50 protein-coding genes (2 of these 50 only partly in view) are annotated in these 57,671 nt (G+C 72.8%); 13 read left to right on the top strand and 37 right to left on the bottom strand.

Annotation, left to right across the window (positions count from 1 at the left end; genetic code table 11):
* The 3 genes in view from FHU40_RS16805 to mnhG are tightly spaced (each overlapping or abutting the next) and all read left to right on the top strand, a layout consistent with a single transcriptional unit that may run on beyond the window.
* Positions 1-254, top strand: partial view of a Na+/H+ antiporter subunit E gene (locus FHU40_RS16805; RefSeq protein ID WP_183593383.1) — the 3' portion only. The gene continues 316 nt to the left of window position 1, outside the view; the window shows 254 of its 570 coding nt (coding positions 317-570); its start codon lies off the left edge, out of view; it ends in the stop codon at positions 252-254.
* The gene (locus FHU40_RS16800; protein WP_183593382.1) at positions 251-529 is read left to right on the top strand and encodes a monovalent cation/H+ antiporter complex subunit F; all 279 of its coding nucleotides are present in this window, start codon (positions 251-253) and stop codon (positions 527-529) included. Before FHU40_RS16805 ends, FHU40_RS16800 begins: the two co-directional genes overlap by 4 nt.
* The gene (gene mnhG, locus FHU40_RS16795; RefSeq protein WP_183593381.1) at positions 526-891 is read left to right on the top strand and encodes a monovalent cation/H(+) antiporter subunit G; all 366 of its coding nucleotides are present in this window, start codon (positions 526-528) and stop codon (positions 889-891) included. The genes FHU40_RS16800 and mnhG overlap by 4 nt, the downstream gene beginning before the upstream one ends.
* Positions 892-1,174: 283 nt before the next feature.
* On the opposite strand, the gene FHU40_RS16790 is transcribed toward mnhG, so the two are convergent.
* From FHU40_RS16790 to ilvD (FHU40_RS16730), 13 genes are all read right to left on the bottom strand, one after another.
* Positions 1,175-2,803 carry an amidohydrolase gene (locus tag FHU40_RS16790; protein ID WP_183593380.1) on the bottom strand — a complete coding sequence of 543 codons (1,629 nt, stop codon included), beginning with the start codon at positions 2,801-2,803 and terminating at the stop codon, positions 1,175-1,177.
* Positions 2,804-2,963: 160 nt separating this feature from the next.
* Positions 2,964-3,992, bottom strand: coding sequence for an SIS domain-containing protein (locus tag FHU40_RS16785; RefSeq protein WP_246391057.1), 1,029 nt, complete (start codon positions 3,990-3,992; stop codon positions 2,964-2,966).
* Between the two features lie 5 nt (positions 3,993-3,997).
* Positions 3,998-5,134 carry an N-acetylglucosamine-6-phosphate deacetylase gene (nagA, locus tag FHU40_RS16780; protein ID WP_183593379.1) on the bottom strand — a complete coding sequence of 379 codons (1,137 nt, stop codon included), beginning with the start codon at positions 5,132-5,134 and terminating at the stop codon, positions 3,998-4,000.
* Positions 5,127-6,158: a Gfo/Idh/MocA family protein gene (locus FHU40_RS16775; protein WP_183593378.1), complete on the bottom strand. Its 1,032-nt coding sequence runs from the start codon at positions 6,156-6,158 to the stop codon at positions 5,127-5,129. Before FHU40_RS16775 ends, nagA begins: the two co-directional genes overlap by 8 nt.
* Positions 6,155-7,150 carry a Gfo/Idh/MocA family oxidoreductase gene (locus FHU40_RS16770; RefSeq protein WP_183593377.1) on the bottom strand — a complete coding sequence of 332 codons (996 nt, stop codon included), beginning with the start codon at positions 7,148-7,150 and terminating at the stop codon, positions 6,155-6,157. Before FHU40_RS16770 ends, FHU40_RS16775 begins: the two co-directional genes overlap by 4 nt.
* 7 nt (positions 7,151-7,157) lie before the next feature.
* The gene (locus tag FHU40_RS16765; protein ID WP_246391045.1) at positions 7,158-8,096 is read right to left on the bottom strand and encodes an ROK family protein; all 939 of its coding nucleotides are present in this window, start codon (positions 8,094-8,096) and stop codon (positions 7,158-7,160) included.
* A gap of 65 nt (positions 8,097-8,161) precedes the next feature.
* Complete coding sequence (locus FHU40_RS16760; RefSeq protein ID WP_183593375.1) at positions 8,162-8,986, bottom strand: carbohydrate ABC transporter permease; 825 nt, start codon at positions 8,984-8,986, stop codon at positions 8,162-8,164.
* Complete coding sequence (locus FHU40_RS16755; protein WP_183593374.1) at positions 8,986-9,927, bottom strand: ABC transporter permease subunit; 942 nt, start codon at positions 9,925-9,927, stop codon at positions 8,986-8,988. The genes FHU40_RS16760 and FHU40_RS16755 overlap by 1 nt, the downstream gene beginning before the upstream one ends.
* Positions 9,924-11,222, bottom strand: coding sequence for an extracellular solute-binding protein (locus FHU40_RS16750; protein ID WP_183593373.1), 1,299 nt, complete (start codon positions 11,220-11,222; stop codon positions 9,924-9,926). The genes FHU40_RS16755 and FHU40_RS16750 overlap by 4 nt, the downstream gene beginning before the upstream one ends.
* 100 nt (positions 11,223-11,322) lie before the next feature.
* Positions 11,323-12,099: an IclR family transcriptional regulator domain-containing protein gene (locus FHU40_RS16745; protein ID WP_183593372.1), complete on the bottom strand. Its 777-nt coding sequence runs from the start codon at positions 12,097-12,099 to the stop codon at positions 11,323-11,325.
* 201 nt (positions 12,100-12,300) lie between these two features.
* Positions 12,301-12,687, bottom strand: a complete 387-nt coding sequence (locus FHU40_RS16740; protein WP_221199872.1) for a hypothetical protein — start codon at positions 12,685-12,687, stop codon at positions 12,301-12,303.
* A gap of 191 nt (positions 12,688-12,878) precedes the next feature.
* Positions 12,879-13,163, bottom strand: coding sequence for a hypothetical protein (locus tag FHU40_RS16735; protein ID WP_183593371.1), 285 nt, complete (start codon positions 13,161-13,163; stop codon positions 12,879-12,881).
* 130 nt (positions 13,164-13,293) lie between these two features.
* Entirely contained in the window at positions 13,294-14,988 is a 1,695-nt protein-coding gene (gene ilvD, locus FHU40_RS16730) for a dihydroxy-acid dehydratase (RefSeq protein ID WP_183593370.1), read from the bottom strand.
* A gap of 45 nt (positions 14,989-15,033) precedes the next feature.
* On the opposite strand from ilvD (FHU40_RS16730), the gene ilvD (FHU40_RS16725) reads away from it, so the two are divergent.
* The 3 genes from ilvD (FHU40_RS16725) to FHU40_RS16715 all read left to right on the top strand — a co-directional run bounded on the left by ilvD (FHU40_RS16725) (position 15,034) and on the right by FHU40_RS16715 (position 20,253).
* Positions 15,034-16,881: a dihydroxy-acid dehydratase gene (gene ilvD, locus FHU40_RS16725; RefSeq protein ID WP_183593369.1), complete on the top strand. Its 1,848-nt coding sequence runs from the start codon at positions 15,034-15,036 to the stop codon at positions 16,879-16,881.
* Positions 16,882-16,957: 76 nt separating this feature from the next.
* A complete protein-coding gene (locus FHU40_RS16720) occupies positions 16,958-17,692 on the top strand; it encodes a beta-phosphoglucomutase family hydrolase (RefSeq protein WP_183593856.1) in 735 nt (244 codons plus the stop codon).
* Positions 17,689-20,253 (top strand): glycoside hydrolase family 65 protein, encoded by a 2,565-nt coding sequence (locus tag FHU40_RS16715; protein WP_183593368.1) that lies wholly within the window; start codon positions 17,689-17,691, stop codon positions 20,251-20,253. The genes FHU40_RS16720 and FHU40_RS16715 overlap by 4 nt, the downstream gene beginning before the upstream one ends.
* A 197-nt stretch (positions 20,254-20,450) precedes the next feature.
* Here FHU40_RS16715 and FHU40_RS16710 read toward each other — a convergent pair whose 3' ends face one another.
* Positions 20,451-21,524 (bottom strand): WD40/YVTN/BNR-like repeat-containing protein, encoded by a 1,074-nt coding sequence (locus FHU40_RS16710; RefSeq protein ID WP_246390629.1) that lies wholly within the window; start codon positions 21,522-21,524, stop codon positions 20,451-20,453.
* An 80-nt stretch (positions 21,525-21,604) separates the two neighbouring features.
* Here FHU40_RS16710 and FHU40_RS16705 point away from each other — a divergent pair, with 80 nt between their 5' ends.
* From FHU40_RS16705 to FHU40_RS16695, 3 genes are all read left to right on the top strand, one after another.
* Positions 21,605-22,480, top strand: coding sequence for an EamA family transporter (locus tag FHU40_RS16705; RefSeq protein ID WP_183593366.1), 876 nt, complete (start codon positions 21,605-21,607; stop codon positions 22,478-22,480).
* Positions 22,481-22,593: 113 nt separating this feature from the next.
* Positions 22,594-22,812, top strand: a complete 219-nt coding sequence (locus FHU40_RS16700) for a hypothetical protein (protein WP_183593365.1) — start codon at positions 22,594-22,596, stop codon at positions 22,810-22,812.
* A gap of 30 nt (positions 22,813-22,842) precedes the next feature.
* Positions 22,843-24,012, top strand: coding sequence for a PQQ-dependent sugar dehydrogenase (locus FHU40_RS16695; protein ID WP_183593364.1), 1,170 nt, complete (start codon positions 22,843-22,845; stop codon positions 24,010-24,012).
* On the opposite strand, the gene FHU40_RS16690 is transcribed toward FHU40_RS16695, so the two are convergent.
* The 8 genes from FHU40_RS16690 to gatC form a co-directional block, all read right to left on the bottom strand.
* A complete protein-coding gene (locus FHU40_RS16690) occupies positions 23,999-24,811 on the bottom strand; it encodes an ECF transporter S component (RefSeq protein ID WP_343057897.1) in 813 nt (270 codons plus the stop codon). The genes FHU40_RS16695 and FHU40_RS16690 overlap by 14 nt on opposite strands.
* Complete coding sequence (locus FHU40_RS16685) at positions 24,808-26,373, bottom strand: ATP-binding cassette domain-containing protein (protein ID WP_183593363.1); 1,566 nt, start codon at positions 26,371-26,373, stop codon at positions 24,808-24,810. Before FHU40_RS16685 ends, FHU40_RS16690 begins: the two co-directional genes overlap by 4 nt.
* Entirely contained in the window at positions 26,370-27,467 is a 1,098-nt protein-coding gene (locus FHU40_RS16680; RefSeq protein WP_183593362.1) for an energy-coupling factor transporter transmembrane component T, read from the bottom strand. Before FHU40_RS16680 ends, FHU40_RS16685 begins: the two co-directional genes overlap by 4 nt.
* A complete protein-coding gene (locus FHU40_RS16675; RefSeq protein WP_183593361.1) occupies positions 27,467-28,360 on the bottom strand; it encodes a hypothetical protein in 894 nt (297 codons plus the stop codon). The genes FHU40_RS16680 and FHU40_RS16675 overlap by 1 nt, the downstream gene beginning before the upstream one ends.
* Positions 28,361-28,370: 10 nt before the next feature.
* Entirely contained in the window at positions 28,371-29,411 is a 1,041-nt protein-coding gene (locus tag FHU40_RS16670; RefSeq protein WP_183593360.1) for a prenyltransferase/squalene oxidase repeat-containing protein, read from the bottom strand.
* Between the two features lie 429 nt (positions 29,412-29,840).
* Positions 29,841-31,334, bottom strand: a complete 1,494-nt coding sequence (gatB, locus tag FHU40_RS16665; RefSeq protein ID WP_183593359.1) for an Asp-tRNA(Asn)/Glu-tRNA(Gln) amidotransferase subunit GatB — start codon at positions 31,332-31,334, stop codon at positions 29,841-29,843.
* Entirely contained in the window at positions 31,331-32,842 is a 1,512-nt protein-coding gene (gene gatA, locus FHU40_RS16660) for an Asp-tRNA(Asn)/Glu-tRNA(Gln) amidotransferase subunit GatA (RefSeq protein ID WP_183593358.1), read from the bottom strand. Before gatA ends, gatB begins: the two co-directional genes overlap by 4 nt.
* Entirely contained in the window at positions 32,839-33,138 is a 300-nt protein-coding gene (gatC, locus tag FHU40_RS16655; RefSeq protein WP_183593357.1) for an Asp-tRNA(Asn)/Glu-tRNA(Gln) amidotransferase subunit GatC, read from the bottom strand. The genes gatA and gatC overlap by 4 nt, the downstream gene beginning before the upstream one ends.
* A gap of 84 nt (positions 33,139-33,222) precedes the next feature.
* Here gatC and FHU40_RS29580 point away from each other — a divergent pair, with 84 nt between their 5' ends.
* Positions 33,223-34,734, top strand: a complete 1,512-nt coding sequence (locus FHU40_RS29580; RefSeq protein WP_183593356.1) for a SigE family RNA polymerase sigma factor — start codon at positions 33,223-33,225, stop codon at positions 34,732-34,734.
* A gap of 35 nt (positions 34,735-34,769) precedes the next feature.
* On the opposite strand, the gene FHU40_RS16645 is transcribed toward FHU40_RS29580, so the two are convergent.
* The gene (locus tag FHU40_RS16645; RefSeq protein ID WP_183593355.1) at positions 34,770-36,014 is read right to left on the bottom strand and encodes an HNH endonuclease signature motif containing protein; all 1,245 of its coding nucleotides are present in this window, start codon (positions 36,012-36,014) and stop codon (positions 34,770-34,772) included.
* Between the two features lie 490 nt (positions 36,015-36,504).
* Positions 36,505-38,652: an NAD-dependent DNA ligase LigA gene (ligA, locus tag FHU40_RS16640; RefSeq protein ID WP_183593354.1), complete on the bottom strand. Its 2,148-nt coding sequence runs from the start codon at positions 38,650-38,652 to the stop codon at positions 36,505-36,507.
* Between the two features lie 179 nt (positions 38,653-38,831).
* Here ligA and FHU40_RS16635 point away from each other — a divergent pair, with 179 nt between their 5' ends.
* Positions 38,832-39,449 (top strand): TetR/AcrR family transcriptional regulator, encoded by a 618-nt coding sequence (locus tag FHU40_RS16635; protein ID WP_183593353.1) that lies wholly within the window; start codon positions 38,832-38,834, stop codon positions 39,447-39,449.
* Between the two features lie 16 nt (positions 39,450-39,465).
* Positions 39,466-41,037: an MFS transporter gene (locus tag FHU40_RS16630; RefSeq protein WP_183593352.1), complete on the top strand. Its 1,572-nt coding sequence runs from the start codon at positions 39,466-39,468 to the stop codon at positions 41,035-41,037.
* A gap of 64 nt (positions 41,038-41,101) precedes the next feature.
* Here the strand turns inward: FHU40_RS16630 and FHU40_RS16625 are convergent, their stop codons facing one another.
* The 12 genes from FHU40_RS16625 to FHU40_RS16570 form a co-directional block, all read right to left on the bottom strand.
* Positions 41,102-41,641, bottom strand: a complete 540-nt coding sequence (locus FHU40_RS16625) for a type 1 glutamine amidotransferase domain-containing protein (RefSeq protein ID WP_183593351.1) — start codon at positions 41,639-41,641, stop codon at positions 41,102-41,104.
* Positions 41,642-41,677: 36 nt separating this feature from the next.
* Positions 41,678-42,694 carry a uroporphyrinogen decarboxylase/cobalamine-independent methonine synthase family protein gene (locus tag FHU40_RS16620; RefSeq protein WP_183593350.1) on the bottom strand — a complete coding sequence of 339 codons (1,017 nt, stop codon included), beginning with the start codon at positions 42,692-42,694 and terminating at the stop codon, positions 41,678-41,680.
* 139 nt (positions 42,695-42,833) lie between these two features.
* Positions 42,834-43,958: a tRNA 2-thiouridine(34) synthase MnmA gene (gene mnmA / locus FHU40_RS16615; protein WP_183593349.1), complete on the bottom strand. Its 1,125-nt coding sequence runs from the start codon at positions 43,956-43,958 to the stop codon at positions 42,834-42,836.
* 4 nt (positions 43,959-43,962) lie between these two features.
* The gene (locus FHU40_RS16610; protein ID WP_183593348.1) at positions 43,963-45,153 is read right to left on the bottom strand and encodes a cysteine desulfurase family protein; all 1,191 of its coding nucleotides are present in this window, start codon (positions 45,151-45,153) and stop codon (positions 43,963-43,965) included.
* A gap of 21 nt (positions 45,154-45,174) precedes the next feature.
* On the bottom strand, positions 45,175-46,137 hold the full coding sequence (locus FHU40_RS29575; RefSeq protein ID WP_183593347.1) for an endonuclease/exonuclease/phosphatase family protein: 963 nt from the start codon (positions 46,135-46,137) through the stop codon (positions 45,175-45,177).
* Positions 46,138-46,178: 41 nt separating this feature from the next.
* Entirely contained in the window at positions 46,179-47,294 is a 1,116-nt protein-coding gene (proB, locus tag FHU40_RS16600) for a glutamate 5-kinase (RefSeq protein WP_215524880.1), read from the bottom strand.
* A complete protein-coding gene (obgE, locus tag FHU40_RS16595; RefSeq protein WP_183593346.1) occupies positions 47,291-48,850 on the bottom strand; it encodes a GTPase ObgE in 1,560 nt (519 codons plus the stop codon). The genes proB and obgE overlap by 4 nt, the downstream gene beginning before the upstream one ends.
* Positions 48,851-48,936: 86 nt before the next feature.
* Entirely contained in the window at positions 48,937-49,191 is a 255-nt protein-coding gene (rpmA, locus tag FHU40_RS16590) for a 50S ribosomal protein L27 (RefSeq protein ID WP_183593345.1), read from the bottom strand.
* Positions 49,192-49,234: 43 nt separating this feature from the next.
* Complete coding sequence (gene rplU / locus FHU40_RS16585) at positions 49,235-49,543, bottom strand: 50S ribosomal protein L21 (RefSeq protein ID WP_183593344.1); 309 nt, start codon at positions 49,541-49,543, stop codon at positions 49,235-49,237.
* A 205-nt stretch (positions 49,544-49,748) separates the two neighbouring features.
* Positions 49,749-53,003 carry an Rne/Rng family ribonuclease gene (locus FHU40_RS16580; RefSeq protein ID WP_183593343.1) on the bottom strand — a complete coding sequence of 1,085 codons (3,255 nt, stop codon included), beginning with the start codon at positions 53,001-53,003 and terminating at the stop codon, positions 49,749-49,751.
* A gap of 343 nt (positions 53,004-53,346) precedes the next feature.
* Positions 53,347-54,057 carry a TIGR03936 family radical SAM-associated protein gene (locus FHU40_RS16575; protein WP_183593342.1) on the bottom strand — a complete coding sequence of 237 codons (711 nt, stop codon included), beginning with the start codon at positions 54,055-54,057 and terminating at the stop codon, positions 53,347-53,349.
* Between the two features lie 9 nt (positions 54,058-54,066).
* Positions 54,067-55,269, bottom strand: coding sequence for a winged helix DNA-binding domain-containing protein (locus FHU40_RS16570; protein WP_183593341.1), 1,203 nt, complete (start codon positions 55,267-55,269; stop codon positions 54,067-54,069).
* 43 nt (positions 55,270-55,312) lie between these two features.
* Between FHU40_RS16570 and FHU40_RS16565 the strand changes: the two genes are divergently transcribed.
* The gene (locus FHU40_RS16565; protein WP_221199871.1) at positions 55,313-56,548 is read left to right on the top strand and encodes an MFS transporter; all 1,236 of its coding nucleotides are present in this window, start codon (positions 55,313-55,315) and stop codon (positions 56,546-56,548) included.
* Positions 56,549-56,632: 84 nt separating this feature from the next.
* Here the strand turns inward: FHU40_RS16565 and FHU40_RS16560 are convergent, their stop codons facing one another.
* Positions 56,633-57,671, bottom strand: the 3' portion of a protein-coding gene (locus FHU40_RS16560) for a TIGR03960 family B12-binding radical SAM protein (RefSeq protein ID WP_183593340.1). The gene runs 926 nt beyond the window's last position; the window shows 1,039 of its 1,965 coding nt (coding positions 927-1,965); its start codon lies beyond the right edge, outside the window; the stop codon is at positions 56,633-56,635.

Raw genomic sequence — 57,671 nt, 5'->3', positions numbered from 1 at the left:
CGGTGATCGAGGTCGACCTCGAGACGTCGTCCGACTTCGTGCTCACGGTGGTCGCCGAGATGGTCTCCCTGGTGCCGGGCAGCCTCGTGGTCGAGGCCCGGCGGTCCACCCACACCCTGTTCCTCCACGTGCTCGACGCGCGGGACACGGCGGGCGTCGACAAGATGCGCTCCCAGGTCTACGCACTCGAACGCCGCGTGGTCCGCGCGCTCGGCACCGAGACCCAGCGCCTGCCCGAGGGAGGCACACCGTGAGCGTCGTACTCGTCGTCTGCGTGGTGGTGCTGGGCGTGGCCGCCCTGCTCCTGGTCGCGCGGATCTCCCTGGGGCCCACGATGCTCGACCGCGTCGTGGCGCTCGACGTACTGGTGGCGGTGGTGATCTGCGGACTCGCACTCGAGGCCGCGGTCCACCGGCACACGACCACGCTGCCGATCCTGGTAGTGCTCTCGCTGCTCGGGTTCGTGGGCTCGGTGAGCGTCGCCCGGTTCAGCCCGGGCAGCGACGACGTCGAGGCGGAGGGGTCATGAGCTGGACCGCGCTGGCCGACGGCATCGCCGCGGCGTGCCTGGTGACCGGTGCGCTGCTCGCCCTGGTGGCGGCGATCGGGGTCCTCCGGTTCCCCGACGTGCTCACCCGGATGCACTCGGCGACCAAGCCCCAGGTGCTCGGCCTGCTGCTGATCCTGGTCGGCCTCGGCTTCCGGCTACGCGATCCCGGCACGATCGGGCTGCTCGCCATGGTGGCTCTCTTCCAGCTGGTGACCTCGCCGATCGCCAGCCACATGGTCGGGCGGGCGTCGTTCCGGGCCGGCCAGGTGCGCCGCGACCTGCTGGTGGTCGACGAGCTCACCGACCTGCTCGCGGACGAAAGGCCGCGAGAGGGCGACTGACCCCTCGGCTGCCCGGTCGGTCCGCTCTCGTCGCACCTGCTCGGATCGTGCAGAGTCGTGTGTGCCCGAGGCCCGGGGTGGGCGGCCCAGGGTGGGCGGCCCAGGCACCTGCGCAGTCGGGTCCGGCGGGTCACCAGCGCCCCGGCGCCCACCTGACAGCCGAAGCCCGCACGGCACGCCGCGTCGGCACGGCGTGCCGTGCGGGTTCCGGCTGCCAGCAGCCGAAACCCGCGAGGGCGCTCCAGACGCCGGGCTCGACGGATCCAGCACGAGAGCCGGTCGGTCAGTCGCCGAACAGCAGGCCCGGATCGTGCGCGGCCACGCCGTCGACGAGGGTGGCCAGCACGCGGATCCCCTCGATCGCCGCGGCGTCGACGGTGGTCGGGTCGTCGTCGAGCACCGCCAGGTCGGCGAGCCGGCGACCGGCGATCGTGCCGACCTCGTGCTCCCGCCCGGCGGCGTACGCCGCGTGCACGGTGTACGCACGCAGGCCCTCCTCGGCCGAGACGCGCTCGCGGGCGCCGTACGGCTCGCCGGAGTCGGTGCGCCGCTCGACCATGGCGCGGATCCCGAGCAGCGGCGCCCCGGGGGCGACCGGCCGGTCCGAGCTCGCGGCCACGACGACGCCCGCGTCGAGCAGGCTGCGCTGCCGGATCGACCAGTCGACGCGAGCGGCGCCGAAGTGGTGGGCGAGCACATCGCCGAACTCGCTGATGAACGCGGGCTGGATGACCACCACGATGCCGAGCCGACGCAGGCGGTCGACCTGATCGGGCCTGATCAGCCCGCCGTGCTCGACACGATGCCGGCGCCGGCGCACCTCCGCGACGGATCCGGCCTCCTCCAGCGCGTCGAGGAGGAGGTCGACCGCCCGGTCGCCCATCGCATGGGCGGCGACCTGCCATCCGGCACGATGCGCATCGACGATGATCCGGCGCAGCCGGCGCGGATCGTCGACGAGGTGGGCGTCGGGGTCGCCGTCGGCGCCGGTCGCGGCCCCGCCCGCGGATCCGGCGCCGTCGAGCCACACCTTCATCGCGGCGATCCGGACCCGGTCGTCACCGAAGCCGGTGTGCAGCCCGAGGTCGAGGCCGAACCGGGCGGCGTCGGCGGGGTGGTGCGGCAGGTCGTGAAGGAGCTCGCTGTAGACCATCAGGTGCGCGCGCGTGTGCGCCCGGCCGGTGCGGGCGGCGAGCTGCCAGGCACCGATCTCGAGCGGACTGTGGTCGACGCCCGGGCAGCCGATGCCGGCCTCGGTGATGCTGGTGACTCCCTCGCTGACGTACTGCCGGGTCGCGACCTCGATCGCGGTGACCATGTCCTCGACCGACCCGGGTCCCACGACCTCCTTCACGAGCTCCATCGCGGCCTCCTCCAGCAGGCCGGTCGGCTCGCCGTTCGCGTCGCGACCCACGTAGTCGACCGCGGCGGCGGGCAGCGGGTGCGGCAGCAGCCGGAGCACCGCGGACGAGACCGCGCACAGGTGGCCGGAGCGGTGCGTGAGCCAGACCGGGCGACCGCCCGCCGCCCGGTCGAGCTCGGCACTGGTCGGGTGGCGCTCCGGCCGGTCCCGGTCGCGGTAGCCGACGCCGACGACCCAGGCGCCGTCCGGCAGGCCGTCGGCGTGCTCGGCCACCCGGTCGAGCACGGCCTCGGTGGTCGGGGCGTCGCTGAGCTCGAGCTGCGTGGCCGCGACGCCGTACGACGTGGTGTGGCAGTGCGCGTCGTGGAAGCCCGGCACCACGGTGGCGCCGTCCAGGTCGACGACGTGGGTTGCGCGACAGCCGGCGACCTCGTCGTCGACGCCGACGATCCGGCCGTTCCAGATGCCGATGCTGGTGGCCCGGGGACGGCTCGGGTCCATGGTGTGCACCGTGGCGTGGCGGATCAGGAGGTCCAGGGGGCGGCTCATCCGGTCGATCCCGTGCCAGCGGTGGGTGACGCACCGAATCCACCGTTCGGCACGTGGACCAGCCACCGCCGCCCGCCGGCCGGGCTCAGCGGCGGTGGGTCCCCCACCTTCTCCCGAGCGTGGTCGGTGGACCAGCCACCGCCGCCCGTCGTCACCGCGCTCATCCGGCCTCCTCAGGGTCGGTCTGGGTGACCTTGCGCAGGCCACGAGGCGCGTCGGGGTCGAGCCCGAGGCCGCGCGCCAGGCCCTCGACCACCAGCTGGCCGGCGGCCACGAGGCCGATCGGGGCGAGGATCTCCGGCAGGTCCGGGCCGGCGACGTGGGCGTCGACGCCTGCTGCCAGGCCGATCCCGACCACGGCGGCGCCGCGCGAGCGGAGCTCCGGCACCAGGCCGGTGAGACCGGCGAGCACCGGCCCGTCCCGGGGCGCGACGACGATGGCGGCGACCCGGTCGTCGACGATCGCGATCGGCCCGTGTCGCAGGTCGGCGTACGACAACCCGGGCACCGGGCGCAGGCAGGTCTCCTCCAGCTTCAGTGCGAGCTCCGCCGCGACGGCGTACCCGAGGCCGCGGCCGGTGACGAGGGTGCGCGGCCGGCCGAGCAGCACGTCGACGGCCCTCTCGATGCCGGATCGCCCGCGGACCAGCTCGGCCACGGCGTCCGGCACCCGCTCGATCCCCCGCACCGCGCCCGGCGTGGGCGCGAGCGCATCGGCCAGGAGCGCCATGGCCACCAGCTGGGCGGTGAAGGTCTTCGTGGCCGGGATCGCCCGCTCCGGTCCGGCCGCGGTCACGAGCGCGAGATCGGCGCCGCGGGCGAGGGCGCTGTCGCCGACGTTCGTGACGGCCACGGTCGCCGCTCCACAGGTCCGGGCCCAGGCCAGCGTCTCGACCAGCTCGGCGGTCTCGCCCGACTGCGAGAGACAGACGACGAGGGCGTGGCCCAGGTCGACGCGGCGGCGGTACGCCGTGGCCACGCTGGGCGCGAGGGCGGCGGCGGCGCGGCCGGCGACGATCTCGGTGAGGTAGCGGCCGTAGGTCGCGGCGTTGTCGGAGGAGCCGCGCGCCGCGAACAGCACCTGCCGGCGGCCGACCGCCAAGCGGCGCACGTCGTCGGTGCGCGGGCGCAGGGCCGCGACGGTCCGCGCGATCGCGGCCGGCTGCTCGAGGATCTCCTCGCGCATCATCGTGGTCACGCGGGGTGCACCTCGCCCCCGACCATCGTCCAGAGCAGCCGGTGCCGGTCGTCGAACGCGGCGAGGTCCGCGTTCCTGCCGACCGCGATCGTGCCGTGGCTGGCCCCGAGGCCGAGCAGCCGGGCCGGCACCTCCGTGGCGGAGCGGACCGCCTCCTCCCACGGGACGTCCGCCCACCGGGCGAAGTTGGCGACCGCGCGGTCGAGCGTGAGCGTGCTCCCGGCCAGGGTGCCGTCGGCCAGCCGCACGGCGCCGTCCGCGACCGTGACGCGCTGCTCCTCCAGCTCGTACTCCCCCGCGGGCAGGCCGGTCGCGGAGATCGAGTCGCTGACCAGCGCGATGCCGCGCACCCCCTTCGCCCGCGCGACGAGGCGGATCGCCGTCGGGTGCACGTGGACGCCGTCCGCGATCACCTCGCAGACGAGCCGATCGTCGGTGAGCGCGACCCCGATCAGGCCGGGCTCGCGATGGTGGAAGGGCGCCATCCCGTTGAAGAGGTGCGTGACGCTGCGGACCCCGGCGTCCACGGCACGGGTGGTCTGCTCGGCCGAGGCGACGGAGTGCCCCGCCGAGCAGACCACGCCGTTCTCGACCGCGAGCGCGATGACGCCGACGGAGTCCTCCGGCGCGACGGTCATCAGGCGGAGGTGGCCATCGGCCGCGGCGAGCATCTCCCGGAGGAGGTCCGGGTCCGGCGTCCGCACGGAGTCCGGGCGGAACGCCCCGAGCGCGTGCGGGCTGATGAAGGGGCCCTCGACGTGGACCCCGAGGATCCGGGCGCCCCGGGGCGGTCCGGTGGCGAGGCGCGCCCGGACGGCGTCGATGCCGTCGAGGATGTGCTGGCGGCTCCCGCCGACGGTGGCCAGGAAGCCGGTCACCCCGTGCTCGGCGTAGAACGTCGCGAGCCGGTCGAGGTCGGCGTCCGGACCGTCGATCACCTGGACTCCGGCGCCGCCGTGGGTGTGCAGGTCGATCAGCCCGGGCACGACGGTCGCGCGGGACGCGTCGAGCACGCCCGCGGCACGCGGCGGCTCGATGCCGGCGATGCGGCCGTCGGTGATCGTGAGCGTCACCGGCCCGACGAGCTGACCCTCGACGAGCGCGCGGCCGGCGAGGACCGCCGTCTCAGCCACGGTCGTCCGTCGTGACGAACCCCTCCGCCGCCACCGAGGCGTACGCCGCGCAGGCGACCTCGACCGCGCGCAGTCCGTCCTCGCCGGTGGCGCACGGATCGAGGACGCGCCCGTGGGCGACGGACCGCAGGAACGCCTCGACCATGGCCTGGTCGATGTCCGGCTCGAACGGGACGTGCGCGTGGGTGCGGCCGTCGTGCCGACCCGAGACGGCGAGCGACTCCCGTCCGGTCGCGATCGTGAGCGAGCCCTCGCTGCCGAGGAGCCGCAGGTAGAAGTCGTAGTCCCACGGGCTCTCCGGGGTGACCGACCAGCTGGGATCGATGCTGGCGGGCACGCCCTCCTCGAAGACGACCGAGACGAGCGCGCTGTCCTCGACCTCGGTGTCGACGAAGAGCGTCGCGGTCTCGGCCAGCACCTCGCGAGCCTCGAGTCCGGTGACGAAGCGCATCGCGTCGAGCACGTGCACGGAGTGGTCGATGAGCGCGCCGCCGCCGGCCGGCCCGGCCTCGGTGATCCAGGAGGGGTAGCGCGGCGTGAGCGGCGGACGGCCGCGGTTCCCGCCGACCATGCCGCGCACCCGGCCGAGCTCGCCCCGGGCGACGACGTCCCGGGCGTCCAGGAGCGCGGGGTAGAACCGGGAGACGAACGCCGTGTGCAGCTGCACTCCGTGCTCGGCACAGGTCGCGACCATCGCCTCGGCGTCGGCGACCGTCGTCGCCAGCGGCTTCTCGCACAGCACGTGGACGCCGTGCGAGGCGGCCAGCTCGACGAGATCGCGGTGCCCGGCGGTCGCGCTGCAGACCACGGCGGCCGCCGGACGGAGCCGGCCCAGCAGCCGGCCCAGCAGCCGGTCGGGGTCCGCGTCGAAGGGCACGCCCAGCCTCTCGGCGAACGGACCGCCGAGCTCGGGCGACCCGTCGTACACGCCGACCAGTCTGCCGCCGCGGCTGCGCTGCAGCGCGGCGGCGTACGACCTGGCGTGGGGCAGGTGCTCGCAGCCGAGCAGGACGACGTCGATCACGGTGACTCCGATCCGCGACGGGGCAGGTGGACCGTCCGGCGGGTGCGCAGCGACTCGACCGCCGCGAGCGCGACCTGGAGCGCCAGCAGACCCTCCTCGGCGGGCACCGGGCTCGGGCCGCCGGTCGCGACCGCGTCCAGGAACGCGGCCACCTCCGCCCGGAAGCCCCGGTCGCCGAGCTGACTGATCGCCTGCGGCGCGGCGCCGGCCCGCTTCACGCTGCCGACCGCGACGCCCGCATAGTCCCACGCGATCCGGCCGGCGCTGCCGGACAGCTCGGTGGCCAGCTCGAGGCCGTGCCCGGCCGGGTGCGCCCAGCTGGTCTCCACGACGGCGAGCGCGCCGCTGTCGTAGCGCACGGTCGCGACCGCGTAGTCGACCAGACCGTCGGGTCGGGTGGCGCCGACCGCGTGGACCCGCTCGGGGACGCCGCCGCACACCCAGGTCAGGTAGTCGAAGCTGTGGATCGCGAGGTCGAGCAGCGGCCCGCCCGACTGGTCGGGATCGGCCAGCCAGCCCTGCTCGCTCCAGCCCGGCAGCTCCCCGGTGATCGACTGCGACATCATCCGCACCTCGCCGATCCGACCGGCGCGCACGGCGTCGCGGGCGGCCCGGTGATCGGGCTCGAAGCGGGAGACGTGCCCGATCATCAACAGGCCCGGGCCGCGACGACCCGCCTCGACGATCCGCTCGCCGTCGGTGAGCGTCCGGGCGACCGGCTTCTCGCAGAGCACGTGCTTGCCGGCCGCGAGCGCCGCGACCGCGATGTCCGCATGGGTCGGTGACGGCGTGCACACGCTGAGCGCCTCGACGTCGGAGTCGAGCAGCGCCTCGACGTCGGCGAGCGGGCGGGCGCCGTACCGCTCGGCCAGGGCGGCCGCCTTCTCCGCGACCGGGTCCACGACGTAGGCGATCTCGGCGTCGGGGTGCGCGGCGTACGCCGCGGCGTGGGAGCCCGCGATGTAGCCGGCGCCGACCAGGGCGACCCTCACCACGACGTCACCACCGGGTCGACCGCCGGTCGTCGCGGAGCAGCCGTGAGCGGTGCGCCGCACCCAGCACGCCGGACTCGGCGCCGAGCGCGGCCGGCACCACCCGCACCGAGTTGGCGACGTCGGCGAGGTTCTCGTCGATCGTCTCCTGGAGCCGGTCGAGCAGCAGCGGCCCCACCTCGGACACGCCGCCGCCGACCATCAGCAGGTGCAGGTCGAGCACGGTCAGGTAGTCCGCCAGCACCCGCCCGAGATGGCTCGCGGCGTCGGTGATGGCGGCGATCGCGCGCTCGTCGCCGGCCGCCGCCGCGGCCGACACTGCCTCGACCCCGCCTCCGGGGAGACCGGCCGCCCGGGCGATCGCCGGCCCGGACGCGACGGTCTCCAGGCAGCCGTAGCGCCCGCAGTTGCACCGGATGCCGTCCGGCACGGCGCGGACGTGGCCGATCTCGCCGGCGAGCCCGCTCACGCCCCGGTGCACCTGCCAGTCGAAGACGAAGGACATGGAGACGCCGGTACCGAGGTTCAGGTAGGCCACGTCGGCCTGGCCGATGCCGGCGCCAGCCATCAGCTCACCGAACGCCGCGGCCTTCACGTCGTGGATGACGTTGGCGGGATGACCGACCGCGCTCTGCACCTCGGCCACGACCTCGCAGTCGGTCATCTTGAGCACCGGCGAGTCACGGACGACGCCGCGGACCGAGTCGATGGTCCCCGGCATGCCCAGTACGACGGGGCCGACGGCCAGACCACCCGAGCGAGCCACGGTGAGCAGGCCCGAGGCGACCTCGATGCAGGCCTCGACGACCGCGGCGCCGCCCTCGCGCGGTGTGGGGATCCGCTGTCGCGCCACCACCGAGCCGGAGGGCTCGATCACGACTCCGGCGATCTTGGTGCCGCCCACGTCGATGCCGATGCCGCCGGACGGCGATCCCGCCTCTGCCATGTCCACGCCACTCCCCCTCTCGTCCTGTCTCCTCGTCCCGGTCGCGACCCAGCGCCGTCCCGGTCTCACTTCATCCCTGTCGTGGCCATGCCCTCGATGAACCGCTTCTGCATGAACAGGAAGGCGATGAGGATCGGGAGGACGGTCATGGTCGCCGCCGCCATCTGGAGGTCGGTCCGGTCGACGTAGCGGCCGGCGAACTGGGCCAGGCCCAGCGGCAGCGTGTACATGTCGGACGTCGACGCCACCAGCAGCGGCCACAGGAACGACTCCCAGCTGACCACCAGCGTGAAGATCGTCAGGGCCGACAGCGCCGGCTTGGCCAGTGGCAGCACGATCCGGAAGAAGATCCGCAGCTCTCCGGCGCCGTCGACGCGGGCGCTCTCGATCAGCTCGTTCGGGATCGTCATCATGTACTGCCGCATCAGGAAGACCCCGAAGGCGTCGACGAGCGTCGGCATCACCATGCCGGCGTACGTGTTCAGCAGCTTGAGGTCGCTCGCCAGCACGTAGAGCGGGATCACCCGCACCTGGAACGGGATCATCAGCGTCGCGAGCACCACGACGAACAGCACGTCACGGCCCCAGAACGAGAACTTGGCGAAGGCGTAGCCGGCCATCGAGCTGGTCAGCAGCACGCTCACGACACTGATCGCGGCCACGAGCACGCTGTTGAGGAAGTAGCGGACGAAGTCCGCGGTGTCGAAGACCGCGCGGTAGTTGTCGAGGTTGACCTGCTCGGGCAGGAACGTCGGTGGGAAGGTCAGGATCTCCGGCAGCGTCTTGAACGACGCCAGCACCATCCACAGCAGCGGGGTCAGCATCGCCACCGCGCCCACGCTGAGCAGCAGGTACTTGGTGACGTCGAGGGTCCGGGTCGCGGCGCGCATCAGTACTCGAACTTCCGTTGGATGAGCCGGAACTGGATCAGGGTGGCGATCATGATCAGCACGAAGAGCAGGAACGCCGCCGCCGAGCCGTAGCCCATCTCCAGCGGCCGGAAGGTCTGCTCCACGACGTACAACACGACCGAGCGGGTGCTGCCCAGCGGTCCGCCCGGCAACTGCTGGGCGGACCCGGTCATCACGTAGACCTGGGTGAACAGCTGGAGGCCGTTGATCACGCCGATCACGGCGGCGAGCACGATGCTCGGGTTGAGCAGCGGCATGGTGATGTGCCGGAACCGTTGCCAGGCGCCGGCGCCGTCGATCCGCGCCGCGTCCATGACGTCGCGCGGGATCGCCTGGAGGCCGGCCAGGAACACCACCATGTAGAACCCGAGGTCGCGCCAGACGGTCATCAAGACGATGCCGTCGAGCGCCCAGTCGGGGCTGGCGAGCCAGCCCGGGCCCGAGATGCCCACCCAGCCGAGCACCGTGTTGACGAGGCCGAAGGACGGCTCCAGGAGCGCCTTCCACACGTAGCCGACCGCGACCAGGGAGGTCACCACCGGCACGAAGTAGATGGTGCGGAACAGGCCCCGGGCGCGCAGCCGCGCGTCGTTGAGGAGCACGGCCACGACCAGGGCCAGCAGGATCGTCGGCAGCACGCTGAGCACCGTGAAGTACAGCGTCACCTCCACCGACTGCCGGAAGCCGGAGTCGTCGAACAGCAGTCGGCGGTAGTTGTCGAGGCCGACGAACTCCTTGGCGCCGCCCAGCGGCCACTTGTAGAGGCTGTACTGCAGGGCCCGCGCCATCGGGTAGAAGACGGTGAGCCCGAAGAGCACGAGGGCGGGGGCGAGGAAGATGAAGGCCCACTTCGTCTGGTGACGTCGCAGGCCTCCCCTCGGCCTCGCCCCGCGTCCCCGGGGTACGGCGAGGGAGCTCACTCGAGCAGGCCCTTGCGCCGGTACAGTGCGCGCTCCTCCTCGGCTCCCTTGTCGACGGCCGACTGGACGTCCTTGCCGTTGAGGACGATCTGGTCCCAGATCTCCTGCTGGATCGCGAACGCGTCGTCCCAGCCCAGGGAGTCGTAGGGCATGGCGCCGTCGAGCGAGGCGAACCCGGCCGCGACGTTCGGGTCGTCCTGGAGCGACTCGTCCTCGAGCAGCGCGGACCGCGACGGCAGCTCGCCGCCCTCGGCGGTCCAGGTGCGCTGGGCGTCCTCGGAGGTCAGGTAGGTCACCCACTCCCAGGCGGCGTCCTGGTCGGCGCAGTCCTTCGACACGGCGTACGACCACGAGGTGTTGGCCACGGGCGCGAACGTCTCGTCGGCGACCGGCGGCGCGACGTGGACACTGAAGTTCAGGTCGGGCGCGGTCAGGTTGTAGACCCCGGTGAAGGTGTACTCCCGGAAGGTCATGCCGGCCTTGCCGATCGCGAACTTGCTCTGCTCGGCGAGGAACTCCGGCGAGTCCACGCCGTCGTCGAGGACCAGGCTGGTCAGCCGGTCCCAGGCCTGGTAGCCGGGCTCGGAGTCGTAGTTGACGTCGTTGGTCTCGTCGTTGACCAGGCCGTCCTCGTAGGCGAGGGTCGGCGCGCTGTAGTACCACTGGTAGGGCGAGGAGGAGATGTCCAGGCCGGCCTGGGTCAGCTTGCTGCCGTTGGTCTTGGTCAGCGCGATCGCGGCCTGGCGCAGGTCCTCCCAGGTGGCGAAGTCCTGGGTCGGGTCGAGACCGGCCTCCTCGAAGAGGTCGTCGTTGTAGAAGAGCAGCAGCGTCTGCACGTCGGTGGGCAGCGCGTAGTACTCGCCCTCGATCTTCAGCAGCCGGATCGACGCCGGGGTGAACGCCTCCTCGATCTCGTCGGCGGACATCACCGAGTCCGGCACCGGGGCGAGCTGCCCGCGGTCGTGGAACTCGGCCAGGATGTTCGCGGGGAGCTGGAACACGCAGGGGCCGTTGCCCGCCTCGAGCGCGGCTCCCAGCTTCTGGAAGTACGACTCGTACGGGATCGACTGGAAGTCGATGCTCGCGCCGTCGTACTCGTCGGCGAAGTTCTGCACCAGCTCCGCCCGGGCGTCGCTGTGGTGCTGCCAGTGGCTGATGGTGACGCTGCCCCCGTCGCCGTCACCGTCGCCGCCGTCGCGCTGCTGGGTGGCACTCTCACCCGAGCAGCCGGCCGCGGCGAGGCAGACGGCGAGGACCCCGAGAGTGGTCGCTTTCCTGACGATGTTCCGGCGCATGTGCACCCTCCGGTTCAGTCCTGCGTGTGTCTGTCACACAGACATGTCATCTGTGACACAGATGAGATGCAGTCGAAGGTAGGGACGCGCGTCGGCACTGTCAAGAGCCGACTCGACCACCGAGGGCTTTGCTGATCGCCGCGGCCGCGCCGAGGATCCGCGGCAGGAACTCCTCGACCCGCTCGCGGGTGAACCGGCTCGCGGGCCCGGCGACGGTGAGCGCCGCGACCGGATCGCCGTTCGGTCCGGGCACGGGGACCGACGCGCTCGTCAGGTCCGGGTCGAGGTCCTGGACCGAGGCCGCGTAGCCGCGCGCCCGGATCTCGTCGGTCACCTCGACCAGCCGATCGGGGACGCCGCCGTCCGCGAGATAGCGCTCCCGGAACGCCGGCGCGGCGTACGCCAGGAGGACCAGGCCGGTCGCGGACTCGTGCAGCGCGAGGCGCCGGCCGGGAGCCTCGACCATCCGGACCGAGCGCCGGCTCTCGGCCTTCTCGACGTAGATCACCGAGCCCTGGTCGAGCACGCCGAGCAGCACGGTCTCTCCGGTGCTCTCGGCGAGGTCCTCGACCACCGGGCGCGCGGCATCGCTGAGGTCGGAGTGCGACCGCGCCCGCTCCCCCAGCTCGAAGAGACCCCAGCCGAGCAGGTAGCGACCCTGGGAGTCGCGGCGCAGCAGGCCGCGGATCTCGTAGGTGGTGATGACGTTGTACGCCGCGGTGCGGGACGACCCGGTGCCCGCGGCGATCTCGGCCACGGTCAGCGGCCGATCGCTGGCGGCCAGCACCTCGAGCACGTCCAGCGCCCGCAGCAGTGACTTGACCGGTCGCAGCCGGCGGCCGTCGTCGCTCACCACGACGTCGTCGTCCTCGTCCACGGTGGGGATGATGCCGTGACTGCGGCGGGCGTGGGAAGTCCGCGCCCCCAGCTCCTCGGTTCGGCCCCGAGCGCTCCGGCGTTGGGCCGACACCCCCGCAGCGGTCGCCCCTCCGCGCGGCCGGGACGTCATACGTTCCGAGGAAGAGGACACACTGTCCGTATGACGTCCTCGGCCGGGTCGGGGCGCCGGCCCGGCTCGCTATCGACGCCGGCGTTCGCGGCCGGTGTCGAAGAAGCGATCGAGGTAGCGTCGAACACCCCGCCGGGAGTACCGCATGAGCGAGAAGACCTCCGCTCCGCTGTACGGACCGCCGTCCATCCGGTACGAGTCGGCGAACTCGACGTACTCGAGGGCGATGTCCTCGGCGTACTCCCTGGCCTCCGCCTCCGCGAGCTCGAACGCGTGATCCTCGCTCTCCGCCAGCCAGAGCGTGATCCGCTCCTCGTAGAGGGCCTCCCCGCGCCGCCGGCCGCGCCTCGACCTCCGGCCGATCTCCCCGGTGTCGCGGAAGACGCACCGCACCGCGAACCACGTCGGTCCGTCGGGGCCGTCGTCCCCCGGCATCTCGCCCGGCGCCGGGAGCATCAGAACTCCATGACGCCGGAGAGCACCACCACGACACCGACGATCACGGTCAGGCCGAGCACCCCCACACCGAGGACGACCAGCGTCCAGAACACGGAGAGGTTGAGATTCATCCGTCCGAGACCTCCTGCCTCATGTCGGTACGGGAGTGTCGGCCTCCACGGCCACCGGCCATCCGGCGATCTCTCGTCCTAGCCTCTCCCACGGAGCCAGAGGACGGCCAACCCGGCAAACCAGGAGATCCAGACCAGTCGACTGAGGAAGATGACACGCGTGCGCGTCTTGGTGCTCGTGCGCTGCACCGGCAGGTACCGGAGCAGGTAGGCGATCGCAACCGCCAGTCCTCCGACGATGGCCAGCACGGCGCTGGCGGCCTCGCGTCCTCCCCCCACGCCTCCGACCAGCGTGACGACGCCGCCGACAGCGATCGCGAGCGGCAGCGGGACGCACATGAGGAAGGCGTGGCTGTTGTACATGAGGTCGTCCCTGACGTCGATCGTCTGAGGCGAAGGAGGGCCGTCGGGACGTCGCCGGGACGTCATACGTTCCGAGGAGGAGGACACACTGTCCGTATGACGTCCGGCCGCGGCGGAGCGACCACAGCGGTCAGCTGGTGATCGCGCCGTGGGCGGCGGACTGGACCACCTTGGCGTACTTGCCGAGTACGCCGCGGGTGTACTTGGGCGGCAGCGGCTCCCAGCCGACCTTCCGGGATTCCCACTCGGCCTCGTCGGTGATCGCGACCTCGAGGGTGCGGTTGGCGACGTCGAGCGTGATCCGGTCGCCGTCGCGCAGGAACGCGATCGGGCCGGCGTCGACGGCCTCGGGGGCGATGTGGCCGACGCAGAGGCCGGTCGTACCGCCGGAGAAGCGGCCGTCGGTGACGAGCAGGACGTTCTTGCCGAGGCCCGCGCCCTTGATCGCGCCGGTGATCGCGAGCATCTCGCGCATGCCCGGGCCGCCCTTGGGGCCTTCGTAGCGGATCACCACCACGTCGCGCGGGGCGATCTCGCCACGCTCGAGCGCGTCCATCGCGGCGCGCTCGCCGTCGAAGACGCGGGCGGTGCCGGTGAAGACCGACTCGTCGAAGCCGGCGCTCTTCACCACGGCTCCCTCGGGGGCGAGCGAGCCCTTGAGGATGGTCAGCCCGCCGGTGGCGTGGATCGGCCGGTCGAGTCGGCGAAGCACGTCGTCGTCGAGCTCCGGCGGCGACAGCTCGGCGAGGTTCTCGGCCATGGTCCGACCGGTGACGGTGAGGCAGTCGCCGTGCATCAGGCCGGCGTCGAGCAGCGCCCTCATCACCACCGGGATGCCGCCGATCTTGTCGACGTCGTTCATGACGTAGCGGCCGAACGGCTTGAGGTCGCCGAGGTGCGGCACCTTGTCGCCGACCCGGTTGAAGTCGTCGAGGGTCAGGTCGACGTCGGCCTCGCGGGCGATCGCCAGCAGGTGCAGGACGGCGTTGGTCGACCCGCCGAGGGCCATCACGACCGCGATCGCGTTCTCGAACGCCTCCTTGGTCAGGATCTGACGCGCGGTGATGCCGGCGCGGAGCAGGCCGACGACGGCCTCACCGGAGCGGTGCGCGAAGCCGTCACGACGGCGGTCGACGGCGGGCGGCGCCGCCGAGCCGGGTAGCGACATCCCGATCGCCTCGGCGACCGCCGCCATCGTGTTCGCGGTGTACATGCCGCCGCACGCGCCCTCGCCCGGGCAGATCGCCCGCTCGATGCGGTCGACCTCGTCGCGGCTGATCCGGCCGGCCAGGCACGCCCCGACCGCCTCGAACGCGTCGATGATCGTGACGTCGTTGCCGTCGACCTGGCCCGGCATCGTCGACCCGGCGTACAGGAAGACGCTCGCCAGGTCGAGCCGGGCCGCGGCCATCAGCATGCCGGGCAGCGACTTGTCGCAGCCGGCGAGCAGCACCGAGCCGTCGAGCCGCTCGGCCATCATCACCGTCTCGACCGAGTCGGCGATCACCTCGCGCGAGACCAGCGAGAAGTGCATGCCCTCGTGGCCCATCGAGATGCCGTCGGAGACCGAGATCGTGCCGAACTCCAGCGGGTAGCCGCCGGCCGCGTGCACGCCGTTCTTCACCGCCTGCGCGAGGCGCTGCAGCGACAGGTTGCAGGGCGTGATCTCGTTCCAGCTCGAGGCGACGCCGATCTGCGGCTTCGCCCAGTCGTCGTCGCCCATCCCCACCGCTCGCAGCATGCCGCGGGCCGCGGCCCTCTCGAGGCCGTCGGTGACGTCGCGGGAGCGAGGCTTGATGTCGGGCGTCGGAGGCGTCTGGGTCATGGACCGAGGGTAGGGGGCGGGTCACCACCGGCATACCCTTGCGCCATGCCGACCCTCCGCTCCGCAACGTCGACCTCGGGCCGCAACATGGCCGGTGCGCGCGCCCTGTGGCGCGCGACCGGGATGACCGACTCCGACTTCGGGAAGCCGATCGTCGCGATCGCCAACTCCTTCACCGAGTTCGTGCCCGGCCACGTGCACCTGCGCGACCTGGGCAAGATCGTGGCCGAGCAGGTCGCCGCCTCCGGTGGCGTCGCGAAGGAGTTCAACACCATCGCCGTCGACGACGGCATCGCGATGGGCCACGCCGGCATGCTCTACTCGCTGCCCAGTCGCGAGCTGATCGCCGACGCCGTCGAGTACATGGTCAACGCGCACTGCGCCGACGCGCTCGTCTGCATCTCCAACTGCGACAAGATCACCCCGGGCATGCTGATGGCCGCGCTCCGGCTCGACATCCCGGTGGTGTTCGTGTCCGGCGGCCCGATGGAGGCCGGCAAGACCCAGGCGATCGAGGGGATCGTCCACTCCAAGCTCGACCTGGTCGACGCGATGGTGCTGGCCGTCAACGACGCCGTCACCGACGAGCAGCTCGACATCGTGGAGCGCTCGGCCTGCCCGACGTGCGGCTCCTGCTCGGGCATGTTCACCGCCAACTCGATGAACTGCCTCACCGAGGCGATCGGCCTGTCCCTGCCCGGCAACGGCTCCACCCTGGCCACCCACAGCTCGCGGCGCGGGCTCTTCGAAGAGGCCGGACGGCTCGTCGTCGAGCTCGCCAAGCGCTACTACGAGGACGACGACGAGTCCGTCCTCCCCCGCAACATCGCCACCCACGAGGCCTTCGAGAACGCCTTCGCCCTCGACGTCGCGATGGGCGGGTCGACCAACACGGTGCTGCACCTGCTCGCCGCCGCCCGGGAGGCCGGGATGACGTTCTCGGTCGACGACGTCGACGCCGTCTCGCGCCGGGTGCCCTGCCTGTCGAAGGTCGCGCCCAACACGCCCAAGTACCACATGGAGGACGTCCACCGGGCCGGCGGCATCCCCGCGCTCCTGGGCGAGCTCCACCGCGGCGGGATGCTCAACACCGGCGTGCACGCGATCCACAGCCCGTCGCTCCAGCAGTGGCTCGACGAGTGGGACATCCGCAGCGGCTCCGCCAGCGACGCCGCGCTCGAGCTCTTCCACGCGGCGCCCGGCGGCGTGCGTACGACGGAGGCGTTCTCGACCGACAACCGGTGGGGCTCGCTCGACACCGACGCGGCCGAGGGCTGCATCCGCGACGTCGAGCACGCCTACACCCGCGACGGCGGCCTCGCGATCCTCAAGGGCAACCTCGCCGAGGACGGCTGCGTCGTGAAGACCGCCGGCGTCCCGGAGGAGGTGTGGACCTTCTCCGGCACCGCGATCGTCTTCGAGAGCCAGGACGACGCCGTCGAGGGCATCCTCAACGGCAAGGTTCGCGAAGGCCACGTCGTGGTGATCCGCTACGAGGGTCCCAAGGGCGGCCCGGGCATGCAGGAGATGCTCTACCCGACCTCCTACCTCAAGGGGAAGGGCCTGGGCCAGAAGTGCGCCCTGATCACCGACGGCCGCTTCTCCGGCGGCACGTCGGGCCTCTCGATCGGCCATGTCTCCCCCGAGGCGGCCGGCGGTGGCACGATCGCGCTCGTCGAGGACGGCGACGCGATCTCGATCGACATCCCGAACCGCTCGATCGTCCTCGACGTCGACCCGCTGGTGCTCGACCAGCGGCGGGCCGCCCAGGAGAAGCGGGACCGTCCGTACACTCCGGTCGACCGCGACCGGGTCGTGTCGGCGGCGCTGCGCGCCTACGCCTCGATGGCCACCGCGGCCTCCGACGGCGCCTACCGCCGCGTCCCGGACTGACCGCCGACCGATTCCTGACTCGCCGGGTGCCGTCTCGGCGCGCCGGGGCCGGGGGCCCTAGCATTTTGCCGTGACCGTGACCTGGGCCGAGTACGACGCCGTGCTGTTCGATCTCGACGGCGTGATCACCCCGACCGCCGAGGTGCACATGCGGGCGTGGTCGGAGATGTTCAACGGCTTCCTCGCGGCGTACGCCGGGGCCGGCGACCGCTCGCCGTATGTCGACGCCGACTACTTCGCGCACGTCGACGGCAAACCGCGCTACGACGGCGTCCGCGACTTCCTGGGCTCGCGCGGCATCGAGCTGCCCGAGGGCACGCCCGACGACCCCGCCACCGCCGAGACCGTCTGCGGCCTGGGCAACCGCAAGAACGAGGCCTTCAACGCGGTGCTCGAGCGCGACGGCGTCACGCCGTACCCCGGCTCGGTGCTGCTGCTCGACCACCTCCAGGGCCTGGGCCTGCCGCTCGGCGTCGTGTCGTCGTCGGCCAACGCGCCGGCCGTGCTCGAGGCCGCGGGGCTGCTCGACCGGTTCGGCACGGTCGTGAGCGGCACCGTCGCCCACGACCTCGGCCTGCGCGGGAAGCCGGCACCCGACACGTTCCACCACGCGGCCGAGGTGCTGGGCTCCGCCCCTGCCCGCGCCGTCGTGCTCGAGGACGCCGTCTCAGGGGTCCGCGCGGGCCGGGCCGGGGACTTCGGCCTGGTCGTCGGCGTCGACCGCGGCGCCGGGGTCGACCGGCTGACCGAGGCGGGTGCCGACGTCGTCGTGACCGACCTGGCCCAGCTGGTCCCCGGGAGCGCGGCATGAGCCGCCACGTCGGCCCCGACCCGCTCGACCGTGGCCGCTTCCCGGCCGACGAGTGGGGCCTGGTCGAGACCAGCTACAGCACGGTCGACCTCGGCCTGACCGAGACGCTGTTCACGGTCGCGAACGGCTACCTCGGCATGCGCGACAACCCCGAGGAGGGCCGCCCGGCGTACTCCAACGGCACCTACGTCAACGGCTTCCACGAGACCTGGGAGATCCGGCACGCCGAGGCGGCCTTCGGCTTCGCGCGCACCGGGCAGACGATCGTCAACGTGCCCGACACCAAGGTGCTCAAGCTGTACGTCGACGACGAGCCGCTCACGTTCGGCACGTCCGACCTGGAGCACTACGAGCGCCACCTCAACTTCCGCGACGGCGTGCTGCACCGACAGCTGATCTGGCGCACCCCCTCGGGCAAGCTCGTGCAGGTCGACACCACCCGCATGGTGTCGATGACCCAGCGGCACCTCGCGCTGATGACCCTCGAGGTACGGATGCTCAAGGGCGACGCGCCCGTGGTCGTCTCCTCGCAGATCCTCAACCGGCAGGACGGCCGCGACGAGTACCACGGCCGCAACATCGCCACCGCCGTCGAGCCCCTGGACCCGCGCAAGGCCGGCGCGTTTACCGACCGGGTGCTGCTGCCGCGGATGCACTACGCCAACGACGACCGGATGCTGCTCGGCTACCAGTGCGCGAGCTCCGGGATGACGATCGCGGTCGCCGCCGACCACGTGCTCACCACCACCGACCGGCACGAGGTCGTGGCCCGTGCCGACGAGGACCAGACCAAGATGGTCTACCGGATCGACGCGACCGAGGGCACCACGACCCGGCTCGAGAAGCTGGTCACCTACCACTCCTCGCGCGGCGTACCGGTGCGAGAGCTCTCCGACCGCTGCGACCGCACCCTCGACCGGGCGGCCCGCTACGGCGTCGCCCACTACGTCAGCGACCAGCGCGACTGGTACGCCCGGTTCTGGGCCGCGGCGGACGTCGAGATCGCGACCCCGACCCCGCAGCACCGGGCCGTGCAGCAGGCGATCCGCTTCAACCTGTTCTCCCTGGCTCAGGCCACGGCGCGCATCGACGGGCTCGGCGTGCCCGCCAAGGGCGTGACCGGCTCGGGCTACGAGGGCCACTACTTCTGGGACACCGAGGTCTACGTCCTGCCGTTCCTGACCTACACCTCGCCGGACGTCGCGCGCAACGCACTGCACTTCCGGTCGGTGATGCTGCCGGCGGCACGCGAGCGGGCGCGCGAGATGGCGCAGACCGGCGCGCTCTACCCCTGGCGCACGATCAACGGCGAGGAGGCATCCGCGTACTACGCCGCCGGCTCGGCCCAGGTGCACATCGACGCCGACGTGGCCTACGCCCTGATGAAGTACGTGCGCGCGACCGACGACCGCGGCTTCCTGGTCCGCGAGGGCATCGACATCCTGGTCGAGACCGCCCGGATGTGGGCCGACCTGGGCTTCTGGCGCAGCAACGGCGAGCGGTCCTTCCACATCCACGGCGTCACCGGGCCCGACGAGTACACCACCGTCGTGAACAACAACCTGTTCACCAACGTGATGGCCCGGGCCAACCTCGAGGAGGCGGCGCGGGCCGTGCACCGGATCCGCGCCCACGACCCCGAGGGCTGGGTGCGGGTGGCCGCCCGCCTCGGCATCGCCGACGGCGAGGCCGACGAGTGGCAGCGCTGCGCCGACGGCATGGCGATCCCCTTCGACGAGGGCCTCGGCATCCACCCGCAGGACGACTTCTTCCTCGACCGCGAGGTCTGGGACCTCTCCCGCACCCCGTCCGAGACCCGCCCGCTGCTGCTGTACTACCACCCGCTGGTCATCTACCGCTTCCAGGTGCTCAAGCAGGCCGACGTCGTGCTGGCGCTCTTCCTCCAGGGCGACCGGTTCACGCTCGAGGAGAAGCGCGCCGACTTCGAGTACTACGACCCGATCACCACCGGCGACTCGACGCTGTCGGCGGTCGTCCAGTCCGTGATCGCCGCGGAGGTCGGCTATCACGACGCCGCGCTCGACTACTTCCACCAGTCGCTGTACGTCGACCTGGCCGACCTCCACCACAACACCGTCGACGGGCTGCACGTCGCATCCACGGGCGGCGTGTGGAGCGCGCTGGTCAACGGGTTCGGCGGGCTGCGCGACTACGGCGGCGAGCTGTCCTTCGACCCCCGGCTGCCGGCCACCTGGCCGTCGCTGACCTTCCGGCTCTGCTGGCGCGGCTCCCGGATGCTGGTGGAACTGACCCAGGAGCAGGTGCGGTTCTCGATCGTCGAGGGCGACGGCAAGGTCCCGGTCACGGTGCGCGGCACGTCGTACGTCGTGGCGCCCGACGCCCCGATCGTCGTACCGCTCCCCGACCAGGGCGACCGCATCGACGGTCTGCTCGGCGACCGCCCGGTCACCGGCGGCACCCGTGCCGACGGCAGCCGGATCACCGCCGGCGTGCCGGAGCCGATCCAGCCGCCCGAGGAGATGGAGCACACCGGCGAGATCCCGGCGTACGTCCCGGACCCGCCGATGCCGCCGATCTAGTGGTCATCGCTGTTGATACGTCGGGGGTATCCGTGCTCAGGGTGCGTGCCTCGCAAGGCGGCGGCGCGACGGCATACCTGGTTGTCTACCGAGCGTCGCCAACGCGGCGAGGTGCGTGCACTGGGCGCGTAGACCCTTGGTGAATCAACGGTGATGGCCACTAGTGCCGTCCGAACGATCCGTCGCTGCCGGTGCCGTCAGATCGCGGCCGCGCGCACGGCCATCACGTCCGGTAGGTCGCTGACGAGCTGGCGCCAGGTGTCTCCCTCGTCGGCCGACCCCCAGACGGCACCGTTGCGGGTGCCGAAGTAGACGCCGGGCGTCCGATGGTCGTCGGCGCACATCGCGTCTCGCATCACCGCGACGTAGAAGGAGTCGGGCAGCCCGGCACCGAGCTCCTCCCAGGTCTCGCCGGCGTCGCGGGACCGCCAGACCCGGGCCTTGCCGTCGACCGGGTGCCTGCCGGCGCTGCCGTCGAGCGGGAACACGTAGACGGTGTCGGGCTCGTGGGGGTGGACCACGATCGGGAACCCGAAGTCGGCGGGCAGGCCGTCGGCGATCGACTTCCAGGTGCCGCCCTCGTCGTCGGAGCGGTAGACGCCGCCGTGGTTCTGCAGGTAGAGGCGCTCGGGCCGAGCCGGGTGACGGGTGATCTTGTGGACGCACTGCCCGAACTCGGGGTACTGCTCGCCCTCGGGGAGGAACTCGGCGCGGATGCCGTGGTTGCGCGCCTCCCACGACGCGCCGCGGTCGCCGGTCTGGTAGACGCCGCCGCTGCTCAGCGCCGCGGTCACCGACCGGGGGTCGTCGGGGTGGGGCAGGATCGTGTGGAACGCCTGGCCGCCGAAGCCGGCGCCCCAGTCGGGCCGGTGCGGGTGGTCCCACAGCGCGCGCTCGAGGGCGAAGGTCTCGCCCCGGTCGGTGGACCGGAAGATCGCGGCCGGCTCGGTGCCGGCGTACACGACCCCCTCCTCGGGGCCGGGCACCAGCTGCCAGACCCGCTCGACGTTGGCCTCGGTGTCGTCGGGGAAGCGCACCGCGCCGTTGGCGGTCTCCTGCCAGGTCGCGCCGAGGTCGTCGGAACGGCGTACCTGCGGGCCGAGCCACATCGACGACGCGCCGGCGAGCAGCCTCGGCGCCGCGCCACGGGTGTCGATCAGGCAGGAGTACACCTCCTCCATGTCGAAGTGCGGGCCCGTGAACGCCCACTCCGCGCGCGACTCGTCCGAGGTACCGAGCCACAGGCCCTTGCGGGTCCCGATCATCAGCATCGTCCGATTGGACTGGGTCCGGTCCGCCATCTCTCGCCTCCCGATCTGCTGGGGTCCACTCTGCCGTCTACATTGACCCGGTGACCACCCGGAACTCATCGCTCCGCCTGGTCTCGCCCGTCTGGCTGGTGCTGGTCGGGATCCTCTCGGTGCAGTTCGGCGCGGGCGTCGCGAAGTCGCTGTTCGACGAGATCGCCCCGACCACGATCGTGTGGCTGCGCCTGGTCACCAGCGCATTCGTGCTGGTGCTGATCGCCCGCCCCGTCCTGCGCGGGCGGTCCCGAGCCGACTGGCTCGCGGCGATCGGCCTCGGGGTCTCGCTCGGGGTCATGAACTGGGCGATCTACCAGTCCTTCCTGCGCATCCCGCTGGGGGTCGCGGTGACGCTCGAGTTCGTCGGACCCCTGACCCTCGCCGTGCTCGGCTCGCGACGGATGCGGGACCTCGTCTGGGTCGCGCTCGCCGCGGTCGGCGTCGCCGTGCTGGGCCTCGCCGGCGGCAGCGGTTCGCTCAACCTCGCCGGCGCCCTGTTCGCGCTGCTGGCCGGAGCGTGCTGGGCGGCGTACATCCTGCTCAGCGGCGCCACCGGCCGGCGCTGGCCCGGCCTCGACGGCCTCGCCGTCGCCTCCGTCGTGGCCACGCTGCTGCTCACCCCGGCGGCCGTCGGCACCGCGGGCGGCGACCTGCTCGACCCGCGCATCCTCGCGCTCGGCGCCGCGGTCGGGCTGCTCTCGTCGGTGATCCCGTACAGCTGCGAGATGGTCGCCCTGCGCACGATCCGGCCGTCGGTCTTCTCCATCCTGATGAGCCTCGAGCCCGCCGCGGCCGCGCTCGCCGGCATCGTGGTGCTCCAGGAGTTCCTGAGCCTCGAGCAGTGGCTCGCCATGGTCTGCATCATCATCGCCTCGGTCGGCGCTACGCGGTCCTCGCGCACCGTCGCGCCCGCTCCGGACTGAGCGCCCCGGCCCCGGCCCGAGTTCACACAACCGTCACACGGCGTTGACCCGCGGGTGTCGGCGCCGCACCTAGCGTGGAGCGCGCCGTCACTCGGACACCCGGAGGAGCCACGATGCACCTGGTAGCACGCCCGGTCTCACGGATGGCGGGCGTGGTGGGCGCCGTACGGCGGTGGCCCGTCGCCTCCCAACAGCGCTCCCGACGCAACGCGATGATCGCCTCGACGGCGCTCGCCCAACGGCGTGCGGAGCGCGACGAGGTGGCGGAGTTCCTGGCCGCGCACGGCCGCGTCGGAGCGTGGGAGGCGGCGGGCCGGGCCGCACACGGCTGAGCGGCTCCCGGCGCCGCGTAGGGTCTCCGTATGAGACGCGTCGCCGCCCTGGCCAGCGTGGCCGTCCTCGTGATCGCCGGACTCGCCGCCTGCGGTGACGACGGCGACGACCGGCCCAGCGAGACGGTCACCGCGACGCCGCAGACGGAGAGCCCGACGAGCGAGGCACCGAGCATCCCGCCGTCGGAGAGCCCGACGGAGGACCCGGGTCCCCCGAAGGTCGTCGACACCATCGCCACCGACCTGGCGACGCCGTGGGGCATCGCGTTCCTGCCGAACGGCGACGCCGTCGTCACCGAGCGCGACAGCACGCGCGTGCTGCTGCTCGAGGCCCCGTCGTACGACGTGCGCACGATCGGCAGCATCGCGGGTGCCGTCGGGCTGGGCGACCTCGGTGGCGAGGCGGGACTGCTCGGCGTCGCGGTGTCGCCGTCGTTCGACCGCGACCGGATGCTGTTCTTCTACTTCAGCACCGACCACGACAACCGCATCGTGAAGGCGCCGCTGCGCGGCGGCCGGCTGGGCACGCCCCGGGTGATCCTCGACGGGATCCCGCAGGGCCACATCCACGACGGCGGGCGACTGGCGTTCGGGCCCGACGGCTACCTCTACGCCTCGACCGGCGAGACCGGCCAGCCCGAGCTCGCCCAGGACAAGGACACGACGGCCGGCAAGATCCTGCGGATCACCGTCGACGGCAAGCCGGCGCCGGACAACCCGTTCCCGAACTCGCCGATCTGGTCCTACGGCCACCGCAACGTGCAGGGCCTCGCCTTCGACTCCGACGGTCGGCTGTGGGCCTCCGAGTTCGGCGACAACCGGTACGACGAGCTCAACCTGATCAAGCCGGGCCACAACTACGGGTGGCCGATGGTCGAGGGCCAAGCCGGTGACCAGGGCGGCGGCGAGGGTCTCACCGACCCGCAGGTCGTGTGGGACACCGACCAGGCCTCCCCGTCGGGCCTCGCCTACCTCGACGGCCACCTCTGGCTCGCGGCGCTGCGCGGCGAGCGGTTGTGGCGCGTCGACGTCGACGGCGGCCGGGCCAGCCACCCGACGGACTTCTTCGTGGGCAGCTACGGCCGGCTGCGCACCGTGGTCGCCGCTCCCGACGGCAACCTGTGGGTCACGACCAGCAACCGCGACGGCCGCGGCGACCCCGCGGAGCACGACGACCGGATCCTGGTCATCCGCCCCTGACGACGCCGGTCACCGTGGCGCGGCGCGCGCCGCGCCGCAGCGTGGCCAGGATGGCGGGACCGAGCACCACGATCGCCACGGCGGTCGTGATCGCGCGGACCGTGTCCCAGCTGCCGGTCGAGGTGAGCAGCGTGTAGACGAGGAACGTGTGCAGGTTGTCCAGCACCGGCGCACCCGGCACGTAGGACAGCGAGCCCTCGTGGCCCTCGACGGCGATGCCGGCGATGAAGGGCCAGCCGGACAGGTTCATGAACAGCCCGAAGAGGTACGACGCCACCACGGCGTACGCCGCCAGCGCCGCGATCTCCACCCGCCCGGTGAGCCGGCGCGGCAGCAGCCCGGCCCCCATGCCGACCCAGGCCGCGCACAGCATCTGGTAGGGCAGCCACGGACCGACGCCGGCGGTCATCAGCGCGGAGGCGAAGAGCGTGGTGCAGCCGAGCACGAAGCCGAAGCCCGGCCCGAACACCCGCCCGCCCAGCACGAGCAGGAAGAACGTGAGCTCGACCCCGGCCGTGCCGGGCGAGACGCCGCGCAGGATCGCACCGGCGGCACTGAGCACGCCGAGGATCGCCAGCACCCGCGGGTCGAGTCCGCCCTCGTTGAGCTCGGCCAGCACCACCGCGATGACGACCGGCAGCAGCGCGAGGAACAGGAACGGCGGGTCGACCCGCTCCCCCGCGCCCGCGCGCAGCAGTAGCGGCCAGCAGAGCATCATCAGCCCGGCGAACGACGCGACACCGAGCACCACGATCGAGCGCGGGGAGATGCGGACGGCGGTGTTCACCGGGGTGCTCACAGTGCCGCCACGACCTCGTCGACGCGCAGCCACGGCGCGCCGAGCACCTTGGTCACCTGCGGCGCGAACGCCGGCGACTCGGCGACCACCCGGCGCACCGGGCCGGAGGACACGACCTCGCCCTCGGCGAGCACCACGACCTCGTCGGCGGCCTGCGCCACGAACTCCACGTCGTGGGTCGCAACCAGCACGGCGTGGCCGTCGTCGGTCAGGCCGCGCAGGATGCCGGCCAGCACGTGCTTGGCCGCGTAGTCGAGACCCCGGGTCGGCTCGTCGAGCAGCAGCAGCCGCGGGCGCGAGACCAGCACCAGCGCCAGGGCGAGCGCGAGCCGCTGCCCCTCCGAGAGGTCCCGCGGATGCTGGTCCCCCGGGATGGCGGGCACCAGCCGGTCCAGCAGCGCCCGGCAGGCGCCGCTGCCGCCGTCGGCGGCCGCGCACTCCTCGTCGACGGTCTCCAGATAGAGCAGGTCCGCCGCGTTCTGCGGCACCAGGCCCACGAGCGCGCGGCGGGCGGCCGGCGCGAGGTCGGCCGGGTCGCTGCCGTCGACGTCCACCCGGCCCGACGTACGCCGTCCGCTGCCCTGCACCGCCCACAGCAGGGACGACTTGCCCGAGCCGTTGCGGCCCATCAGCGCGGTGACCCGCCCGGCGCCCAGCTCGAGATCGAGGCCCCGCACCGCGGCCGTCCGGCCGTGCACGACGTCGAGGCGGCGTACCACGGCGGCGGCGGTCGTCGCCGGCTCCCCGTCGACCGACGGCGGGTCGAGGCGCAGCTCGCGGGCGCGGCGGCGGGCGTCGCGGACGCTGAGCGGCAGCGGGCTCCAGCCGGCGGCCCGGCCGAGCTCGACGATCGGCGGCACCACCGGCGAGGTCACCAGCAGCTCACCGGGCTCGCCGACGGTGACCCGGCCGTCTCCGGCGAGCAGGCACATCCGGTCCACGAACGGGATCACCCGCTCGAGCCGGTGCTCGGCCAGCAGCACCGAGACGCCGAGGTCGTGGACCAGCCGGGTCAGCGTCGCGAGCACCTCCTCGGCCGCGGTCGGGTCGAGGGCGGAGGTCGGCTCGTCGAGCACGAGCAGTCGCGGGTGCATGGTCAGCACCGACCCGATCGCCACCCGCTGCTGCTGGCCGCCGGACAGCGTCCGCAGATCGCGGTGGCGCAGGTCCGCGATGCCGAGCAGGTCGAGCGTCTCCTCGACCCGGCGGCGCATCGTCTCGGGCGGCAGCCCGAGCTGCTCCATGCCGTAGGCGAGCTCCTCCTCGACGGTGTCGGTGACGAAGCCGGCGGCGGGGTTCTGCCCGACGTAGCCGATCGCGTGGGCCCGCTCCCGCGGCGGGGTGCGCACGATGCTGACGCCGTCGAGCAGCACGTCGCCGTCGAGCGTGCCGCCCGAGAAGCGCGGGACCAGGCCGGTGACGATGCCGAGCAGCGTCGACTTCCCGACCCCCGTCGGGCCGGACACCAGCACCAGCTCGCCCTCGTCGACGACCAGGTCGACGTCGCTCAGCACGGGGCCGACGTCGTCGTATCCGAAGCGGATGTCACGCAGCTCGATCACGCGGCGACCTCCTCGCGGGTCGGTACGACGACCGCCGGGCGGGACTGCGGCGGCGAGCACAGCGGCCCGAGCAGCGCCACCGCGCCGACGGCGAGCGCGACCGCGCTGAGCGTGGGGAAGGCGTCGAGCGGCGGGTAGGCGACGGCGAGCTGGTTCCGGCTGATCCACAGACCCAGCGCGCCGACCACGACGCCGGAGGCGACCACGGCCGTCTCGGGCCAGCGCCACGGATCGGGCCGGTAGCGGGTGCGCTCGACGCGGCGGCCGGCGCTGAGCAGACCCGCGACCGCCGCCACGACGCCGAGGCCCAGCATCGGCAGCGCGAGCAGCCGGGGTGCGGTGCGGTCGAGCACGGCGTACGTGCCGACGCAGATGCCGACGAGCCCGGCGAGCATCAGGGCACCGGTGACCCGGCGCTGGGCGCGGGTGGCGCCGCCGGCGCGGCCGTAGCCGCGGGTGTCCATGCCGGCCGCGAGCGCGAGCGAGCGCTCGAACGCGTCCTCCAGCACCGGCACCAGCAGCCGCCGCAGCCGCCCGACCCGACCGGTCTCTCCCGCGCGCAGCGCCTGCGCGGCGCGTACCCGGCGCACGCTGTCGGCGAACTGCGGCAGCACGGTGACGGCCACGACCAGCGCGGTGCCGATCTCGTAGAGGGCGGGCGGCACGGACCGCAGCAGCCGCTTGGGGTTCGCCAGCGAGTTGGCGGCGCCGACGCAGATCACGATGGTCGCGAGCCGCAGCCCGTCGTACAGCGCGAACAGCAGCCCCTGCACGTAGAGCGGTCCGAGCAGCGTGATGCCGGCGACCCAGTCGGGCAGCGGGATCTCGGGGAGGTCGAGCAGCACCCGGCCGCCGAACCAGCCGCCGAAGACCACCCGGAACGCCACCCGGACCACGATGATCGCCACCCCGAGCCAGACGTAGAGGCGGAACGACCGGCCCCAGGACTGGTCCGAGCGGCGGCGCAGCGAGACCACCAGCGACGCGACGCCGACCAGCATCAGCAGGATCAGCGGATTGGTCGTGAACGACGCGGCCATCGCGAGTCCGACCGCCCACAGCCACCAGGCCACCGGGTGGAGGTCGCGTGGCATCAGCTCGGGTCCCGGCGCCGGCGTACGACGGCCACGGCCGCGACGGCCGCGAAGAGCACCGCGACCACGACCGGTCCGACCCAGGCGGGCAGACCCCCGTCGGACCCGTCGGGCTCGGCCGACGCCGGCTCGGGTGTCGCGCTCGCCGGCTCGCTCACCGGCTCGCTCGACGGCTCGCTCGCCTTGGTCGTGTTCGTGGGCGTGGGCCTGGTCGTGGGCTTGGGCTTGGTGGTCCGCTGGTCCGTCGGCTTCGGGGACGGCGTGGTGCCGGACCCTGCGTCGGCCGGCTCGGTGGGCGTGGCGGTCGCCGACGGGGTGGCCGCGCTCGTCGGCTTCGGCTTGGCGGTTGGCTTGCTGACCGGCTTGTCGGTCCGCTTGTCGGTCGGCTTCCGGGTCGGCCGTGCCGTCGGCGTCGACCGCGCGTGCACCGCGGGTGCGACGCCCGGCTGGGACCGGCCGGAGCCGCCGATCCACGACAGCGCCACCGAGCCGCCGTCCGGCACCGTCAGCGAGCCCACGCCGAGGGTGGAGTAGGTCCAGTTGCGCGTCGAGCCGTCGGACCAGTAGAGCCCCCAGTACGCGTCGGCCGGTGGCGTGTTCACGCACGAGTCCGACGCCGGCTGGCCCGAGACCCGGCAGACGAACCCCGGCTGGCGCTGCACGAACGTGAGCGGGAAGCCGGCCGCCCCGAGGAGGGTGGCCGCGCTCTTCCCGCCGCCGTCGGCGACACACCCGCTCTGCAGGCCGCCGCCGAGCTCGTGGAAGTCGACGACCACGCTGACGCCGTCGGCGCTGGAGCAGCCGGCCGCCGCGGCCGGCCCGGAGGGCAGCACCAGTGCCGTCGCCGCCACCACGAGGGCGGCGACGGCGACCTGGAGTGCCCGCCGAGCCATCAGGGCCTGCTCAGCAGCCCGGCCGGCCCAGGCCGGGTGCGGCCTGGGCGGTGGAGCGCCGCCACTGGTCGAGCGTGTCGGCGGAGACCCCGGCCTTCAGCGCGGCCTTGTCGTAGGCGACCGCGCCGTTCTTGCGCTGGAGCTTGCGCACCCAGGCCGCGGCCTGCTTCGCCGCCCCGCACTCACCGCCCTGGGCGAGCGCCCACGCGGCGAGTCCGGTGCTGTTGGCGTTCGGCGCCTTGGTGCTCGGGCCGCCGCCGAAGCCGCCGTCGCGGGCCTGGGTGCGGGCGAGCCACGCGAGCGCCGAGGCGATCGACTTCCGCACCTGCGCCGACGGCTTGTCGATCGACTGGAGCCCGACCACGGCGATCGCGGTGGCGTCGGTGTCCGGCGCCCGGTCCTTCTTCTTCGCCGCGCCGTCGCAGGTCTGGTCCGACGCGTCGGCGTCCGCGAAGTACAGGCGGAAGAAGCCGGCCTCGCACTGCTGCGCCAGCAGGAACCGCACCGCGGCCTTGGCCTTCTTCGAGCCCGCGTTGGTCAGCCCGGCCGCGGCGTACGCCTGTCCGAGGGTGTTGGCGTAGTCGGTCTCCGAGGTCTTGTCCCGGAGCCGTCCGACGGTCCCCTTCTCGGAGCTGATCCGGCCGTTGAGCCGCTTCACGAGGTTGACGTCGCCGAAGTCCTTCGGGTTCGCGCCGGCCGTCTGGGCGAACACGAGCGCCTTCGCGACCGAGCCCGCGTAGACGTCGCTGCTGCCGAAGTCGACACCGGTGGTCCAGCTGTCGACGTTCGTAGCCAGCGCGCGCGACACCTGCTTGACGGCCTTGCGGTGTCCACCGACCGCGACCAGCGCCATCCCGGTGTCGGCGGTCAGGCCGTAGTCGTCGAAGTCGTAGACGTCGTTGTGGATCAGTCCGCCGGTGAGCTGCTTCTCGAGCCAGTTCCCGGCACGGTCGGCCGGGGCGGCCGAGGCGGTGCCGGTCGCACCGACGGTCAGGCCGAGCGCGAGCGCTCCGGAGGCGAGCGCCGCGACGAGGCGAGGCATGCGAATCATGGGTTTCCTTCCCGCTGCTCCAGCGGGAGGCCCGGGGCCCTTGCCCGGTGGCCACCCGCTGTTTTCCACGACAGCGTGTGATCAGGACGCGTCGTGACGGGTGCTCCGGCTCGCTGCCTCCACGGCGGAAGGCGGCCTACGGTTGCGGGTCAGCGCCGGACTCGGACCGGCTTCCCCCACCACGGGCGTGCAGTTGTGTGTGCCCCGGCAGCATATCCCGCGCGCGCCGCGACGCCGCCCCGTGTCCGCGCCGCCGTGCGGCGGTGAGCAGGCAACCATCCGGCCCGGCGAAACGGTTGCAGGCTCACCGCCGATCGGTCGACCTGCAGCCCGGCGGTGGCCCAGCAACCATCCGGCCCGGCGAAACGGTTGCAGGCTCACCGCCGGCCGGCACGGCCCGGCATACCCGGCCCAGGGTCAGGCCCAGGATCAGGAGAGCTTCTCCAGGATCAGCTCGCGAACGCGACCCGCGTCGGCCTGACCGCGCATCTCCTTCATCACCGCGCCGATCAGCGCACCGGCCGCGGCGACCTTGCCGTCGCGGATCTTGTCGGCGACGTCGGGGTTCGCGGCGATCGCGTTGTCGACGGCGGTCGAGAGCGCACCGTCGTCGGAGACGATCGCGAGCCCGCGGGCGGCGACGATCTCGTCGGGGGTGCCCTCGCCTGCGAAGAGCCCGTCGAAGACCTGGCGGGCGAGCTTGTCGTTGAGGCTGCCCTCGTCGACCAGGGCCTGCACCCGGGCGACGTCGGCCGGGGTCACCGGCAGCGCGTCGACGAGCACGCCCTGCTCGTTCGCCCGGCGCGCGAGCTCGCCGAGCCACCACTTGCGGGCGGCCTGCGGCGTGGTGCCGGCGGCGATGGTCTGCTCGATCACGTCGAGCGCCCCCGCGCCGACGGTGTCGCGCATCTCCAGGTCGGAGAAGCCCCACTCGGCCTGCAGCCGGGCCCGGCGCGCGGTCGGGTTCTCGGGCAGCGTGCCGCGCAGCTCCTCCACCCACTCCCGGCTCGGCGCCACGGGCACCAGGTCGGGCTCGGGGAAGTAGCGGTAGTCCTCGGCGTCGGACTTCTCACGCCCGCTCGTGGTGACGCCGGTGTCCTCGTGCCAGTGCCGGGTCTCCTGGAGGATCTTCTCCCCCGCGTCGAGCACCGCCGCGTGGCGCGACATCTCGTAGCGCACCGCCCGCTCGACCGAGCGCAGCGAGTTGACGTTCTTGGTCTCGGTGCGGGTACCGAGGGTGCCGGAGCCCTTCGGCGACAGCGAGAGGTTCACGTCGGCGCGGATCGAGCCCTGGTCCATCCGCGCGTCGGACACCCCGAGCGCGACGATCAGGTCCCGCAGCTGCGCGACGTACGCCCGCGCGACGTCGGGCGCCTTCGCCCCCGCGCCCCGGATCGGCTTGGTGACGATCTCGATGAGCGGGATGCCGGCGCGGTTGTAGTCGACCAGCGAGTGGTCGGCGCCGTGGATGCGACCGGTGGCGCCGCCGACGTGCAGCGACTTGCCGGTGTCCTCCTCCATGTGGGCGCGCTCGATCTCGACCCGGAAGGTCTCGCCGTCGACGTCGACGTCCATGTAGCCGTCGAAGCAGATCGGCTCGTCGTACTGGGAGGTTTGGAAGTTCTTCGGCATGTCCGGGTAGAAGTAGTTCTTCCGCGCGAACCGACACCACTCCGCGATGTCGCAGTTGAGCGCCAACCCGATCCGGATCGCCGACTCGACGGCCTTGCCGTTGACGACGGGCATCGCGCCCGGCAGCCCCAGGCAGGTCGGGCAGACCTGGGTGTTCGGCTCCGCACCGAACTCGGTCGGGCAGCCGCAGAACATCTTCGAGTTGGTGTTGAGCTCGACGTGGACCTCCAGGCCCAGGGCGGGGTCGTACGTCGCGAGCACGTCGTCGAAGGCGACCAGGGTGTCCGTCATGACAGCTTCTCCTCGGGGGGAACGAGCGGGCCGCCCCACTGCTCGAGCAACGCCGCCTCGAGGGCGGCGCCGACCCGGTAGCAGCGGTCGTCGGCGAGCGCCGGCGCCAGGATCTGGAAGCCGGTCGGCAGGCCGTCCTCGTCGGCCAGGCCGCTGGGCACCGAGATGCCGGGCACACCCGCGAGGTTGGCCGGGATCGTCGCGAGGTCGTTGAGGTACATCGCCATCGGGTCGTCGAGCTTCGCCCCCAGCTTGAAGGCCGTCGTCGGTGCCGTCGGTGAGACCAGCACGTCGGCGCGCTCGAACGCCGCGTCGAAGTCGCGCGAGATCAGCGTGCGCACCTTCTGGGCCTGGCCGTAGTAGGCGTCGTAGTAGCCACTGGACAGCGCGTAGGTGCCCAGGATGATCCGGCGCTTGACCTCGTCGCCGAAGCCGGCGTCGCGGGTCGCGCGCATCACCTCCTCGGCGCTCGCGTCCGCCTCCGGCCAGACGCGGAGGCCGTAGCGCATCGCGTCGAACTTCGCGAGGTTGCTCGACGCCTCCGCGGGCAGGATCAGGTAGTAGGTCGCGAGCGCGTGCACGAAGCTCGGGCAGGAGACCTCGACGACCTCGGCGCCGGCCTTGACCAGCAGGTCGACCGACTCCTGGAACCGGGCCAGCACTCCGGCCTGCCACCCGCTCAGCCCTCCTTCCTGGCGAGACATCTCGGTGATCACACCGACCCGCAGGCCGGACAGGTCGCCGGCCGCGCCCCGCTTCGCCGCCTCGACCAGCGCGGGCAGCGGCTGGTCGATGCTGGTCGAGTCGAGCGGGTCGTGGCCGCCGATCACCTCGTGCAGCAGGGCGGAGTCGAGCACGGTCCGGGTGACGGGGCCGGCCTGGTCGAGGGAGTTCGCCAGCGCGACGAGGCCGTAGCGCGAGACCCCGCCGTAGGTGGGCTTCACGCCGACGGTGCCGGTCACGGCGCCCGGTTGGCGGATCGAGCCGCCGGTGTCGGTGCCGATCGCGAGTGGCGCCTCGAAGGCGGCCACCGCCGCGGCCGAGCCGCCACCGGAGCCGCCCGGGATCCGGTCCAGGTCCCAGGGGTTGCGCGTCGGGCCGTACGCCGAGTGTTCGGTCGAGCTGCCCATCGCGAACTCGTCCATGTTGGTCTTGCCGAGGATCGGCAGCCCGGCCGCCTTGAGGCGGCGCACGACGGTCGCGTCGTACGGCGGGATCCAACCCTCGAGGATCTTCGAGCCGCAGGTGGTCGGCAGGCCCTCGGTCGCAAGCACGTCCTTGACCGCGATCGGCACCCCGTCGAGCGCGGACCGTGTCGCGCCCGCGGCACGGCGGGCGTCGGACTCCGCGGCCTGCGCGAGCGCGCCCTCGGCGTCGACGTGCAGGAAGGCGTGGACGGCCCCGTCGACCTCGGCGATCCGGTCGAGGTGGGCCTGGGTGGCCGCGACGGAGGTCGTCTCGCCCGCGGCGAGCGCGGCGGCCAGCTCGGCGGCGGTCCTGGTGATCACTGCTCCTCCCCCAGGATCCGCGGGACCGAGAAGCGCTGCTCCTCGACCGCCGGGGCGCCCGACAGCGCCTGCTCGGGCGTGAGGCCCGGCGTCACGACGTCCTCGCGGAAGACGTTCGTGAGCGGCAGCGCGTGGGAGGTCGGCGGCACGTCGTCGCCGGCGACGCCGCTGATCGAGGCGACCGACTCGAGGATCACCGACAGCTGGGGCGCCAGGTGGTCGAGCTCGTCGTCGGACAGGTCGATCCGGGCGAGGTTCGCCAGGTGGGCGACCTCGGCTCGGGTGATCTCAGGCATGGTGCCAATCCTAGGAGAGACTGCCTCCACCCAACCGATCGGGCCGACGCCGCATCTTCCCCGGTGACCGCTCGAGGAGGACCGATGGCGAGAACCATGACGGACGAGGAGTTCACCGAGTTCGTCCACGCGGCGTGGCCGAGGCTCTACCGCACGGCGTACCTGATGCTGGGCGACCACCAGCTCGCCGAGGACCTGACCCAGACCGCGCTGGCGAAGACCTACGCGTCGTGGCGCAGGGTGCAGGACCCGGCCGCGGCGCCTGCGTACGCGCGGGTGGTGCTGGCGAACACGGCCGCTTCCTGGTTCCGCCGCCGCTCGTGGCGCAACGAGCACCCGACCGAGGTGCTCCCCGACGCCGGCGTCGACCACGACCCGAGCACGCGCACCGCCGTCGTCGACGCGCTGGCGACGCTCGCGCCGCGCCAGCGTGCTGTGGTCGTGCTGCGCTACTACGACGACCTCAGCGTGCGCGAGGTCGCCCACGCCCTCGGCATCTCCGAAGGCACCGTCAAGAGCCAGACCTCCGACGCGCTCGCGCGGCTGCGGTCGCTGCTCGACGACGAGGTCGTCCCGCCGGCCCCCGCCGACGACGTGCTCGCCGACGGGCGGGCGATCCGGCGTCGCCGCCGCACGACCACCGCGGTCGTCGGGGCCGTCGTCGCTCTCGTCGCCCTCGCCAGCGGGACCGCCCTCCTCGGCCGCGATCGCACCGATCGCACCCCGGAGCCGGCTCGACCGACCGACCAGCAGGCGTACGAGCAGCGCGGCGCCTGGGCGCAGGGCGACGAGCTGCACGTCGGCAACCACACCGCAGTCGTCCCCGGGCTCGCCCAGCTCAGCTACACCTCCGCCGGCGTCGTTGCCCGAGCCACCGACGGATACGTGCTGGCCACTCCCGCCGGCGATGTCGAGCCGCTCGACCTGGACCTCGTCACCGGCGGCCTCGGCATCCCCGACGTGGCGACGGACCCCGGGACGCCGAACCTCGGCTACGTCCGCGACACGGGAGATGGTCGCGGCCAGGCCGTGGTGCGGGACCTCGCCACCGGCTCCGAGACCGAGGTCGGGACGCCGTTCCGCATCGGCGACTCCGATCTCGGGCGGGCCCACTGGCTCTCGGGCGACCTGTTCGCCTATGCCGGCGGGAACGGTGGGGTGGTCGTCGACTGGCGCACCGGGGAGCCGGCACGGCGTCCCCCGGGATGGTGGCAGGCCGCGGGGATATCGGTCGACTTCGACCCCACGACCGCCGGCTGGACCCTGACCACGTTCGCGGGAGGCCCGCTGCTGACCGTGGCCGGCGACCGGGCGAGCAGCTACGGAGCACTCTCCCCCGACGGCCGGTACTTCCTGGCCGCGACCACCGTCCCGGGGATGACCGTCTACGACGTCCGCAGCGGGGAGGAGACCGGGTTCGAGAGCCGCGCCGCCCTCGGCTACGGCTGGACGCCCGACGGCCATCTGATCGGCAGGGCACCGGGTCGTGACGAGATTGAGATCTGCGATCCCGTCACCGCCGGCTGCGAGGACATCGGCGCCAGCTCCACGTCTGGGCTCACGCTCGTCGCGGGCACCCCGGGGCGGCCGCTCTAGGGTGCGTCTCGCGCAGGCGGTCGGTGACGGGGCCGTCACGTGCGTCGGTGGAACTGGATCTTGCCGGTGGGGAGGTAGGTGGTCTGGTAGGTGGGGTCGTGGATGAGGGTGTGGTGCCAGGCGCAGAGGGATGCGCTGTCGGTGAGGTTGGTGTGGCCGCCGTCGGTCCAGTGCTGTTGGTGGTGGGCGTGGAGTCCGGTGGTGCGGTCGCAGCCCTCGGCGCGGCAACCGCGGTCGCGCAGGAACATGGCGATGCGCTGGTGCTCGGTGTGGTACCGGCTCCGTCTCCCGAGGTCGAGCGGGACCGAGGCACTGCCGAGGACGGCGGGAATGATCCCGGCCTCGCACGCCAGCCGCCGTGCCATGGCGGGGCTGATGCGGTCGCCGGTGTCCAGGACGCCGGCCTTCTCCAGGCGGCCGGTCAGGGTGTCTTCGTCGATGACCACCACGACGGTGGCGTTCACCCCGCCGGTGGTCGGGAGTCGGTCGACCGGGTAGCGCTCGATCAGCTCGCACAACGCCCGGCCGAGTGCTTCGGGTCCGGGTCGGCGTTCGATGCCGGGGCCCTGGGTGGCCGCCAGGTGCTTGGGTGCGGCCAGCGCCATCAGCATCTTCTTGAGGGCGGCGGCGTGGTAGGTCGGCAGCACGAACCGGCCCCGAGTCTTCCCGTCGCCGTCGTCGACCATCGTCAGCGAGCAGGCCCGCAGCGCGGCCGCCTCCTGCCGTTGCAGGATCTCGGCCTCGTGGGCGTCGGCCTCGCATGGGGCGATGACCTCCCACAGCCGCCGCCCCAGCCGCCCCAACGCCTTCGCGTCGTGATACCGGGCCTCGGCGAGCAGGTGCGCCTCGGCCTTGGCGAGGGTCTCGGGGCCGAGGTCGGTGGGGAGCTGGTCGACCCACCGGATGACGACCCGCGCCCGCTCGACGTCGACCTCCCCGGCCGCCAGCGCCTCACGGGTCGACGCGTGGGCCTCGAGGTCGTGGCCGAGCCGCACCGCGCCGTACGCGGCCGCACGGGTGGTCTTGGTCTGGTGGGCCAGCCAGTTCGCCGCCGACGAGGCACCCACGTCCTGGCCGACGTGGATCGCGTCGGCGTGCGCGGCGACCCGGGCCTGCAGTTCGGCGACCTGCGCGGCCAGCCGGGTCAGCTCGACCAGCGTGGCCCCGGCCTCGGCGGGGTCCATGGACCACACCGACGCATCGGCCACGGCGTCGGCGAGGTCGCGCATCTGCGCGGTCGTCGTCGACACCCGGTGTCGCGGCGTGGCCTGTGCTGTCATGCCACCTACTCAAGCACCGACCACCGACACTGGAAGGCCGGATTCCCCTTGTTCCACAGGGTTCTGGGTCACGAACAGGTCACGATCCGGGGCGCCTTTCCACACCGGATCGTGACCTGTGGAGGGTGGTTTCGAGGCTCGGGCCTGGCGGCCCTCGCACCTCAACCACCGTGTCCCGGCGCGGGTGGTTTCGAGACAGGCGCCAGCGCGCCTTCCTCAACCACCGTGACCCCCGGCGACGGTGGTTGAGGAGGTTGCGCTAGCAACCGTCTCGAAACCACCACGACCAACGCGACCCGGCCCCGACCACAGCCCCGCGCACCGACGGGTGGTTTCGAGACAGGCGCTAGCGCGCCTTCCTCAACCACCGTGCTCGGCGACGGTGGTTGAGGTGCGACGAGCGCCAGCGAGGAGCCTCGAAGCCACCACCAACGCGACAAGGCCGACCGCAGGTCGCGACGCGGGGCAGATGGTTCCGAAGCTCCGCCAGCTAGTCCGCCGGGAGCGCCTCGGGGCCCTTCTCCAGCAGCGCCTTGAAGCCGTCCTCGTCGAGGATCGGGACGCCGAGCTGCTCGGCCTTGTCGGCCTTGGAGCCGGCGTTGTCGCCGACCACGACGTAGTCGGTCTTCTTCGACACCGAGCCGGACGCCTTGCCGCCCCGGGACACGATCGCCTCCTTGGCCGAGTCGCGGCTGAAGTCGACCAGGGACCCGGTGACCACGACCGTCAGGCCCTCCAGGGTCCGGACCACCGACTCGTCGCGAGCGTCGGCCATGCGCACGCCGGCGCGCTCCCACTTCTCGACGATCTCGACGTGCCACGGCACCTGGAACCAGGCGATCACGGCCTCGGCGATCGTCGGGCCGACGCCCTCGGCGGCGGCCAGCTGCTCCTCGGCCGCGGCCCGGATCGCCGCCATCGAGCCGAACTCGGTGGCCAACGCGCGGGCCGCGCTCGGCCCGACGTGCCGGATCGAGAGCGCGACCAGGACCCGCCACAGCGGCACGTCCAGACGGTCGCCGAGGTTGTCCAGGAGCCGCTGGCCGTTGGCTGAGAGGACACGTTCACCCTCCTCGTCCTTCTTGGCCGCCCGGGTGAAGAGCTCGGTCCGCAGCAGGTCGGCCGCGGTGAGCCCGAACACGTCGCCCTCGTTGGCGATCACCCCGGCGTCGAGCAGCGCGGTGGCCGCCTCGTAGCCGAGCCCCTCGATGTCGAACGCGCTCCGGCCGGCGACGAAGAACACCCGTTCGCGGACCTGGCCCGGGCACCTCTCGTGGTTGGGGCAGCGCAGGTCCTTGTCGCCCTCCTTCTGCTCGGCGAGCTCGGTGCCGCACGAGGGGCACTGCGTCGGCATCACCCATTCGGGCAGGCCCTCGGGGCGCAGCGCCAGGACCGGGCCCAGGATCTCCGGGATCACGTCGCCGGCCTTGCGCAGAATCACGGTGTCGCCGGGGCGCACGTCCTTGCGCTTCACCTCGTGGCCGTTGTGCAGCGTGGCGTTCTCGACGGTCGAGCCGGCGACCCGGGTCGGCTCCATCACGCCGTACGGCGTGACGCGGCCGGTACGACCGACGTTGACGCGGATCTCGAGCAGCTTGGCGTTGACCTCCTCGGGCGGGTACTTGAACGCGATCGCCCAGCGCGGCGCCCGGCTGGTCGAGCCGAGCCGGCGCTGGAGCGACACGTCGTCGACCTTCACGACGACGCCGTCGATCTCGTAGGGGACGATCGTGTGCCGGTGGGCGCCGGCGTTCTCGATGTAGGCCTCGACCTCCTCGAGCGTCGCCACCACCCTCACCTGGTCGGAGATGGGCAGGCCCCAGGCGCGCAGGGCCTCGTAGGAGTGCGACTGCGCCTCCGGCTCGAAGCCGCGGCGCTCCCCGAGCCCGTGGCACACCATGCCCAGCGCCCGGGTAGCGGTGACCCGCGGGTCCTTCTGCCGCAGCGACCCGGCGGCGGAGTTGCGCGGGTTGGCGAACGGCGCCTTGCCGGCCTCGAGCAGCGAGTCGTTGAGCCGTTCGAAGGCCTCGACGGGCAGGAACACCTCGCCGCGCACCTCGACCAGGTCGGGCACGGGGAACTCGTCGGTGCCGGTGAGGCGGTGTGGCACCGACGCGATCGTCTTCACGTTGGGCGTCACGTCCTCGCCCGTGGTGCCGTCTCCCCGGGTGAGCGCGCGGACCAGGCGGCCGCCCTCGTAGAGCAGGTTGATCGCCAGGCCGTCGACCTTGAGCTCGCACAGCAGGGCCGGCTGCTCGATGCCGTCGCGACCGAGCCGGGCGTACCAGCTCTCCAGCTCCTCGTAGGAGAAGGCGTTGTCGAGGCTCTCCATGCGACGTAGGTGGTCGACCGCGGTGAACTCGGTGGAGACCGCGCCCCCGACCTTCTGGGTCGGCGAGTCCGGCGTCCGCAGCTCGGGGAACTCCTCCTCGAGCGCCTCCAGCCGGCGCAGCCGCTTGTCGAAGTCGGCGTCGTCGATCGTCGGACTGTCGAGCACGTAGTAGCGCCAGCGCGCCTCCTCGACCTCCTCGGCCAGGAGGCGGTGCTCCTCCCGGACGTCTGCGGGCGCCGCGTCGACCTGGGTCTCGGTGTGAGTCTCGACCTGACTGCCGGAAGGGGGCTCGACGGGAGTGCTCATGTCCGCATTCTGCCGGGCCGCACCGACGTCGGCTCCGGGGGCGGGAGCCGGTCCGGGAAGAAATCCGAGAAAAATCGACTTGGGCGGAATGAACCCGCCGACCTACGCTGTTCCGGATGAAACGAAACCGTTTCGTTTCATCCAGGTGAACCACCGACGAACAGCACGAGGACCACGCGATGACCCCCCGCACCGAACGCCCCCGCATCGAGGGTGACCGCGAGCAGGAGATCCTCGACGCGACCCTCCAGGTGCTCGCCGAATCCGGCTACGACCGGCTGACGATGGACGCCGTCGCCGCTCAGGCCAAGGCGTCCAAGGCCACGCTCTACCGGCGGTGGACCAACAAGGTCAGCCTCGTGATCGAGGCGCTCCAGCACATGAAGGGCTTCGAGGAGCTGCCCGACACCGGGTCGCTCCGCGGCGACCTGCAGGCGGCGTTCTGCGGCATCGGCGGGCTCGCCGACACCCAGGCGGTGGCCACCTTCGCGAGCGTGCTGACCGCCATCTCCCGCGACGCCGACTTCGCCGCAGCCTTCCGCCGCGACTTCGTCGGGCCCAAGATCGCGGCCTCGCGCCTGCTCTGGGAACGTGCCCGCGAGCGCGGCGAGCTGCGGGACGGCCTCGATCTCGATCTCTTCGAGCCCGCCCTGGCCGGGATCGTCCTGCACCGCATGTTCGTGATGGGCGAGCTCCCCGACCCCGACGTGATCACTCGTGTGATCGACCAGATCATCCTGCCGGCCGCGATCCGCGGTCCGGCCACTCCGCACGACTCCCACCCCGAGTCCGACTAGGAAGAGACCGAACGCGATGACCGAACTGACGACCGAGGCGCAATCCGCCCCGGACAAGAGTCGCCACCTGGGGTGGGCCCTCGTGCTCATCTCGGTGGCGCAGCTGATGGTGGTGCTCGACGGCACCATCGTGAACATCGCCCTCCCCTTCATCGAGCACGACCTCGACATCGCGCCCGAGAACCTGCGCTGGGTGGTCACCGGCTACGCGCTCGCCTTCGGCAGCCTGCTGCTGCTCGGCGGCCGCCTCGGCGACCTCTACGGCCGCCGCAGGATCTTCATGATCGGCCTGGTCATCTTCGGCATCGCCTCGCTGCTCGGCGGCCTCGCGACCAGCGAGGCCACGCTGCTCGCCGCCCGGGCCCTCCAGGGCCTCGGCGCCGCGCTCGCCTCCCCCGCGGCGTTGGCACTGATCGCGACGACGTTCCCCGCCGGCCCCGCACGCAACCGCGCCTTCGCCGTGTACGCCGCGATGTCGGGCGTCGGCGCGGCGGTCGGCCTGCTGCTCGGCGGCTGGCTGACCGGGCTCGACAGCGTCTTCGGCCTCGACGTCGAGGGCTGGCGGCTCACGCTGCTGATCAACACCCCGATCGGCATCGCGACCGCGCTGCTCGCGCCGCGCTTCCTCAAGGAGTCCGAGTCGCACCCGGGCGAGCTCGACCTGCCCGGCGCGGTCACCGGCACCCTCGGCCTGCTCGGCCTCGTCTACGGCATCAGTCGCGCCGGCACCGACGGCTGGGGCGACACCTGGACGATCGTCAGCCTGGCCGCCGGCCTGCTGCTGCTCACGACGTTCCTGCTCCTCGAGCGTCGCGTCGCGCACCCGCTGCTGCCGGTCCGCGTGTTCGCCAACCGCACCCGGGCGGCGAGCTACCTGGCGATGTTCTTCGCCCCGGCCGCGATGTTCGCGATGTTCTTCTACCTCAGCCAGTACATCCAGACCGTGATGGGCTACAGCTCGATCAAGGCCGGCGTCGCGTTCCTGCCGTTCTGCATCGGCCTGGTGGTCGCGGCCGGCATCTCGTCGAACCTGATCAACCGGATCGACCCGCGGGTCCTGGCCGGCATCGGCACGCTGATGGCCGCGGGCGCGCTGCTCGGCTTCTCGCGGCTGCCCCACGACACCTCGATCCCGATGGCGGACCTGCAGGGCGACTACGTGACCGACCTGCTGCCGTACATCCTGCTGATGGCCTTCGGCATGGGCATGACGTTCGTGCCGCTGACGCTGACGGCGGTCCATCACCTGCGTACGGAGGACACCGGCATCGGCTCCGGCGTGCTGAACACCATGCAGCAGGTCGGCGGCGCCCTGGGCCTGTCCCTGCTCGGCACCATCGCCACGCAGACCATGGACGACCTCGGCGCCACCCTCACCAACGCCGCGCAGACCGCCGGCGTCCCGATCAGTCCGGAGCAGCTCACGATCGCCCAGCACCAGATCTTCACCGCCGGCGCGAGCGACGCGTTCCTGCTCGGAGCCGGGCTGATGCTGGTCGCCTCCCTCGTGACCTGGATCTTCCTCACCGTGAAGCACCAGGAGCTGGCCACCGACGGCCCGGAGAGCGCCCCGGTCCACGTCGGCTGACAGCACGGTCGTCCGCCTCGAGAGGGTCTCTGCGCCCTGCTGAGGCGGACGACCCGTCGCGGCGTCAGGCGACGAGCGCGTCCTCGACGGCCTTGATGAACGCGGGAAGGTCGCCGGGGTCGCGGCTGGTGATGAGGTTGCCGTCGACGACGACCTCCTCGTCGATCCAGGTGCCGCCGGCGTTGCGCACGTCGTCGGCGAGGCTGTGGTAGCTGGTCAGCCGCCTGCCGCGGGCCAGCCCGGAGGAGACCAGCAGCCACGGGCCGTGGCAGATCACCGCGAGCGGCTTGCCGTCCTCGACGGCCTGCTTCGCGATCTCCTGGGCCCGCACCTCGGTGCGGATCCGGTCGGCGTTCACGGTCCCGCCCGGTACGACGACCGCATCGACGGCCGAGACGTCGAGTTCGCCCAGCGTGCCGTCGACCTCCACCTGCTGGGTGGGCCTCGTGTCCCCCTCGACGGCCTGGATCGGGTCGGTGCCGGTGGAGTAGATCCGCACGGTCGCTCCCGCCTCGCGCAGGGCATCGCGCGGCTCGACCAGTTCCGCCTCCTCGAAGAAGTCGGTCGCGATGATGGCCACGGTCTTCCCCGTCAGGTCGCTCATGCCCCGAGCGGTACCCGCCGACCGGGTCCGGATGCGTCAGCCCGCGACATGGGCCGCCGTCGCGCGGGCGAGGGCGAGCGCCCGGCGCGCCCACCCCGGGGAGGCACCGGCCAGGCCGCAGGTCGGTGTGACCAGCAGCCGCTCCCCCACCCCGTCGGGGTCGAGGCCCAGCATGTCGAGCCAGCGCAGCACCGACTCAGTGAGCTGGCCGTCGGTGGGCCTGGTCGCCGGGTCGAGGGCCGCGACGACGCCCAGCGCCACCGACTCCCCGGACTCGAGCGCCTCGGCGAGGGCATCGTGGTCGGCGGCCGCCAGCGTGGCGAGGTCGGCCGAGAGTCCCCGGGCGCCGGCCTTGCGGAGCATCGCCCACGGGACACCCGATGCACAGGAGTGCACCCACGGCTCGGCGTCCGTCTCGGCGATCGCCTCCAGCACCCATTCGAGCGCCTGGGACGCCTCGGGAAGGTCGACGGTGCGGTGTCGGTGGAAGCCGGAGGCCGTCGGCACCACGCCGTCGAGCACGGCCGCGAGCGCGGGCTCGTCCACCTGGACGACGAGCCGGCCGACGCCCGGCAGCCGGCGGCGTACGTCGGCGACGTGGCCGCGCAGTCCCTCCGCGAGCGCTTGCGCGAGCTCGCGCCGGGCACCGTGGTCGGCGAGCAGCTTGTCGCCGCGCGGCCGCTCCACGGTCGTGGCCAGCGTCCACGGGCCGGCGACCTGGATCTTGAACGCGCCCGCGTAGCCCTGCGCCTGCTCCTCGAGCGCGTCGAGGTCCTGCGCGAGCAGGCTGCGCGCCCGTCGATGGTCGACCCCGGAACGGCCGTGGGTGCCGGTCAGCCGCCAGCCGGCGGGCTGGAGGTCGGCGTCGAGGTCGGCGAGCACCGCCAGACCCCGACCGGTCATGCTCGCGATCGCGCCGCGACCCGGCACCTCGGGGAGATGGGGCAGGCCGTGCCGATCCGGGGCCAGCTCGCCGAGCACCACCCGCAGCGCCTCGTCGTACGCAGGCTGGTCGTCGCCGGGCATCGATCCGATGCCGGTCGCGATCACCATGGCTGCCCGCCGGTCCCGTGCGGCGGTGAGCCAGCAACCGAATGCGCGACAGAAACGGTTGCCTGCTCACCGCTGCCCGGCGCAGCCGCCGTCGGGCGGTGAGCCAGCAACCGATCGGTGCGGGCGGACGGTTGCCTGCTCACCGCTGCACCGCCGACACCCGCGCCGTGGCCGAGATCGTGGCCGAGCCGACCACCCGGGTGCCGTCGTAGATCACGGCCGCCTGGCCGGGCGCGATGCCGTACGCCGGGTCGAGCAGCTCGACCTCCACCACCGGGCCGTCCGGGGAGTCGGTCGCGGTCACGACGGCGCGGTGCTCGTCGCCGTGGGCACGCAGCTGCACGGTCACGCCGGGGCCGGCGAGCCGGGTCGGCGCGGCGCCGCACCAGCGCGGCCGGATGCCGGTCAGCCGGTCGACCGCCAGCCGCTCGCGAGGACCGACGGTGACGGTGCCCGAGACCGGCTCGATGTCGAGCACGAACCGCGGCTTCCCGTCGGGGGCGGGGCGCCCGAGCCGCAGGCCGCGCCGCTGGCCGATGGTGAAGGCGTAGGTCCCCGTATGGGTGCCGACGACGGCGCCGGACTCGTCGACGACGGCGCCGCCCTGGTTCGGCGCCCGGTCGCCGAGCTTCTCGCGCAGCCAGCCGGCGTTGTCCCCGTCGGCCACGAAGCAGATGTCGTGGCTGTCGGGCTTGTCGGCCACCAGCAGCCCCCGAGCCGCCGCCTCGGCCCGCACGGCGGTCTTGGTCGAGTCGCCGAGCGGGAAGAGGGAGTGTCGCAGCTGCTCCTGGTCCAGGACGCCGAGCACGTAGGACTGGTCCTTGCCGTGGTCGACCGATCGGTGCATCTCGACCAGCCCGTCCGCACCCGTCCGCAGCTGGGCGTAGTGGCCGGTCGCGACCGCGTCGAAGCCCAGGCCCAGCGCCCGGTCGAGCACGGCGGCGAACTTGATCTTCTCGTTGCACCGCAGGCAGGGGTTGGGCGTCCGCCCGGCGGCGTACTCGTCCATGAAGTCCTCGACCACGTCCTCGTGGAAGCGCTCGGAGAGGTCCCACACGTAGAACGGGATGCCGATGACGTCGGCGGCCCGCCGCGCGTCGTTGGCGTCCTCGATCGTGCAGCAGCCGCGGGCGCCGGAGCGGTACGACGCGGGGTTGCGCGACAGCGCGAGATGGATGCCGGTGACGTCGTGGCCGGCCTCGGCCGCGCGGGCCGCGGCGACGGCGGAGTCGACGCCGCCGGACATGGCGGCGATGACCCTCATCAGATCACCGCCGAGCCGCCCGGGCCCGTTCGACCACGGGGCCGATCGCCTCGACGACCGCGTCGACGTCGGCGGCCGTCGAAGCATGTCCGAGGGAGAACCGCAGCGAGTGCCGCGCCTGCTCGTCATCGCAGCCCATCGCGAGCAGCACGTGCGAGGGCTGGGGCACGCCCGCGGAGCAGGCGGAGCCGGTGGAGCACTCGATGCCGCGGGCGTCGAGCAGCATCAGCAGCGAGTCGCCCTCGCAGCCCGGGAAGCCCAGGTGGGCGTTGCCGGGGAGCCGACCGGTGGCCCCGGGGCTCAACGGCGCCCCGTGCAGGTGCGCGTCGGGCACCACCTCGATCACCCGCCGCACCAGGTCGTCGCGCAGTGCGGACACCCGGGCGGCGTGCTCGGCCTGCTGCTTGACGGCGAGCTCGACCGCCGCGGCGAAGCCGGCGATCGCGGGCGTGTCGATGGTGCCGCTGCGGATGTCGCGCTCCTGGCCGCCGCCGTGGACCAGCGGCGTCACGGCGAGCTCACGGCGGACGACGAGCGCACCCACGCCGAAGGGGCCGCCGACCTTGTGGCCGGTGAGCGTCAGGGCGTCGACCCCGGAGCGCGCGAACGCGACCGGCACCGCCCCGATCGCCTGCACGGCGTCGGTGTGCACGGGGATGCCGTGCTCGGCCGCGATCGCGACGACCTCGTCGACCGGCTGCAGCGTGCCGACCTCGTTGTTGGCCCACATCACCGAGATCAGCGCGACGGAGCCGGGATCGCGCTCGACGGACCTGCGGAGCGCGTTCACGTCGAGGCGCCCGTGCCCGTCGACCGGCAGCCGCTCGACCTCGGCGCCCTCGGCACGTGCCAGCCAGTGCAGCGGGTCGAGCACGGCGTGGTGCTCGATCGCGGTCGTGAGGATGCGGGTACGCCGCGGGGCGGCCGTCCGGCGGGCCCAGTAGACGCCCTTGAGCGCCAGGTTGTCGGCCTCGGTGCCGCCGGAGGTGAAGACCACCTCGCCCGGCCGGCAGTCGAGTGCCTGGGCGATCGTCTCGCGCGACTCCTCGACGATGCGCCGGGCACGCCGGCCGGAGGCGTGCAGCGAACTCGGGTTGCCGACCTCGAGCAGGTGGGCCGTCATCGCCTCGACGGCCGCCGGCACCATCGGGGTGGTCGCCGCGTGGTCGAGGTAGACGGTCGTCGGGTCGTTCATCGCACCGACCAGAGTACGGGGTCACCTCGGGGCGACGGTGGCCAGCACGGCTCGGTGGTCACTGCCGGGCACGCCGACGGTCCGCGTCGACAGCGCCGCGAGCGAGCCGCCGACCAGCACGTGGTCGATCTGCGCGAGCGGCACCCCGACCACGTCGAAGAGGCCGCTGGTCGGCCAGGTCGCCTGCCAGCCCTCGTTCGCGAGCTCGCCGGCGTCGCGATAGCCGGCGTCGGCGAGCGCGCGCATCGGTGCGTGGTCGTCGGTGGCGTTGAAGTCGCCGACCACGAGGTCGGGCTCGAGCCGATCGGTGGCGCGGGCGATCGCGTGGTGGTCGGCGTACCAGCGGGTGGTGTCGGGTGGCCACGCCGCGTGCACCGCGATCACCGTCAAGTCGTCCAACCGGAAGGACCAGCTGTCGTTGGTCGTCGACAGCGGCATCGACCCGGACAGCTCGCCCCGCGCGAACGCCATCGTGCCGCGGGCGCCACCGCCGGGCACGCCGATCCGGTGCGGCAGCAGGTCGGCCAGGCCGGCGCGGTCCATGTCGGCGAGCACCGCGGTGGTGATCTCCTGGACCACCAGCAGGCCGACCTCGGCCTCGCTGGCACGGCGCACGACCTCAACCCCGTCGGCCCCGCCGAACTGGAGGTTCGCGGTCATCACCACCAGTGGCGTGGCGTCCCGCGCCGGCGGCGGGTTCGCCCCGGTCACCTGCGGCGCGTACCACCAGCCGTGCAGGCCGAGGCATCCGAGCGCGACGACCGCCGTGACCGTGGTGACCGACCACCACCGGCGCACCGCCAGCAGCCGGGCGACCAGCGCCGCGAGCACCACGGCGTACAGCAGCAGGCCGAGCGGCGTGAACGCCTCGACCTGGATCCAGAGCTCGCCGTACGGCTCGATCAACCGGGTGAAGGTCAGCAGCAGCGCGGGCAGCCCGAGGACGCCGACCACCGCCCAGAACACCACGACCCGCGCACGCACGGGCCCCAAGGTAGCCGCGACCGGCGGGTCTCAGCATGAGACTAGAGGAGCACCAGGTCGTCGCGGTGCACGATCTCGCGCTCGTAGCCCTTGCCCAGCTCGCGCTTGAGCTCGCTGGAGCTGCGGCCGAGCAGCTGGGGCAGCTCCTCGGCGTCGAAGTTCACCAGCCCCCGGGCCACCGGGGTGCCGTCGGGGCTCGCGAGGTCGACCGGCTCGCCGGCGTGGAAACTGCCCTCCACGGCGGTGATGCCGGCGGCCAGCAGCGATGCCCGGCGCTCGACGACGGCCCGCACCGCGCCGGCGTCGAGGACCAGCGTGCCCCGCGGCTCGGTCGCGTGGGCCAGCCACAGCAACCGGGTCGGCCGGCGCCGGCCGGTCGTGTGGAAGAGCGTGCCGACCGGCTCGCCCGCAAAGGCAGCGGCGGCGTTCGTGGCCGAGGTGAGCACGACCGGGATGCCGGCGCCGGTCGCGATCCGGGCGGCGTCGACCTTGGTCTGCATGCCGCCGGTGCCGAGGCCCGCCGCGCCGGCCTTGCCGATGCGTACGCCGTCGAGGTCGTCGACCGAGGTCACCTCGCTGAGCAGTGTGCTGCCGGGGTCGCTCGGCTTGGCGTCGTACAGCCCGTCGACGTCGCTGAACAGCACCAGCAGGTCGGCGTGCACCAGGTGGGCGACGAGCGCAGCGAGGCGGTCGTTGTCGCCGAACCGGATCTCGCTGGTGGCGACGGTGTCGTTCTCGTTGACGATCGGCAGCACGCCGTACTCGAGCAGCTTCGCGAAGGTCTGGTAGGCGTTGCGGTAGTGGGAGCGCCGGGTGACGTCGTCGACGGTCAGCAGCACCTGCCCCGCGACCACGCCGTGCCGGGCCAGCTCCTCGGTGTAGCGGTGCACGAGCAGACCCTGGCCGACCGACGCGGCGGCCTGCTGGGCCGGCAGTGCCCTCGGGCGCCGCTTCAGCCCGAGCGGGGCGAGCCCGGCCGCGATCGCACCCGAGGAGACCAGCACCACCTCGACGCCGCCGGCGCGGAGCTTGGCCAGCACGTCGACCAGGTCGCGCATGCGCTGCGGGTCGATGCCCCCAGCGGCGGTGGTCAGCGAGGAGGACCCGACCTTGACCACGACGCGCCTCGCCCCGGTCACCTGGGTACGGATGCTCACTCCCGTGACTCCGCCGGGTCGTCCTCCGCCCAGTCGGGATCGTCGCTGCCGCCGATCTCGTACGACGTGGGCCCGTGCTGCTCGGGGCGGTCGAGACGGCGAGCCACGTCGGCGCGGGTCTCCCCCTCGGCCCGGTCGGCCATCGCCTCGTCGATCGCCCGGCGGCGGCGGGCCGCGGGCCGGGACTCGTCGAACCGCTGGTCCTCGCCACGGCGACTTCCCGTAAAACCGGTCAAGCTCTCCGCACCGGCGTCGATGCCGGGCTTGAAGTCGAACACCACGGCGTTGTCGGGGTGGCCGATGAGGACGGCGTCGCCCTCCTCGGCCCCGAGCTCGACCAGTCGGGTCTCGACGCCGAGGCGGTTGAGCCGGTCGGCGAGGAAGCCCACGGCCTCGTCGTTGCTGAAGTCGGTCTGCCGCACCCAGCGCTCGGGCTTCTCGCCGCGCACCCGCCAGCCCTCGCCCGTGCGCTTGATCGTGAACGCGTCGCTGCCGTCGGCGGACGCCGGACGCAGCACGATCCGCTTCGCCTCGGCGACCGGCTTGTCGGCCCGGGCCGCCTCGACGATCTGCGCCATCGCGAAGGTGAGCTCGCGCAGGCCCTCGCCCGAGGCCGCCGAGATCTCGAAGACCCGCAGGCCGCGCTCGCGGAGCTCGTCGACGACGAACCCGGCGATGTCGCGCCCGTCGGGGACGTCGATCTTGTTGAGCGCCACCAGTCGCGGCCGGTCCTCGAGCCCGCCGTACCGGCTCAGCTCGCGCTCGATCACGTCGAGGTCGTCGACGGGGTTGCGGCCCGGCTCGATGCTGGCCGTGTCGACGACGTGCACGATCGCGGCGCAGCGCTCGATGTGGCGCAGGAAGTCGTGACCCAGGCCGCGGCCCTCGCTCGCGCCCTCGATGAGACCCGGCACGTCGGCGACCGTGAACGTCGTGTCGCCGGCGCTCACCACGCCGAGGTTGGGCACCAGCGTGGTGAAGGGGTAGTCGGCGATCTTGGGCCGGGCGCGGGAGATGGCCGCGATCAGGCTGGACTTGCCGGCGCTGGGGAAGCCCACCAGGCCGATGTCGGCGACCACCTTGAGCTCGAGGACGATCTCGAGCTCCTCCCCCGGCTCGCCGAGCAGCGCGAAGCCAGGCGCCTTGCGCTTCGACGATGCCAGCGCGGCGTTGCCGAGGCCGCCGCGGCCGCCCTGGGCCACGACCAGCTCGGTGCCGGGACCGACCAGGTCGGCCAGCACGCCGCCCTTCGGGTCGGTCACCAGGGTGCCGTCGGGCACCGGCAGCACCAGGTCCTTGCCGTGGGCGCCGTTGCGGTGCGCGCCCGCGCCCTGGCCGCCGTGCTCGGCGCGTCGCTTGGGGCTGTGGTGGTAGTCGAGGAGCGTGGTCACGTCCGGGTCGACGCGGAGGATGATCGAGCCGCCGGGCCCGCCGTTGCCGCCGTCGGGGCCGCCGAGAGGCTTGAACTTCTCGCGATGCACCGAGGCGACGCCGTTGCCGCCCCGGCCGGCGCTGACGTGCAGCGCGACCCGGTCGACGAAGGTGGGCAGGGCCATGGGAACTCCTGAGAAAATGACCGGAGGGCGTCCCGATTCTAGGGACGCCCTCCGGTGCTAACGATCTGGATTGCTGAGTGCGTCAGTCACTCCGCCGGGACGACATTGACGACGCGGCGACCGCGGCGGGTGCCGAACTCGACGGCACCGCCGACAAGCGCGAACAGGGTGTCGTCGCCGCCGCGGCCGACGCCGCTGCCCGGGTGGAAGTGGGTGCCGCGCTGACGCACGATGATCTCGCCGGCGTTGACGACCTGGCCGCCGTACCGCTTGACGCCGAGGCGCTGCGAGTTGGAGTCGCGGCCGTTCTTGGTGGACGCGGCGCCCTTCTTGTGTGCCATCTCTTCAGTCCTTCGAGGGAGTCGTGGGTGCGTTCAGGCCTGATCAGGCGTTGATCGCGGTGACCTTGACCTGGGTGTACTTCTGGCGGTGACCCTGGCGCTTCTTGTAGCCGGTCTTGTTCTTGTACTTCTGGATGACGATCTTGGGGCCCTTGGTGCCGCCGAGGACCTCGGCGGTCACCGACGCCTTGCCGAGCTTGGCGGCGTCGGAGGTGACCTTCTCACCGTCGACGACGAGGACGACCGGGAGCGTGAGCGACTCGCCGACCGCGGTCGCGACCTGGTCGATCTCGATGACGTCGCCCACGGCAACCTTCTGCTGGGTGGCGCCAGCGCGCACGATCGCGTACACCGCGGTCTCCTTCGTCGATCAGCTGAACTTCGAACGTCTGGGTCTGGGTCGCAACGCTCGGACGACGTCGCCCGCGTCGCGTTGGCACAGAGAGGGCGCGCTCCTGAGCGCGCACCGAGGGTCAATAGTACGGATCGGGAAGCCGCACCGCAAAACGTGAGGGTCACCCGGCCCGGCCGGGCAACGACGCCGGGCCGGGCAACGCTCAACGCTTCCGCGAGCCCTTCTTCTTGATCGGGACGTGCTCGACGTGCGGCGGCTCCTCGGCCGCCGGCGCCGCCGGCTCGAACTCCGCCGTGCCGGGCTCCACCGTCCCGTCCACGGGCGGCGCCCCGACGCTCCCGACCGAGGCCGGGGTCGACGGCAGGCTCTCGTCGGCGCCCTCCGGCGGCCCGGCCGGGCGGCTGGCCCGGCGGCCACGGGTGCGGGTCACGACCTTGGGCGGCTCCGGTGCGGCCTCGGGCTGCTCGACCACGGGCTCCGGTGCCACCGGCTCCGGTGCCACCGGCTCCGGTGCCGCGGACTCCGCCACCGGCGGCTCACCGGCGGTCACCTCCTCGGCGGCCTTCTCCTCGACCGGCTCCGGTGCGGCGGCCGGACGGCTCGCCGAGCGGCGACCGCGGGTCCGCGTCGTCACCTTCGGCTGCTCGGGCTGAGGCGCAGGCTCGGGGGCCGTCTCGGGCACTGCCTCGGCCACCGGCTCCACGGCCACCGGCTCCACGGCCACCGGCTCCACCTGCTCGTCGACGTCGACGACCGGCTCGGCGTCCGGACGGGCCATCGCGGCGACGTCCTTGGGCGAGGGCGGCTTCGGGGCGCCGGCGCTGCCGGAGCCCCCGGAGTCCTGGTCCTGCCCGCGGCCACGGCCCCGCCCGCGGCGGCCGCCGCGGCGCGGCTCCTCCTCGGAGCGCTTGGCCTCGACCGGCGCGTCGTGGACGACCACGCCGCGGCCCTGGCAGTGCTCGCAGGTCTCCCCGAAGGCCTCGAGCAGCCCGGTGCCGATGCGCTTGCGGGTCATCTGGACCAGGCCGAGCGAGGTGACCTCGGCGACCTGGTGGCGGGTGCGGTCCCGGCCCAGGCACTCGACCAGCCGGCGCAGCACCAGGTCGCGGTTGGACTCGAGGACCATGTCGATGAAGTCGACGACGATGATGCCGCCGATGTCACGCAGCCGCAGCTGGCGGACGACCTCCTCCGCGGCCTCGAGGTTGTTCTTGGTGACGGTCTCCTCGAGGTTGCCGCCCGAACCGGTGAACTTGCCGGTGTTGACGTCGACGACGGTCATCGCCTCGGTGCGGTCGATGATCAGCGAGCCGCCCGAGGGCAGCCAGACCTTGCGGTCGAGGCCCTTCGAGATCTGCTCATCGATGCGGTACTCCGCGAAGACGTCCGCCTTGCCACCCTGGCCGTCCGGACCGGGGTCGTAGCGCACCAGGCGCTCCTCGAGGTCCGCGGCGACGTGTGCGACGTACCCCTGCACGGTCTCCCAGGCCTCGTCGCCCTGGATGACCAGCTTGGAGAAGTCCTCGGTGAACAGGTCGCGCACGACCTTGAGGGTCAGGTCCGGCTCGCCGTAGAGCAGCTGCGGCGCGCTGCCCTTCGCCTTGCCCTCGATGTCCTCCCAGCGTGCCTTCAGCCGCTCGACGTCGCGGGTCAGCTCGTCCTCGCTGGCGCCCTCGGCGGCGGTGCGCACGATGACCCCCGCACTGTCGGGGACGATCTCCTTGAGCAGCGTCTTGAGGCGGTTGCGCTCGGTGTCGGGCAGCTTGCGCGAGATGCCGCTGGTGGTGCCGTCGGGCACGTAGACCAGGAACCGGCCGGCGAGGCTGATCTGGCTGGTCAGGCGGGCGCCCTTGTGCCCGATCGGGTCCTTGGTCACCTGGACGAGCACGGTCTGGCCGGAGGACAGCACCGACTCGATCTTGCGGGGCTGGCCCTCCTTGTGACCGAGCGCGGACCAGTTGACCTCGCCGGCGTACAGGACCGCGTTGCGGCCCTTGCCGATGTCGATGAACGCCGCCTCCATCGAGGGCAGCACGTTCTGCACCCGTCCGAGGTAGACGTTGCCGATCAGCGAGGTCTGCGACTCGCGCGCGACGTAGTGCTCGACGAGCACCCGGTCCTCGAGGACACCGATCTGGGTCAGGTCCGCACGCTGGCGGATCACCATGACGCGGTCGACCGACTCCCGGCGGGCCAGGAACTCGGCCTCGCTCACGATCGGCGCCCGGCGACGGCCGGCCTCGCGGCCCTCGCGGCGCCGCTGCTTCTTGGCCTCGAGGCGGGTCGAGCCCGTGACCGCGGTGATCTCGTCCTCGACCGAGCGCTTGCTGCGGACCCGGGTCACGGTGTTCTCCGGGTCGTCGGCGGCGTCGCCACCCTCCTCGCCGGCACGGCGACGGCGGCGGCGCCGGCGGGACGACGAGCTCTCGCCCTGGCCCTCCTCGCCGGCGGAGTCGCCGGCGTCGTCGGAGTCGGTCTCACCCGACTCGCCGTCGTCCCCGTCAGCAGCGGAGTCGCCGGACTTGCGGCGACGGCGACCGCCGCGACGACGGCGCCGCCGACCGGCGCCACCGCCCTCACCGGACTGCTCCTCGCCCTCGACGCCCTCGGCACCGTCCGCCTCGACGTCGGCGCCCTCGGTCTCGTCCGCGTCGACAGCCTCATCGACAGCCACATCGGCGACCGCATCGTCGGCCTCGACGGTGGCCTCGGCCACCCCGTCGACGGGAGGCTCCTCGCCCGACGGGGCGTCCTCGGCCGGGGCCTTCCGAGAGGTCTTCTTCGCGGCCTTCTGGGCGGTCTTCTGGGTGGTCTTCTGGGCAGTCTTCTTGGTGGTCTTCTTCGCGGCCTTCTGCTGAGGCTGCTCCTCGGCCGTGCCCTCGTCGGCGCTCCCGTCGGAGGGGGCGGCGGGAGGCTCGGTGCCCTCGGCCGGCGTCTCGTCCGCGCTCGCGGCCGCCTTGCGCGTACGCCGGGCCGGCGCCTTCTTCGTGGTCTCGGGTGCCTGGAAGAGCACCGCCGCCCCGGTCACGGCCGGCTGCTCGGGTGCGGCCGGGTCACCGTCCGGACCCTCGGCCGGTTCGGCCACGGCCGTCTCGACCGGCGCGTCGGCGGTCTTGCTCGTCGCGGCCTTCTTCGCGGTGGTCCGCTTGGCGGCGGTCTTCTTCGCCGCGGCCTTCTTCGCGGGCGCCTTCTTCGCGGGCGTGGCCGCCTCGTCGACGCCGAGGTCGAGCTGCTCGTCGGCGCCCGGCTCGGCGGCGGCCGCGGTCTTCTTGGCGGTCGCCTTCTTCGTGGCCGCCTTCTTGGCGGTGGTCTTCTTCGCCGCCGTCTTCTTGGCCGCGGTCTTGGCGGCGGCCTTCTTGGCGGTCGTCTTCTTCGCCGGCTTCTCGTCCGGCGGGGCGCCGGTCTCCGCCGGCGCGGTGGTGGGTTCTGCGGTTCCGGCCTGGAGGTCGTCGGCCATCTGGTGCACTCCTAGCGCCCGCGCCGAGGCGGGCGGTCCGACGCCACCGGCTCGAGTACTCAGAGCGCGATGACGCAAAGCCTGCGGTGGCGGCGACACTCTCCGCTGGGCGTCACCCGGGACGACGCCCGACGCCCGCCGCGGTCGCAGGGCCAAGGTCCGAATGGACCTGGTGGCGGGTCGCTGTCACCGACCTGCCGGCCGCGTCGCGGTCTGGCGACGATCGCGTCTCGTGGTGTGCCGGGCCACGAGGGACCGGCGAGAACGTCGTCTGTCGTCCCGGACAGGGTGCCCGGGCCAACCATGGCGAGTATCGCACACGACCGGCCCGGAACCGACACCGTCACACCGACAGCGGGTCGCCCACCGTCCCCGTGGCCTCGTCCAGGGGACCCTGCGCCAGGCGGGTGAGGAGCGGAGCGCCGACCGGCTTCAGGTCCGCCACGGCGGCCAGCCCGGACAGCACGTCGTCCGGCCGGACCGCGGGCGCGCCGTGGCGCAGGACCAGGTCGAGCCGGACGCCCCCGGTGCGCTCGGTCGCCGCGAGCGCGATGACGGCCGCACGGCAGTCGAACTCGCGCAGGCCCTTCTTCGTCATCCGCTGGACCGGCACGCCGTCGGTCGCGAGGAACGCGGCGACCGCGGCCTGCGCGCGGGTGCTGTCCACGTCGAGATCGATCAGCCAGCGACTGCCTTGGAGCAGGTCGGCCAGCGCGCCGCCGGCCGACTCGACCACCTCGAGGACGTCGAGCCCGTCGGGGAGCGCCTCCTCGAGCTGGGCACGGATCACCGTCGGGTCGACGACCTCGGCGAGCGCGATCTCCAGGTACTCGGCCTCGCTGGCGGCCCCGGTCGGCGCGGCCCCGGCGTACGAGATGCGCGGGTGGGGGTTGAAACCCGACGAGTAGGCCATCGGCACCCGGGCCCGGAAGATGGCCCGCTCGAAGGCACGGCTGAAGTCACGGTGGCTGGTGAATCGGAGCCGGCCACGCTTCGCGTAGCGGATCCGCAGCCGCTGGACCGGCGGGGCTTGCTGCTCGGGCTGGTCACGCACCGGTCAAGGTTACGAGGAGATCGCCTCCTTCATCGCAATCGACGGGTAGACCGTGCTCACCCGGTGCCCGGCCAACCAGGCCGTGAGCCGCTCCGCCTCGGCCGCCAGCGCGGCGCGCGCGTCGGCCCCGGCGTCCTCGAGGAGGTTGAGCACGACCACGCCGTCGGGGTCCTGGGCCCAGCAGCCGACGATCCGGCCGTCCCACCACGCGGTGGTGCCGGCGTTGCCGTTGGTGTCGAAGAGCAGCGGGCCGTGCGGGCCGAGGTAGAAGCCGCGCTCCTTCCAGCCCATCACCGTGGGGTCGAGCACCGGCAGCAGCGCACCCCACGGCTCCTGGTCGCCCTCCGGGCCGTCGGTCAGCAGCGGGTCGTCGGGCAGCAGGTAGCCGGGGCCACCCCCGTCGGGGCCGGTCTCGAGCCGGACCTCGACGGCACCGACGTCGGCGAGCGCGCCGCGGACCGCGGTCTTCGTCGACCCCAGCCACCAGACGAGGTCGCCCTCGGTGCCCGGACCGAAGGTCGTCAGCCACCGGCGCACCAGCTCGGCGTAGCCCTCGCGCTGCGGCGCGGGCTCGGGTACGTCGCCGAGCCAGCTCCGCGTCGCCGTCCACTGCGGTCGGGCGGTGCGCCAGTGGCCGTCGTTGCGGCCGCGCATGACGCGACCCTCGACGCCGAGCTGGGTGAGCACCCGCGGGGCGACCGAGACGTTGGCGGCGTACCTCCCCTTGCCGATGTCGAGGCGGCCGGCCAGCTCGGCGACCTCCTCGCGGAGCCGCTGGGCCGACAGCTCGGAGCCGTCGGCGAGGCGCTCGAGCGTGGCGGCCTCCGCCGCCTCGAGCCAGGAGGCGCCGTCGGCGCAGACGCCGGCCTGCTCGATCTCCTTCACGAAGCGGCTGCGCAGTGCGGTCGCCACCCGGGCCGAGGCGCTCCCCCAGGCCGCGGGCAGCAGGTCGCGCGGGAACACGAACAGCGTGCGGCGCATCGCGAGCTGCTTGACGATGGTGCGGTCGTCGTACAGCGCCCGGTCGACGTCGGCGACCGTCAGCCCGTCGACGCGGGCCCACAGCGACAGGTAGACGCTAGGCGCCTCGGTCGCGTGCAGCACGGTCATCGCCCGGGTCGCCGCCTCGGGGTCGATGGCCCGGTGGCCGGGGGCGAGGGCGTGTCGTCGGGCGAGCCGGTGTCGGCGCTCCACGTCGGTCACCAGGCGCATGTGGCACATCCTGCCGGAGACCGCCGACACGGCACCTGAGACGATGCCCCGAGTGAGCACGCGCGCGCGCCGGACGACGGCGCTGGTCCTGGCCGGCATCATCCTGCTGTCCTTCAACCTCCGGCCCGCGGCGATCAGCGTCGGGCCCGTGCTCTCCGAGATCCGCGACGCGTACTCGATGAGCGGCCCGGCCGCCGGCCTGCTGACGTCGCTGCCGGTGATCGGGTTCGCGGTGTTCGGCGCGATGGCGCCCGCCGCGGCACACCGGATCGGACTGCACCGGGTGACGCTGGTCGCCCTGATCGCGGCGATCCTCGGGCTGATCGGGCGGTCCCTGACGAGCAGCGAGGCGCTGTTCCTGCTGCTGTCGATGGTGGCGCTGGCCGGCTTGGCGGTCGCGAACGTGCTGATGCCGTCGCTGGTCAAGCTGCACTTCCCCGACCGGATCGGGCTCGTGACCGCGATCTACACGACGGCGCTCGCGATCGGCCTGACCGGCTCGCTGATGCTCACGGTGCCGATGGCGGACGCGCTCGGTGGCTGGCGCTGGGGGCTGGGCGCGTGGGCCCTGGTGGCCGTCGTGGCCGCGTTCCCCTGGCTCGGCCTGGTCGCGCACGACCGGCACCTGGAGCAGGCACCCCGCACGATCTCCTTCCGCGATGTCGCCCGCACCCGGCTCGGTCCCGTGATGGCGGTGTTCTTCGGCCTGCAGTCGCTCCAGGCCTACGCGATCTTCGGGTGGTTCGCCCAGCTGTGGCGTGACAACGGCTACTCGGCCACGACCGCCGGCGTGCTCGCGGGCCTGCTGGCAGGCACCGCCATCCCGCTGTCGCTGTGGCTGCCCAACGTGCTGGCCCGCAGCGCCCACCCGCAACGGGTCCTCTTCGCCGTGATCGCGACCTACCCCGTGGGGTACGTCGGCCTGATGATCGAGCCGCGCTCCCTCGCCCTGCTGTGGGCGTTCGTCGTCGGCATCGGCACCGTCACGTTCCCGTTGATCCTCACCCTGATCGGGCTCCGGGCGCGGACTCCGGAGGGCACCGCCACCCTGTCGGCGTTCACCCAGTCGACCGGCTATGTGATCGCCATCGCCGGGCCGTTCCTCGTCGGCGTCGTGCACAGTGCCACCGGTGGCTGGACGCTCCCGTTGGCCCTGATGCTGGTGCTCTCCCTGCCCCTGTTCCCCCTCGCGGCGTACGTCAGCCGGCCGCTCTTCGTCGAGGACCAGCTGACCGACCGACCCGACCACGACCCGCTCTCGGCGCAGCAGCCCCGGTAGCCGAGCCGGCCCGCGGGCGGTGAGCAGGCAACCTTCGGCACGGGCTCGACGGTTGCTGACGCACCGCCGCCCGGGCAGCGCTCGTCAGACGACGCTGAGCGGAAGCAGCTTCCGGCCCGTCGGGCCGATCTGGATCTCGGTGCCCATCTCGGGGCACACACCGCAGTCGTAGCAGGGCGTCCAGCGGCAGTCCTCGACCTCGATGTCCGCGCCGTCGGCCGCGGCCAGGGCGTCCTCCCAGTCGGCCCACAGCCAGTCCTTGTCGAGCCCGGAGTCGAGGTGGTCCCAGGGGAGCACCTCGTCGTAGTCGCGCTCACGGGTGGTGTACCAGTCGAGGTCGACACCGGTGCCGGCCAGCGCCCGCTCGGCCGACGCGACCCAGCGGTCGTAGGAGAAGTGCTCGCTCCAGCCGTCGAAGCGGCCGCCGTCGCGCCACACCTCCTCGATGATCCGACCCACGCGGCGGTCGCCGCGCGAGAGGAGTCCCTCGATGGTGCCGGGCTTGCCGTCGTGGTAGCGGAAGCCGATGGCTCGACCGAAGCGCTTGTCCTCGCGGACCGTGTCGCGCAGCTTCTTCAGCCGCTCGTCGGTGGTCTCGTGGTCGAGCTGCGCGGCCCACTGGAACGGCGTGTGCGCCTTCGGCACGAAGCCGCCGATCGAGACCGTGCAGCGGATGTCGTTGCGGCCGGAGACCTCGCGGCCCTTGGCGATCACCTGCTTGGCGAGCTCGGCGATCGCGAGCACGTCGTCGTCGGTCTCGGTCGGGAGGCCGCACATGAAGTAGAGCTTCACCTGGCGCCAGCCGTGGGAGTACGCCGTGGCGACGGTGCGGATCAGGTCCTCCTCGGTGACCATCTTGTTGATCACCCTGCGCATCCGCTCCGACCCGCCCTCGGGGGCGAACGTCAGGCCCGAGCGGCGGCCGTTGCGGGAGAACTCGTTGGCCAGCGTGATGTTGAAGGCGTCGACGCGGGTCGACGGCAGCGACAGCGACACGTTCGAGCCGTCGTACCGGTCGGCGAGGCCCTTCGCGACCTCGCCGATCTCGGTGTGGTCGGCGCTCGACAGCGACAGCAGGCCGACCTCCTCGAAGCCCGACCTGCGGATGCCGTTCTCGACCATG

The sequence above is a fragment of the Nocardioides soli genome, from assembly GCF_014191495.1.
GTDB lineage: Bacteria > Actinomycetota > Actinomycetes > Propionibacteriales > Nocardioidaceae > Nocardioides > Nocardioides soli.
Note: the sequence above shows the minus strand (reverse complement) of the source record. Positions and strands in the feature narration are given on the sequence as shown.

Coding starts and splice junctions, on each gene's coding strand:
- FHU40_RS16760 (WP_183593375.1), bottom strand. CDS start 8,986: ATGCGCGCCGCGACCCGGACCCTCGACGTCACCAAGTACCTGCTGCTC.
- FHU40_RS16715 (WP_183593368.1), top strand. CDS start 17,689: ATGAGCCGCCACGTCGGCCCCGACCCGCTCGACCGTGGCCGCTTCCCG.
- FHU40_RS16630 (WP_183593352.1), top strand. CDS start 39,466: ATGACCGAACTGACGACCGAGGCGCAATCCGCCCCGGACAAGAGTCGC.
- ligA (WP_183593354.1), bottom strand. CDS start 38,652: ATGAGCACTCCCGTCGAGCCCCCTTCCGGCAGTCAGGTCGAGACTCAC.
- mnhG (WP_183593381.1), top strand. CDS start 526: ATGAGCTGGACCGCGCTGGCCGACGGCATCGCCGCGGCGTGCCTGGTG.
- FHU40_RS16675 (WP_183593361.1), bottom strand. CDS start 28,360: ATGGCTCGGCGGGCACTCCAGGTCGCCGTCGCCGCCCTCGTGGTGGCG.
- FHU40_RS29580 (WP_183593356.1), top strand. CDS start 33,223: ATGGCGAGAACCATGACGGACGAGGAGTTCACCGAGTTCGTCCACGCG.
- FHU40_RS16790 (WP_183593380.1), bottom strand. CDS start 2,803: ATGAGCCGCCCCCTGGACCTCCTGATCCGCCACGCCACGGTGCACACC.
- FHU40_RS16645 (WP_183593355.1), bottom strand. CDS start 36,014: ATGACAGCACAGGCCACGCCGCGACACCGGGTGTCGACGACGACCGCG.
- FHU40_RS16735 (WP_183593371.1), bottom strand. CDS start 13,163: ATGTACAACAGCCACGCCTTCCTCATGTGCGTCCCGCTGCCGCTCGCG.
- FHU40_RS16565 (WP_221199871.1), top strand. CDS start 55,313: ATGCCCCGAGTGAGCACGCGCGCGCGCCGGACGACGGCGCTGGTCCTG.
- gatC (WP_183593357.1), bottom strand. CDS start 33,138: ATGCCTGAGATCACCCGAGCCGAGGTCGCCCACCTGGCGAACCTCGCC.
- FHU40_RS16740 (WP_221199872.1), bottom strand. CDS start 12,687: ATGCTCCCGGCGCCGGGCGAGATGCCGGGGGACGACGGCCCCGACGGA.
- FHU40_RS16570 (WP_183593341.1), bottom strand. CDS start 55,269: ATGCGCCTGGTGACCGACGTGGAGCGCCGACACCGGCTCGCCCGACGA.
- FHU40_RS16580 (WP_183593343.1), bottom strand. CDS start 53,003: ATGGCCGACGACCTCCAGGCCGGAACCGCAGAACCCACCACCGCGCCG.
- FHU40_RS16610 (WP_183593348.1), bottom strand. CDS start 45,153: ATGAACGACCCGACGACCGTCTACCTCGACCACGCGGCGACCACCCCG.
- obgE (WP_183593346.1), bottom strand. CDS start 48,850: ATGGCCCTGCCCACCTTCGTCGACCGGGTCGCGCTGCACGTCAGCGCC.
- ilvD (WP_183593370.1), bottom strand. CDS start 14,988: ATGACCCAGACGCCTCCGACGCCCGACATCAAGCCTCGCTCCCGCGAC.
- rpmA (WP_183593345.1), bottom strand. CDS start 49,191: ATGGCACACAAGAAGGGCGCCGCGTCCACCAAGAACGGCCGCGACTCC.
- FHU40_RS16620 (WP_183593350.1), bottom strand. CDS start 42,694: ATGGTGATCGCGACCGGCATCGGATCGATGCCCGGCGACGACCAGCCT.
- FHU40_RS16625 (WP_183593351.1), bottom strand. CDS start 41,641: ATGAGCGACCTGACGGGGAAGACCGTGGCCATCATCGCGACCGACTTC.
- FHU40_RS16765 (WP_246391045.1), bottom strand. CDS start 8,096: ATGGCAGAGGCGGGATCGCCGTCCGGCGGCATCGGCATCGACGTGGGC.
- FHU40_RS16700 (WP_183593365.1), top strand. CDS start 22,594: ATGCACCTGGTAGCACGCCCGGTCTCACGGATGGCGGGCGTGGTGGGC.
- FHU40_RS16635 (WP_183593353.1), top strand. CDS start 38,832: ATGACCCCCCGCACCGAACGCCCCCGCATCGAGGGTGACCGCGAGCAG.
- mnmA (WP_183593349.1), bottom strand. CDS start 43,958: ATGAGGGTCATCGCCGCCATGTCCGGCGGCGTCGACTCCGCCGTCGCC.
- FHU40_RS16710 (WP_246390629.1), bottom strand. CDS start 21,524: ATGCTGATGATCGGGACCCGCAAGGGCCTGTGGCTCGGTACCTCGGAC.
- FHU40_RS16750 (WP_183593373.1), bottom strand. CDS start 11,222: ATGCGCCGGAACATCGTCAGGAAAGCGACCACTCTCGGGGTCCTCGCC.
- FHU40_RS16670 (WP_183593360.1), bottom strand. CDS start 29,411: ATGATTCGCATGCCTCGCCTCGTCGCGGCGCTCGCCTCCGGAGCGCTC.
- FHU40_RS16785 (WP_246391057.1), bottom strand. CDS start 3,992: ATGATGCGCGAGGAGATCCTCGAGCAGCCGGCCGCGATCGCGCGGACC.
- FHU40_RS16680 (WP_183593362.1), bottom strand. CDS start 27,467: ATGCCACGCGACCTCCACCCGGTGGCCTGGTGGCTGTGGGCGGTCGGA.
- gatB (WP_183593359.1), bottom strand. CDS start 31,334: ATGACGGACACCCTGGTCGCCTTCGACGACGTGCTCGCGACGTACGAC.
- FHU40_RS16695 (WP_183593364.1), top strand. CDS start 22,843: ATGAGACGCGTCGCCGCCCTGGCCAGCGTGGCCGTCCTCGTGATCGCC.
- ilvD (WP_183593369.1), top strand. CDS start 15,034: ATGCCGACCCTCCGCTCCGCAACGTCGACCTCGGGCCGCAACATGGCC.